General features: G+C 71.3%; 53 protein-coding genes, 1 rRNA gene and 1 pseudogene (1 of these 55 running past the window's edge). 23 read left to right on the top strand and 32 right to left on the bottom strand.

Translation table 11 applies throughout. The features are described 5' to 3' along the window. A protein-coding gene (locus tag AB0E02_RS26350; protein WP_362143170.1) for a maleylpyruvate isomerase family mycothiol-dependent enzyme crosses the window boundary here: on the top strand, positions 1-603 show its 3' portion. It extends 198 nt beyond the left edge of the window; 603 of the gene's 801 nt are visible here — the last part of the coding sequence; the start codon falls outside the window, past its left edge; the stop codon is at positions 601-603. 65 nt (positions 604-668) lie between these two features. Here AB0E02_RS26350 and AB0E02_RS26345 read toward each other — a convergent pair whose 3' ends face one another. The 6 genes and pseudogenes from AB0E02_RS26345 to AB0E02_RS26320 form a co-directional block, all read right to left on the bottom strand. Beyond that, the gene (locus AB0E02_RS26345; protein ID WP_362143168.1) at positions 669-1,889 is read right to left on the bottom strand and encodes a cytochrome P450; all 1,221 of its coding nucleotides are present in this window, start codon (positions 1,887-1,889) and stop codon (positions 669-671) included. A 317-nt stretch (positions 1,890-2,206) separates the two neighbouring features. Then, positions 2,207-2,999 (bottom strand): annotated as a pseudogene (locus AB0E02_RS26340) (ABC transporter permease). Continuing rightward, positions 2,996-4,132, bottom strand: a complete 1,137-nt coding sequence (locus AB0E02_RS26335; RefSeq protein ID WP_362143166.1) for an ATP-binding cassette domain-containing protein — start codon at positions 4,130-4,132, stop codon at positions 2,996-2,998. The pseudogene AB0E02_RS26340 and the gene AB0E02_RS26335 overlap by 4 nt, the downstream one beginning before the upstream one ends. A 196-nt stretch (positions 4,133-4,328) precedes the next feature. Beyond that, entirely contained in the window at positions 4,329-5,171 is an 843-nt protein-coding gene (locus AB0E02_RS26330; RefSeq protein ID WP_362143164.1) for a DUF4097 family beta strand repeat-containing protein, read from the bottom strand. A gap of 271 nt (positions 5,172-5,442) precedes the next feature. After that, complete coding sequence (locus AB0E02_RS26325; RefSeq protein WP_362143162.1) at positions 5,443-5,988, bottom strand: hypothetical protein; 546 nt, start codon at positions 5,986-5,988, stop codon at positions 5,443-5,445. A 114-nt stretch (positions 5,989-6,102) separates the two neighbouring features. After that, positions 6,103-6,576, bottom strand: coding sequence for a helix-turn-helix domain-containing protein (locus tag AB0E02_RS26320; RefSeq protein ID WP_362143160.1), 474 nt, complete (start codon positions 6,574-6,576; stop codon positions 6,103-6,105). A gap of 70 nt (positions 6,577-6,646) precedes the next feature. Between AB0E02_RS26320 and AB0E02_RS26315 the strand changes: the two genes are divergently transcribed. Further along, positions 6,647-7,522, top strand: coding sequence for an NAD(P)H-binding protein (locus AB0E02_RS26315; RefSeq protein WP_362143158.1), 876 nt, complete (start codon positions 6,647-6,649; stop codon positions 7,520-7,522). Between the two features lie 119 nt (positions 7,523-7,641). On the opposite strand, the gene AB0E02_RS26310 is transcribed toward AB0E02_RS26315, so the two are convergent. The 3 genes from AB0E02_RS26310 to AB0E02_RS26300 form a co-directional block, all read right to left on the bottom strand. Then, positions 7,642-8,718: a methyltransferase gene (locus tag AB0E02_RS26310; protein ID WP_362143156.1), complete on the bottom strand. Its 1,077-nt coding sequence runs from the start codon at positions 8,716-8,718 to the stop codon at positions 7,642-7,644. Positions 8,719-9,112: 394 nt separating this feature from the next. Then, positions 9,113-11,500, bottom strand: coding sequence for an excinuclease ABC subunit UvrA (locus tag AB0E02_RS26305; protein ID WP_362143154.1), 2,388 nt, complete (start codon positions 11,498-11,500; stop codon positions 9,113-9,115). Between the two features lie 121 nt (positions 11,501-11,621). Further along, positions 11,622-11,837, bottom strand: a complete 216-nt coding sequence (locus tag AB0E02_RS26300) for a hypothetical protein (protein ID WP_362143152.1) — start codon at positions 11,835-11,837, stop codon at positions 11,622-11,624. Between the two features lie 197 nt (positions 11,838-12,034). Between AB0E02_RS26300 and AB0E02_RS26295 the strand changes: the two genes are divergently transcribed. The 7 genes from AB0E02_RS26295 to AB0E02_RS26265 all read left to right on the top strand — a co-directional run bounded on the left by AB0E02_RS26295 (position 12,035) and on the right by AB0E02_RS26265 (position 16,182). Beyond that, positions 12,035-12,724 (top strand): hypothetical protein, encoded by a 690-nt coding sequence (locus tag AB0E02_RS26295; RefSeq protein ID WP_362143151.1) that lies wholly within the window; start codon positions 12,035-12,037, stop codon positions 12,722-12,724. An 8-nt stretch (positions 12,725-12,732) separates the two neighbouring features. Continuing rightward, complete coding sequence (locus tag AB0E02_RS26290) at positions 12,733-13,335, top strand: DUF488 domain-containing protein (protein ID WP_362143149.1); 603 nt, start codon at positions 12,733-12,735, stop codon at positions 13,333-13,335. Next, positions 13,332-13,769 carry a DUF488 domain-containing protein gene (locus AB0E02_RS26285; protein ID WP_362143147.1) on the top strand — a complete coding sequence of 146 codons (438 nt, stop codon included), beginning with the start codon at positions 13,332-13,334 and terminating at the stop codon, positions 13,767-13,769. The genes AB0E02_RS26290 and AB0E02_RS26285 overlap by 4 nt, the downstream gene beginning before the upstream one ends. Positions 13,770-14,248: 479 nt before the next feature. Further along, positions 14,249-14,407: a hypothetical protein gene (locus AB0E02_RS26280; protein WP_362143146.1), complete on the top strand. Its 159-nt coding sequence runs from the start codon at positions 14,249-14,251 to the stop codon at positions 14,405-14,407. A 119-nt stretch (positions 14,408-14,526) separates the two neighbouring features. Then, positions 14,527-14,970, top strand: a complete 444-nt coding sequence (locus tag AB0E02_RS26275; RefSeq protein WP_362143144.1) for a helix-turn-helix transcriptional regulator — start codon at positions 14,527-14,529, stop codon at positions 14,968-14,970. Positions 14,971-15,001: 31 nt separating this feature from the next. Continuing rightward, positions 15,002-15,643 (top strand): hypothetical protein, encoded by a 642-nt coding sequence (locus tag AB0E02_RS26270; RefSeq protein WP_362143142.1) that lies wholly within the window; start codon positions 15,002-15,004, stop codon positions 15,641-15,643. Between the two features lie 191 nt (positions 15,644-15,834). Continuing rightward, positions 15,835-16,182, top strand: coding sequence for a DUF2516 family protein (locus tag AB0E02_RS26265; protein ID WP_030415896.1), 348 nt, complete (start codon positions 15,835-15,837; stop codon positions 16,180-16,182). 141 nt (positions 16,183-16,323) lie between these two features. On the opposite strand, the gene AB0E02_RS26260 is transcribed toward AB0E02_RS26265, so the two are convergent. Continuing rightward, the gene (locus tag AB0E02_RS26260) at positions 16,324-17,688 is read right to left on the bottom strand and encodes a SpoIIE family protein phosphatase (RefSeq protein ID WP_362143141.1); all 1,365 of its coding nucleotides are present in this window, start codon (positions 17,686-17,688) and stop codon (positions 16,324-16,326) included. A 293-nt stretch (positions 17,689-17,981) separates the two neighbouring features. Next, entirely contained in the window at positions 17,982-19,091 is a 1,110-nt protein-coding gene (locus tag AB0E02_RS26255) for an NlpC/P60 family protein (protein ID WP_362143226.1), read from the bottom strand. Between the two features lie 450 nt (positions 19,092-19,541). Between AB0E02_RS26255 and pstS the strand changes: the two genes are divergently transcribed. From pstS to pstB, 4 genes are all read left to right on the top strand, one after another. Beyond that, a complete protein-coding gene (pstS, locus tag AB0E02_RS26250) occupies positions 19,542-20,666 on the top strand; it encodes a phosphate ABC transporter substrate-binding protein PstS (RefSeq protein WP_362143139.1) in 1,125 nt (374 codons plus the stop codon). Positions 20,667-20,801: 135 nt separating this feature from the next. Continuing rightward, complete coding sequence (pstC, locus tag AB0E02_RS26245; RefSeq protein WP_030809290.1) at positions 20,802-21,794, top strand: phosphate ABC transporter permease subunit PstC; 993 nt, start codon at positions 20,802-20,804, stop codon at positions 21,792-21,794. Beyond that, positions 21,791-22,873 carry a phosphate ABC transporter permease PstA gene (pstA, locus tag AB0E02_RS26240; RefSeq protein ID WP_362143136.1) on the top strand — a complete coding sequence of 361 codons (1,083 nt, stop codon included), beginning with the start codon at positions 21,791-21,793 and terminating at the stop codon, positions 22,871-22,873. Before pstC ends, pstA begins: the two co-directional genes overlap by 4 nt. A gap of 52 nt (positions 22,874-22,925) precedes the next feature. Beyond that, positions 22,926-23,702: a phosphate ABC transporter ATP-binding protein PstB gene (gene pstB, locus AB0E02_RS26235; protein WP_362143134.1), complete on the top strand. Its 777-nt coding sequence runs from the start codon at positions 22,926-22,928 to the stop codon at positions 23,700-23,702. A 136-nt stretch (positions 23,703-23,838) separates the two neighbouring features. On the opposite strand, the gene AB0E02_RS26230 is transcribed toward pstB, so the two are convergent. Together AB0E02_RS26230 and AB0E02_RS26225 are read right to left on the bottom strand one after the other, a co-directional pair. Beyond that, on the bottom strand, positions 23,839-24,837 hold the full coding sequence (locus AB0E02_RS26230) for an inorganic phosphate transporter (RefSeq protein WP_362143132.1): 999 nt from the start codon (positions 24,835-24,837) through the stop codon (positions 23,839-23,841). Between the two features lie 9 nt (positions 24,838-24,846). Further along, on the bottom strand, positions 24,847-25,467 hold the full coding sequence (locus AB0E02_RS26225) for a DUF47 family protein (RefSeq protein ID WP_362143130.1): 621 nt from the start codon (positions 25,465-25,467) through the stop codon (positions 24,847-24,849). Positions 25,468-25,661: 194 nt separating this feature from the next. Here AB0E02_RS26225 and AB0E02_RS26220 point away from each other — a divergent pair, with 194 nt between their 5' ends. Beyond that, positions 25,662-26,066, top strand: a complete 405-nt coding sequence (locus AB0E02_RS26220; protein ID WP_362143128.1) for a metal-sensitive transcriptional regulator — start codon at positions 25,662-25,664, stop codon at positions 26,064-26,066. Between the two features lie 7 nt (positions 26,067-26,073). Here the strand turns inward: AB0E02_RS26220 and AB0E02_RS26215 are convergent, their stop codons facing one another. Both AB0E02_RS26215 and AB0E02_RS26210 read right to left on the bottom strand, forming a co-directional pair. After that, positions 26,074-26,307, bottom strand: coding sequence for a hypothetical protein (locus tag AB0E02_RS26215; RefSeq protein WP_362143126.1), 234 nt, complete (start codon positions 26,305-26,307; stop codon positions 26,074-26,076). Between the two features lie 96 nt (positions 26,308-26,403). Then, complete coding sequence (locus AB0E02_RS26210) at positions 26,404-27,270, bottom strand: hypothetical protein (protein WP_362143124.1); 867 nt, start codon at positions 27,268-27,270, stop codon at positions 26,404-26,406. Positions 27,271-27,443: 173 nt separating this feature from the next. Between AB0E02_RS26210 and AB0E02_RS26205 the strand changes: the two genes are divergently transcribed. Beyond that, a complete protein-coding gene (locus AB0E02_RS26205) occupies positions 27,444-27,623 on the top strand; it encodes a hypothetical protein (RefSeq protein WP_362143122.1) in 180 nt (59 codons plus the stop codon). 146 nt (positions 27,624-27,769) lie between these two features. Then, complete coding sequence (locus AB0E02_RS26200; protein WP_362143120.1) at positions 27,770-29,377, top strand: FAD-binding oxidoreductase; 1,608 nt, start codon at positions 27,770-27,772, stop codon at positions 29,375-29,377. Positions 29,378-29,483: 106 nt separating this feature from the next. Here the strand turns inward: AB0E02_RS26200 and AB0E02_RS26195 are convergent, their stop codons facing one another. Both AB0E02_RS26195 and AB0E02_RS26190 read right to left on the bottom strand, forming a co-directional pair. Continuing rightward, positions 29,484-30,209: a phosphatase PAP2 family protein gene (locus AB0E02_RS26195; protein ID WP_362143118.1), complete on the bottom strand. Its 726-nt coding sequence runs from the start codon at positions 30,207-30,209 to the stop codon at positions 29,484-29,486. A gap of 204 nt (positions 30,210-30,413) precedes the next feature. Beyond that, on the bottom strand, positions 30,414-31,415 hold the full coding sequence (locus AB0E02_RS26190) for a bifunctional lytic transglycosylase/C40 family peptidase (RefSeq protein WP_362143116.1): 1,002 nt from the start codon (positions 31,413-31,415) through the stop codon (positions 30,414-30,416). 192 nt (positions 31,416-31,607) lie between these two features. Between AB0E02_RS26190 and AB0E02_RS26185 the strand changes: the two genes are divergently transcribed. The 7 genes from AB0E02_RS26185 (at position 31,608) to AB0E02_RS26155 (ending at position 39,711) form a co-directional block, all read left to right on the top strand. Further along, positions 31,608-31,730, top strand: coding sequence for a hypothetical protein (locus tag AB0E02_RS26185; RefSeq protein WP_265361621.1), 123 nt, complete (start codon positions 31,608-31,610; stop codon positions 31,728-31,730). A 290-nt stretch (positions 31,731-32,020) separates the two neighbouring features. Next, entirely contained in the window at positions 32,021-32,329 is a 309-nt protein-coding gene (locus AB0E02_RS26180; RefSeq protein ID WP_030415911.1) for a hypothetical protein, read from the top strand. A gap of 547 nt (positions 32,330-32,876) precedes the next feature. Continuing rightward, positions 32,877-33,734: a hypothetical protein gene (locus AB0E02_RS26175; protein WP_362143113.1), complete on the top strand. Its 858-nt coding sequence runs from the start codon at positions 32,877-32,879 to the stop codon at positions 33,732-33,734. Next, positions 33,724-35,043, top strand: a complete 1,320-nt coding sequence (locus AB0E02_RS26170; RefSeq protein WP_362143111.1) for a hypothetical protein — start codon at positions 33,724-33,726, stop codon at positions 35,041-35,043. Before AB0E02_RS26175 ends, AB0E02_RS26170 begins: the two co-directional genes overlap by 11 nt. Further along, a complete protein-coding gene (locus tag AB0E02_RS26165; protein WP_362143110.1) occupies positions 35,040-36,605 on the top strand; it encodes an SCO6880 family protein in 1,566 nt (521 codons plus the stop codon). Before AB0E02_RS26170 ends, AB0E02_RS26165 begins: the two co-directional genes overlap by 4 nt. Positions 36,606-36,634: 29 nt before the next feature. After that, positions 36,635-38,062 (top strand): ATP-binding protein, encoded by a 1,428-nt coding sequence (locus tag AB0E02_RS26160; protein ID WP_030416621.1) that lies wholly within the window; start codon positions 36,635-36,637, stop codon positions 38,060-38,062. A 107-nt stretch (positions 38,063-38,169) separates the two neighbouring features. Beyond that, positions 38,170-39,711 carry a type VI secretion protein gene (locus AB0E02_RS26155; protein ID WP_362143224.1) on the top strand — a complete coding sequence of 514 codons (1,542 nt, stop codon included), beginning with the start codon at positions 38,170-38,172 and terminating at the stop codon, positions 39,709-39,711. Here AB0E02_RS26155 and AB0E02_RS26150 read toward each other — a convergent pair. The 15 genes from AB0E02_RS26150 to rrf form a co-directional block, all read right to left on the bottom strand. Beyond that, positions 39,601-40,497 (bottom strand): alpha/beta fold hydrolase, encoded by an 897-nt coding sequence (locus AB0E02_RS26150; RefSeq protein ID WP_362143108.1) that lies wholly within the window; start codon positions 40,495-40,497, stop codon positions 39,601-39,603. The genes AB0E02_RS26155 and AB0E02_RS26150 overlap by 111 nt on opposite strands. Next, positions 40,487-41,317, bottom strand: coding sequence for an SDR family NAD(P)-dependent oxidoreductase (locus AB0E02_RS26145; protein ID WP_362143106.1), 831 nt, complete (start codon positions 41,315-41,317; stop codon positions 40,487-40,489). The genes AB0E02_RS26150 and AB0E02_RS26145 overlap by 11 nt, the downstream gene beginning before the upstream one ends. Before the next feature lie 13 nt (positions 41,318-41,330). Further along, entirely contained in the window at positions 41,331-42,077 is a 747-nt protein-coding gene (locus AB0E02_RS26140) for a 3-oxoacyl-ACP reductase family protein (RefSeq protein ID WP_362143104.1), read from the bottom strand. A gap of 34 nt (positions 42,078-42,111) precedes the next feature. Then, positions 42,112-44,997, bottom strand: a complete 2,886-nt coding sequence (locus AB0E02_RS26135; protein ID WP_362143102.1) for an aminotransferase class III-fold pyridoxal phosphate-dependent enzyme — start codon at positions 44,995-44,997, stop codon at positions 42,112-42,114. A 21-nt stretch (positions 44,998-45,018) separates the two neighbouring features. Continuing rightward, positions 45,019-46,410: a beta-ketoacyl synthase N-terminal-like domain-containing protein gene (locus AB0E02_RS26130; protein WP_362143100.1), complete on the bottom strand. Its 1,392-nt coding sequence runs from the start codon at positions 46,408-46,410 to the stop codon at positions 45,019-45,021. Beyond that, a complete protein-coding gene (locus tag AB0E02_RS26125) occupies positions 46,400-47,689 on the bottom strand; it encodes a beta-ketoacyl-[acyl-carrier-protein] synthase family protein (protein WP_362143098.1) in 1,290 nt (429 codons plus the stop codon). The genes AB0E02_RS26130 and AB0E02_RS26125 overlap by 11 nt, the downstream gene beginning before the upstream one ends. After that, complete coding sequence (locus tag AB0E02_RS26120; RefSeq protein ID WP_362143096.1) at positions 47,686-48,864, bottom strand: beta-ketoacyl synthase N-terminal-like domain-containing protein; 1,179 nt, start codon at positions 48,862-48,864, stop codon at positions 47,686-47,688. Before AB0E02_RS26120 ends, AB0E02_RS26125 begins: the two co-directional genes overlap by 4 nt. A gap of 8 nt (positions 48,865-48,872) precedes the next feature. After that, complete coding sequence (locus AB0E02_RS26115; RefSeq protein WP_362143095.1) at positions 48,873-50,177, bottom strand: beta-ketoacyl-[acyl-carrier-protein] synthase family protein; 1,305 nt, start codon at positions 50,175-50,177, stop codon at positions 48,873-48,875. A gap of 48 nt (positions 50,178-50,225) precedes the next feature. After that, positions 50,226-50,804, bottom strand: coding sequence for a phosphopantetheine-binding protein (locus tag AB0E02_RS26110; protein ID WP_362143093.1), 579 nt, complete (start codon positions 50,802-50,804; stop codon positions 50,226-50,228). A gap of 691 nt (positions 50,805-51,495) precedes the next feature. Next, positions 51,496-52,698 carry an FAD/NAD(P)-binding oxidoreductase gene (locus tag AB0E02_RS26105; protein ID WP_362143091.1) on the bottom strand — a complete coding sequence of 401 codons (1,203 nt, stop codon included), beginning with the start codon at positions 52,696-52,698 and terminating at the stop codon, positions 51,496-51,498. A 3-nt stretch (positions 52,699-52,701) separates the two neighbouring features. Continuing rightward, positions 52,702-52,896: a ferredoxin gene (locus tag AB0E02_RS26100; RefSeq protein ID WP_362143089.1), complete on the bottom strand. Its 195-nt coding sequence runs from the start codon at positions 52,894-52,896 to the stop codon at positions 52,702-52,704. A 44-nt stretch (positions 52,897-52,940) separates the two neighbouring features. Continuing rightward, on the bottom strand, positions 52,941-54,119 hold the full coding sequence (locus AB0E02_RS26095; RefSeq protein ID WP_362143087.1) for a cytochrome P450: 1,179 nt from the start codon (positions 54,117-54,119) through the stop codon (positions 52,941-52,943). A gap of 39 nt (positions 54,120-54,158) precedes the next feature. Next, the gene (locus tag AB0E02_RS26090) at positions 54,159-54,806 is read right to left on the bottom strand and encodes a TetR/AcrR family transcriptional regulator (protein WP_201807044.1); all 648 of its coding nucleotides are present in this window, start codon (positions 54,804-54,806) and stop codon (positions 54,159-54,161) included. After that, on the bottom strand, positions 54,803-55,864 hold the full coding sequence (locus AB0E02_RS26085; RefSeq protein WP_362143086.1) for a saccharopine dehydrogenase: 1,062 nt from the start codon (positions 55,862-55,864) through the stop codon (positions 54,803-54,805). The genes AB0E02_RS26090 and AB0E02_RS26085 overlap by 4 nt, the downstream gene beginning before the upstream one ends. Positions 55,865-56,096: 232 nt before the next feature. Beyond that, positions 56,097-56,189 (bottom strand): 5S ribosomal RNA (rrf, locus tag AB0E02_RS26080); the annotation flags it as partial.

Here is a 56,189-nt window from a genome sequence, read left to right as displayed (position 1 = left end):
GAGCGGATCAACAATGTCTCCGACGCGACGGACCAGGATCCGGCCGAACTCGCCGCATGGCTCACCGAGGGTGCCGGGCAACTGGCGGACGCGCTGCGGACAGCGGGGCCGGAGGCCGCGGTGTGGACCGTGGCCCCCGGTGGCACGCCGGTGTTCTGGGCCCGCCGTATGACCCACGAAACGGTGGTGCACCGCGCGGACGCGGCGTTCGCCGTCGGAGCGGACTTCACCGTGGACGACGAGGTCGCCCTCGACGCCCTGGACGAGTGGATGAGCTTCGGCCACCTGCCCCCCGTATTCGAGACCAGGCCCGATCTGCCCGCCCTTCTGGCCGGCGGCCGGACCCTGTGCTTCCGGGCCACCGATACGGCGTCCGAGGCCGGCGCGGAATGGCTGGTCCGTCTGGGCGGCGACACGCTCGTCTCGCGCCGCGGCGGCGGCCCGGCCACCGTCACCGCCCAAGGGCCCCTCGCCGACCTGCTGCTGTTCGTCTACGGCCGGCGGTTCGCCCCCGGGAGCGCCGGTGGCGGCGTCGAGGTCCTCGGCGATGAGGCGCTGCTCGACGCCTGGCTCGACGCCACCAGTTTCTGGCTCAAGGAGTGAGCAGTGAGCAGCAGTGAGCCGGAAGACGGACCAGTGGCCGGCAACGGGCCGGGGCGGAAGGGGGCTCAGGCCTCGTCCCAGGTGACCGGGAGCCGGTGCACGCCGTAGATGTTCGAGGCGGTGCGCAGCGGTACGTCCTCCGGCGGAACGGCCAGTCGCAGCGTCGGGAACCGGGTGAGCAGCGCCGGGAAGGCGACCCGCATCTCGACGCGGGCCAGCTGCTGGCCCAGGCACTGGTGGCTGCCGTGGCCGAAGCCCAGGTGCCCGGTCGCCTTCCGGCGCAGGTCAAGGGTGTCGGGGGCGGGGAACCGCGCCGGGTCCCGGTTGGCGGCCTGGAGCGACAGGGTCACCGACTCACCCGCCCTGATCAGCTGCCCCGCCACCTCGACGTCCTCCAGGGCCGCACGGAGCCCCATGTCGGCGATGCTCAGATAGCGCATCAGCTCCTCCACGGCCCGGTCGGCGAGTTCCGGGTCCCCGCGCAGCGCGGCGAGCTGTTCCGGGTGGGACAGCAGGGCGAAGGTGCCGAGGGCGAGCATGTTGGCGGTGGTGTCGAGGCCGGCGCCCAGCAGGAAGGTGCCGATGCCGGCGAGTTCCTCGTCGCTGAGTTCGCCGCTCTGCGCCAGGTCGCCGAGCAGATCGTCGGTGGGCCGGTTCCGTTTGGCCACCACCAGCTCGTGCAGGATCTCCTGGATCGCCAGATAGGCCGTCGTCCGTTCCTCCTGGGTGACGCCGTGGTCGGTCACGAGGGCCGTATGGCGCTGGAAGACGTCGCGGTCGGCGGACGGCACCCCGAGGAGCTCGCAGATCATCAGCGCGGGAACGGGCTGCGCGAACGCCTCCACCAGGTCCAGCGGGCCGCCCCGGCGCTCCATGGCGTCCAGGTGCTCGGCGGTGATCTCCTCGACGCGGGCGGTGAGTTCGCGCATCCGGCGGACCGTGAACTTGCCCATCAGCAGCCGCCGGTAGCGGGTGTGCTCGGGTGCGTCGATCCCGGTGAGGTCGCCGACCGGGGCCGGGGGCAGCGACGGGGGCGCGCCCGGTATCGGCAGGTGCATGAGTTCGTAGCGGGCGCTGAAGCGCTGGTCGGCGAGGATCGCCCGGACCGCGGAGTGGCCGGTGGCCAGCCAGCCCTCGTGGCCGTCGGGGTAGCGCATCCGCCGCAGCGGCTGTTCTTCGCGCAGCCGGGCCAGTTCGGCGGGCGGGTCGAAGGGGCACCCGGTGGGGCGGGTCAGGGGCAGGTCGGTGACGGGGGCGGTGGGGGTGGTCGGCGGTTCGTTACGCATGGGGCTTCGTCCTCCTGTGGTGAGTGGTGGTGTGCCGTAACGGGTGGTGCGAGGCGGGGCGGTACACGGCGGTGCTCCGGGAGTTCTCGTGCGGTGCGGGGACGCGGGTGTCGTGGTGGGGGGCGTGGCGGTGGCGCGGCGGTGTCACGGCGGTGGCGTGGTGGGTCTCGCGGCGATGACGCAGCGGTGGCGCGGCGGGCGTCGTGGCGGGTGTCACGGCGGGTGGCGTGGCGGTGTCACGACGGCTGTCGCGGCGGGCGTCGTGGCGGGGGGTGTGGTGGGTCTCGCGGCGGGCGTCGTGGCCGTGGCGCCGACGGCTAGCGTTCGACGCCGCGCTTGAAGGCCGTGCGCGCCCACAGGTAGCCGACCAGGCTGAGGCCGAGGCACCAGGCGACGGCGAGGTAGCCACTGGTGCCGATCTCGGTGCCCATCAGCAAGCCCCGGAGGGTCTCGATGGCCGGGGTGAACGGCTGGTACTCGGCGAACCAGCGCAGCCCGGTGGGCATCGACTCCGGCGGGACGATCGCGCTGCCGAGGAACGGCAGGAACGTCAGTGGCATGGGCATATTGCTCGCTGTTTCTGCATTTTTCGCCACCAGACCCATCGCCGCCGCCAACCAGGAAAGCGCAAGGGTGAGCAGGGCCAGGACGCCGGCCGCCGCCAGCCACTCCACCGGGGTGGCGTCGGGCCGGAAGCCCATCAGGAGGGCCACCCCGATCACCAGCGCGATGCTGACCATCGTCTGGATCACACTGCCGACGACATGCCCGGTCAGGAACGAGGCCCGGGAGATCGCCATGGTCCGGAACCGGTTGACGATGCCTTCCGTCATGTCGACGCAGACGGAGACGGCGGTGGCCACCGCCCCCGAGGTCGCCGCCATCAGGATGATGCCGGGCGCCACGTAGTCGATGTAGTCGGTGGTACCGCTGGACGTGGCGCCGATACCGGCGCCGAGGGCACCGCCGAAGACGTAGTTGAAACAGCAGCAGCATCAGCACGGGCATCGCGACGACCGACACCGTCATGGACGGGTAGCGCAGGGCGTGCTTGAGGTTGCGCCGCAGCATCGTCGCGGAGTCCCACGCGGCGTAGGACAGCGTGCTCATCGGGCTTGCCCCTTCGGGGAGTTGGCGGCGCGGCCGGACGCGGCGGGACCGGTGAGGGTGAGGAAGACGTCGTCGAGATCGGGCGTGTGCACGGTGAGCCGCTCCGCCTCGATGGCGGCGTCGTCCAGCGCGTCGAGCACGGAGCGCAGGGCGGGGATACTGCCGTCGCTGGGCACGTCCAGGATGAGCGCTTCGGCGTCCCGGCCGACGGAACCGTAAGAGGCGGAGGCGGAGGCAGAGGCGGAGGCGGAGGGACCGGAGGAGGAAGAAGGGTCGAAGCCGGCGGCACCGGGATCGAAGAGGGCGGCGGCCGCTTCGAGGCCGTGCGCGTCGGCGAACCGCAGGCGGATGTGGCCGCCCGGGATACGGCGCTTGAGCTCCTCCGCGGTGCCCTCGGCGACGATCTTCCCGCCGTCCAATACGGCGATCCGGTCGGCGAGTTGGTCGGCCTCCTCCAGGTACTGCGTGGTGAGGAAGATGGTGACGCCCTCGTCGGCGACCAGGCCGCGGATGATGTCCCACATGGTGCGCCGGCTGCGCGGGTCGAGGCCGGTGGTCGGCTCGTCGAGGAAGATGATCCGGGGGTTGCCGACCAGCGTCATCGCCAGGTCGAGCTTGCGGCGCATACCACCGGAGAAGGTGGCGACGGGCTTGCCGGCCGCCTCGGTCAGTTCGAAACGGTGCAGGAGTTCGGCGGCGCGCCGGCGGCCTTCCCGGCGGTCGAGGTGGTGCAGGTCCGCCATGAGCAGCAGGTTCTCCCTGGCGGTGAGGAGATCGTCCACGGCCGAGAACTGGCCGGTGACGCCGATCGCGGCCCGTACGGCGTCGGCCGCGTCGCGCACGTCGTGTCCCGCGACGCGGGCCAGGCCGGCGTCCGCGGTGCGGAGGGTGGAGAGGATCTGGACGGTGGTGGTCTTGCCCGCGCCGTTGGGCCCGAGGAGGGCGAAGACGGTGCCCTCGGCAATGCGGAGGTCGATGCCGTCGAGGACGGTCTTGTCGCCGTACGACTTGGTGAGCCCGACGGCGGTGATCGCGGGGGCGGGGGTCACCGGGGCGGGCGCCGTGGCCACCGGGGCGACGGGTGCGGTCGCGGAGGACGGGGCCGGCGCGGAAGACGGGCTTGAGGACGTCATGTCACGTCACTTCCTTCTCTCTCTGTTCTGTTGTGGAGGACTTCGTCTCGGTTTTCGTCTCAGTTACGGAGGACTTCGTCGAAGAGAAACGCTGAGGAGAACCGCTGAACTGTTGAGCAGAACCGCTGAGGAGAATCGCTGAGGAGAACCGCTGAGCCGTTGAGGAGAACCGCTGTGGAGGGAAGCGATCCGGGGATCAGGCGCGGCGGATCTCGATGTTGCCGACGCCCGTGCGCGCACGGACCTCGACCGTTTCCTCGCCCGCGCCGGGGCCGTCGAACGGCGTGAGCGTGTTGCGCACCCCGCCGAGCCGCGTATGCACATCGAGCCAGGCGGCGGTGGCGGCGCGGATGCCCACCTCGATGTCACCGGTGGCGGTCAGCAGGTTGGAGCGGCCCCGCACCAGTTCGCCGATGTGGATGGCGCCGTGGGCCGTCTTGGCCTCGACGCCGCCGTGTGCGACGCCCACGGAGAGCCTGCCGTTGGACGAATTGGCCGTCAGATCGCCGGTGACCTCGCCGATCGTGGTCGCGCCGTTGCCGTTCTTGACCGTCGCCGCGCCCGCGACCTCTCCCACCTCGATCCGGCCGGCCGCGATGACCTCGGCGTCCCCGGTCACCCGGCTCACATGGATGTCGCCCAGGTCGGTCCGCAGGAAAGCGGTGTGGGCCTCGTCGACGTGGACGTCACCGTAGGAGGTCTTGATCCGGCACTCCCCGAGGCGACCGGTGCAGTGGAAGTCCCCCATGGGGGAGGTGCCGTGGACGTCCGACCCCGCGGGCAGCTCGATGCGCACGTCGAGCGAACCGCTCCGGCCGAACAGGGAGCGCTTGCGCGGGCCCTTGACCTGGAGGGTGCCGCCCGCGCAGGTGACCTTGGTCTGCTCCGCGGCCCGTACGTCGACGGCCTCGGCCGCGTTGGCGGGCAGCACCTCGATGACGGTGTCGGTGCGCTTGCCGGCGATGATCCGGACGGTCCCGATGTCGAACTCGACCGTGGCGGAGACCGGTTCGGGTGTCTCGAAGTCGAAATGAGGCATGGCTGTTCCGTCCTCTTGGTGTGGGCGGGGTGGGTGTGGAGGTTGTGGGTGTGGGTGTGGGCGGCGTCCCGCCGACGGGCGGGGCGGGGCACGGCGACGTGCGGTGAGTTGCGGGCAAGCGGTTCAGCGACGTCCGCACGACGTGGTGCCACGGTGGCGCCAGCGTGGCGCCCGCCAGTGCCGACGCGGGAGGGGCACGGCCCGCGGCACCCGCCAAGGACAGCGGGCCGCGAGGACCGCCAGGGGCCGCAAGGGGCCGCCGAACGGCCGGCTAGCGGACCCAGCCGGTGTAGCCCTGGGCGCCCGAATGACGGCGACGGGCGGCGGGACGGCCGCGGTCGCCCGGCTCCAGCGCCGTGGCCGCGGCCCGCACCAGCCAGGCGTTGACCGAGAGCCCCTCTTGGCCGGCGGCGTCCTCGATCCGGGCCTTGAGGTGGGCGGGCAGCCGGAAGTTGATCCGGGCCGTGCCACCCTCCTCCGCCTCCGCGGGGGCCGTCGGCACCTGGGCCGGCGCCGCCGGGACCCCGCCCGGCCCGCCTCCCTGCTCCTCGGCGTCCGCGTACGATTCCTGCCCCGGCGGCGGGGTCACGACGAACTCGGGGTCGAGCCCGCGCAGCCGTACGTCGACCGAACCCGGCGCCAGATCGCGGGTGACCTCGCCCATCGCCGCGGACAGCGCGTTCAGCAGCGTGAGCCGGGCGGCCGACTCCAACGGGGCGGTGAGCCGCTCGGCCAGGGCCCGGGCTTCGTCGCCTCCGGCGTCCGCGGCGACCGCGAGCTCGTGCCGGAGATTGTCCACGTACGGCGTGAGATCCATGACGCCATCATGGCACCACCATGGCGCCATCGCAACCTCCATGGCGCAACAGTGGCGCCACCCCGGCACCGGCCAGCGCCAACCAGTGGCACGCCGATGCCCCCTCCCCCGCTGTCAGCGCTCCGCGTGTGCCGCCTGTGCGGCATGTGCGGTGCGTGCGTCCCGTGCGGTGTGTGCGGCGTCCCAGGCCGCCTGGGAGGCGGCGATGGCCGGGCGGTGGGCGATCGACCAGTCCGCGAGGGCCTTCACGAGGTGGGTGAGGCTGCGGCCCAGCTCCGTCAGCTCGTACTCGACCTGGGGCGGGACGGTGGGGTACACGGTCCGCTTGACCAGCCCGTCCCGCTCCAGGCGCCGGACGGTGAGGGTCAGCATGCGCTGCGAGATGTTGCCCGGGATGGCGCGCTGCAGCTCCTTGAACCGCTTGGTGCCGGGGGTGAGTTCCACCACCACGTAGACGGACCACTTGTCCCCGAGCCGGTCCAGTACGTCCCGGACACCGCACTCGTCCTGGGGTGTCTCACGCACGATCACGGGCCCGGCCGACCCCGATTCCGCCGAGGTGGTTACCCCCGTGTGCCCTACTGACATCAAAGTGCCTCCTTACGCGCTTGAGTTGCCCTCTCGATGATGGGATCACACAGCTCAGGAGGGGGATCCCATGATTCTGATCACCGGCGCCAACGGCGCCCTCGGCCGGCTCGTCGCCGCGGAACTGGCCGACCGGGACGACGTCGTCCTCGGCACCCGCACCCCCGGCCCCGCGACCCCCGGTTCCGCCGCCACCAGCACCGACGCCGCTCAGGCCACCCACCCCACCCAGCGCCGCATCGACTTCGACGACCCGTCCTCCCTCGACTTCACCGGCGTGGACACCCTGGTGCTCATCTCCGCCGGATACGGCGAGGACGACGTCGTGATCGCCCGTCACGACGCCGCGATCACGGCGGCCGAGAAGGCGGGCGTCCGACACCTCGTCTACACCAGCCTCAGCGGCGACGGCGACCACCTGGCGTACGCGCTGGCCCACCGCTGGACCGAACGCCGCCTCGCGCGCAGCCCGTTGGCGTGGACGGTGCTGCGCAACGGGCTCTACGCCGAGTTCCTCGCCGCCATCGCCGCGCCGGGGCCCGACGGCACGATCGCGGCGCCGCTGGGCGCGGGCCGGCTGGCCGCGGTGGCCCGCGCCGACCTCGCGGCGGTGGCGGCACGGGTGGCGACCGAGCCGGCCCGGCACGCCGGGCGGGTCTACGAGCTGGTGGGCGAACGGGCGCTGGGCGGCGCCGCGTTGGCGGAGGCGGTGGGCGGCTCGTACGAACCCGGTTCGCTCGGCGCGGCCCGGGAGGCGATCGCCGCATCCGGCGGGGCTCTGCCCTACCAGGTGCCGATGCTGGTGGGCACGTACTCGGCGATCGCCGGCGGCTTCCTGGACGGCTCCGGCATCGAGGCGAACGCGCTGCGCACGCTCCTGGGCCGCGAGCCCCGCCCCGCCCTGGACGCCTACCGGACCGCGGTCGCCGCGCTGTCCGCGTCCTAGCCCGGCAGCACGTCCAGTCCGGCACCACGTCCCAGCCCGGTCAGACGTCCAGCCCAGCACCACGCCCCAGCCCGGCCAGCACGTCCCGCCCAGCACCGCCTCCTGGTCCGGTACCGCCCCTAGTCGGGCACCGCCTCGCCGGTGGCTTCGGCCTCGATGACGGAGGACATGGCGCGGGTCGGCAGGATGCGGCGGAGGCGGAAGCCGGAGCGGGTGAGGAGGCCCTCGAACTCGGCGGCGGTGCGTTCGCGGCCCCGTACGACCATGAGCATGACGATGTCGAGCGCGAGGGCCGGGTGCGGGGAGCCGTCGGCGGGCAGGACCGCGTCGATGACGAGCAGCCGCGTACCGGGCGTCACGGACCGGCGGATGGTGCGCAGGATGCGCAGGCAGTCCTCGTCGGGCCAGTCGTGCAGGATGTTCTTGAGCAGGTAGAGGTCCCCGCCCTTCGGTACGGCGGTGAAGAAGTCGCCGCCCTCCGTGCGCCAGCGGTCGTTGAGTTCTTCGGTGTCGAGCAGGTGGTCGGCGACGGTCTCGGGGCGGTCGAAGAGGACGCCCCGCAGGCCCGGGGAGCGGGTGAGGGCCTCGCGGAGCAGGCCGCCCCGGCCGCCGCCGACGTCCACGACCGTGCCGCTGTCGGGGAACGGGTAGGCGCCGGCGATGTCCTCGTTCGCCTGGCCGGTGCGCGACGTCATCGCGGCGTCGAAGAGCCGGCTCTTCTCGGGCGTGGCGGACAGGTGCGCGAAGAAGGGGACGCCGTAGGCGGTCTCGAAGCCGGGCTCGCCGGTTCTCAGGGTGTCGGGGAGGTTCTCGGCGGATCTGCGGAACATCTCGTCGGTGAACAGCAGGGCGGTGGCGCGCTGGGAGCCGGGCACATCGGCGCGCAGGCCCGTCCCGCTCTCCGTCAGGGCGAACGCCCCGTCCTCCTCGCGGAACAGCCCGCGGGTGGCGAGCATCCGCAGGATCCGGCGCAGCGGCACGGCCTGCGTGCCCGACCGCTCGGCCAGGTCCTCGGCGGTCCGCGGGCCGTCGGCCAGGAGGTCCGCGATGCCGTGCACGATGACGGCGCGCACGGCGTCGGCGTATATGTGGCCGTACATCAGGTCCTGCAGCGGCGAGAAACGGGCGCCGGCGGCGGGGGCGTCCGGGCGGGTCTCCGGGGTGATGTCAGCGGTGGTGTCAGGGGTGGTGGCCAAGGGTTCACTCCTGTGGTCGCGATGTGTCGGCAGGTCTCCATTATCGAGCATTTGCCCAGGTCACGGGCGGTTTTGGAGACTTCGGCCCGCCGCGTACGACCAGCGGAGGGCCGCAGACGGACCCCGCTGCCCCGCCCTCCCGCCCCGGGTCGCGACCCCACCGGGGCCCCCTCCGCACTCCCTCACGGGCCGGTTTCCGGGCGCGCCACCAGGACTTTTCGGGCGCGCCGCGGGGCCTTTTCGGGCGCGCCGCGGGGCCTTTTCGGCCGCGCCACGGCGACGCCCCCGGCCACCCGACCCGGCCACCCGTCCCGACCGCCGCCCCGGCCGTCGACCCAGCGGCCGCTCCGGCCGCCGCCCCGGCCCCCGCCCCGGCCGCCGCCCCGGCCCGCCGTCAGCTCCCGACGTAGTCCGCGAGGTGTTCGCCGGTGAGGGTGGCGCGGCCCGCGACCAGTTCGGCCGGGGTGCCCTCGAAGACGACGCGGCCGCCGTCGTGGCCGGCGCCGGGGCCGATGTCGATGATCCAGTCCGCGTGCGCCATGACCGCCTGGTGGTGCTCGATGACGATGACCGACTTGCCGGAGTCGACGAGCCGGTCCAGCAGACCGAGGAGCTGCTCGACATCGGCGAGATGGAGGCCGGCGGTCGGCTCGTCGAGGACGTAGACGCCGCCCTTCTCCGCCATGTGCGTGGCCAGTTTGAGCCGCTGCCGTTCGCCGCCGGAGAGCGTGGTGAGCGGCTGGCCGAGAGTGAGGTAGCCGAGGCCGACGTCGGACAGCCGGCGCAGGATCCGGTGGGCGGCGGGCGTGCGGGCCTCGCCGTCGGCGAAGAACTCCTCGGCCTCGGTCACCGGCATCGCGAGCACCTCGCTGATGTCCCGGCCGCCGAGGTGGTGGTCGAGGACCGCCGCGTCGAACCGCTTGCCCTCGCAGTCCTCGCAGGGGGTGGCGACGCCGGCCATCATCGCCAGATCGGTGTAGAGGACGCCGGTGCCGTTGCACGTCGGGCAGGCACCCTCCGAATTGGCACTGAACAGCGCCGGCTTGACGCCGTTGGCCTTGGCGAACGCCTTGCGGATCGGGTCGAGCAGTCCGGTGTAGGTGGCCGGGTTGCTACGCCGGGAGCCGCGGATCGGTGCCTGGTCCACCGCCACCACCCCCTCCTCGGCCGGGATCGAGCCGTGCACCAGGGAGCTCTTGCCGGAGCCCGCGACGCCGGTGATCACGCAGAGCACACCGAGCGGGAGGTCCACGTCGACGTCCCGCAGGTTGTTCGCCGTGGCGCCGCGGATCTCCAGGGTGCCGGTGGGCTTGCGCACCGCGTCCTTGAGCCCGGCGCGGTCGTCGAGGTGGCGTCCGGTGACGGTGTCGCTGCCGCGCAGCCCGTCGAGGGTGCCCTCGAAGCAGACGGTGCCGCCCGCCGCGCCGGCGCCGGGACCGAGGTCCACGACGTGGTCGGCGATCGCGATCACCTCCGGCTTGTGCTCCACGACGAGCACCGTGTTGCCCTTGTCCCGCAGCCGCAGCAGCAGGCCGTTCATCCGCTGGATGTCGTGCGGGTGCAGGCCCGCGGTCGGCTCGTCGAAGACGTAGGTGACGTCGGTGAGCGAGGACCCGAGGTGGCGGATCATCTTGACGCGCTGCGCCTCGCCGCCGGAGAGGGTGCCCGCGGGGCGGTCGAGCGAGAGGTAGCCGAGGCCGATCTCGACGAACGAGTCGAGGGTCTGCTGCAGCGCGGTGAGCAGCGGCGCCACCGACGGCTGCGCGATCCCGCGCACCCAGTCGGCCAGGTCCCGGATCTCCATCCGGCAGGCGTCCGCGATGGAGAGCTTCTCGATCTTCGCGGACCTGGCGTGCTCGGCGAGCCGGGTGCCGTCGCACTCGGGGCAGGTGGCGAAGGTGACCGCCCGCTCCACGAACGCCCGGATGTGCGGCTGCATCGCCTCCTTGTCCTTGGACAGCATCGACTTCTGGAGGCGCGGGATCAGACCCTCGTAGGTCATGTTGATGCCCGCGATCTTCATCCGGGTCGGCTCGCGGTGCAGCAGGTCGTGCAGTTCCCGCTTGGTGAACGTGCGGATCGGCTTGTCCGGGTCGAAGAAGCCGGACTCCGCGTACAGCCGGGAGTTCCAGCCGCCGCCGGTGTAGCCGGGGACGGTGAACGCGCCCTCGTTGATCGACTTACTGTCGTCGTAGAGCTGGGTGAGGTCGAGGTCGGAGACCGATCCGCGGCCCTCGCAGCGCGGGCACATACCGCCGACCCGGTTGAACGTGACCTTCTCCGCCTTCTTGGCGCCGCGCTCCACCTTGATCGCACCGGACGCGCTGACCGAGGGCACGTTGAAGGCGAACGCCCCGGGCGGGCCGACGTAGGGCCGGCCGAGCCGGCTGAAGAGGATCCGCAGCATCGCGTTGGCGTCGGTGGCGGTGCCGACGGTGGAGCGGGGGTCGCCGCCCATCCGCTGCTGGTCGACGGCGATCGCGGTGGTCAGCCCGTCGAGGACATCGACCTCGGGCCGGGCCAGGTTCGGCATGAAGCCCTGCACGAAGGCGCTGTACGTCTCGTTGATCAGCCGCTGCGACTCGGCGGCGATGGTGTCGAACACCAGCGAGCTCTTGCCCGAGCCGGAGACGCCGGTGAACACCGTCAGCCGGCGCTTCGGTATCTCGATGCTGACGTCCTTGAGGTTGTTCACGCGTGCGCCGTGCACGCGGATCCACTCGTGGCGGTCGGCAACGTGCGGCGCCGGCGACTGCGCGTCCGCTCTCGGGGCCATGCTCATCGGTGTCTCCATCTGCCGGAACTGCAACCTGCCGCTCACGCTACGGGCGGGCAGCCGGCCGTGCTTCTTCTTTCCTGACCGGTGGGGGTGCCGGAGCGGTTGTGACGCTGTGGTTCCGCACCTACGAAGACGAGAGCGATATCTGGTCGTAATTCGAGCTCAACGACGAGGAGCGGGGCTGCGGCACGTCGGCCTGCGAGGACTCCAGCGCCAGCCCGTGACCGAAGCCTCGCTGGCGGAGGTCATCGAGATCCATGACCGCGGCGACCTCACAGCCGTCACCTCCTACGAGGGGCAGTACGGCGTTCTCGCGGGAGGCACCCTGTACGGCTGGCAAGAAGCGGACGGTGCTGCCGCGATCACGCGGCGACAATCCGAGTCGACTTGGGCCGCTGCGCACCCTCGACGTAGCTCGCACCGACGGGGACCGCAGGACGCCCGTCGAGGGTCTGCCCGCCATCGAGTTCGCTGTTCGGGGATGTGCACCTCCACTACCATGAGCGCGTCCAAGTGCGGCGGGTCGGAGGGGGCAACGTGGCAACGACCAAAAAATTGGTGTGCTTAGCCAATTCCCGCAAACACGGTGGACGGTGCGTTGCGGGTATCGAAATTAAGTCGAACAGTTGGATTCGCCCCGTCAGCAGCCGTCCAGGTCATGAGGTCTCCGCGGCTGAGCGACAATATCCGAGCGGGGCCGAACCGGGCCTGCTTGACATCGTCTCCATGCGACTCATCAAGCCTAAGCCCATCGGCTTCCATCGGGAAAACTGGCTCGTTGATTCCAGCGTCCGCTGGCAAAAGAAGGGGCAGATCGGGTGGGATGAACTGTGCCTCCTGGAAGAACCCTCTACACGATTATGGAGGAACGGCTACCACACTAACGCCGGCAACAATGACCGAGTGCCAGCCGACCAGGAGGGAACAGTGATGGAATCACTCAAGCTCATCCGGGTCGATGAAGCGACGATACAGGTGGATCACCCTTGGTCCAATGACGCGAGGCCGACTGTGCGCGCTCAGTTTCAACACGCCGGTTCCGTTTATTCCCTGAGAGTGACCGACCCGGTGTGCGAAGAGAGGTTCCGGGGCCGGGGTATCGGACGTTATCCGTTGGGTAACTCCTTTCTGACGATAAGCCTCAGTGAAAAGTTCGATGGCTACCTCTACAAGTTGGTGGCGGCTGTCATTGAGCGCGCCAAAGTGGAACCAAGCGGTAGGCGATGACGTTCGGTATGATATTGACCATCGGTCACTCCACCCACGAATTCCCGACATTGGTCGGGCTGCTTCGGCAGAACGAGGTAACGGCAGTTGCCGATGTTCGCTCGATTCCTGTCAGTCGGTTCACGCCCCAGTTCAATCGGGTACCACTGGAGCACGGCTTGTGCGAGGCCGGCATGAAGTACGTTTTCCTGGGCAAGGAACTCGGAGCGCGCACCAAGGACACTACCTGCTACGTTGACGGGCAGGTGCAGTATGGCCGCCTTGCGCAGACGCCTGGATTCATTAGCGGCATTGAACGCTTGACAAAAGGCGCACGAACCGAGCGGATCGCCATTATGTGTGCCGAAGGTGAGCCCTTGGACTGCCATCGCACGGTACTCGTCGCGCAGGTGCTCACCGAGCACGGCGTTGCGATCAGCCACATCCATGGCAACGGGCGAATGGAGAGCCACACCGCAGCGATGGAGCGCCTCATGGCCAAGTTCGGGCTGGCGGAGGACGAACTATTCCGGACCCCGGCTGAGCGTCTCAAAGAGGCGCTGAGTCGCCAGGAAAGCCGGATCGCGTACGTCAAGGATGAGTTTCGCGCCGACAAGGCAACAGAGGCATGAAAATCTACACTATCGGGTTCACCAAGAAATCCGCCGAGAAGTTCTTCGGCCTGTTGCGCACATCAGGCGCGACGACCCTGGTCGACGTCCGACTCAATAACGTTTCACAACTGGCAGGCTTCGCCAAACGGGACGACCTGAAGTTCTTCCTCGGTGAGCTCTGCGGCATGAGGTACGCGCACAGACCTGACCTGGCGCCGACGCAGGCCATCCTCGATGACTACAAAAAGCAGGGAACCGGCTGGGAGACATACGAAAAGCGATTCCTGAAACTGATGGAGCAACGGGCCATCGAGGATGCCGTCCCACGGGACCTGATCGACAACGCAGTTCTGCTGTGCAGCGAAGACAAACCGCACCACTGCCACCGCAGGTTGGTCGCGGAGTATCTCGCCGATCGATGGGGCAGCGTCGCAGTCGAGCACCTGGTGTGAAGTCTTGATCTACCGGCCAGGCCTCGAATTGTTTGCCGGACTGATGCCGTCAACCCCGATTGACGCCGCGCCCGCGCCCCCCTCTCCGCCGACGGCGGGTCCTATAAAGGACCGGCGGGAGGGACGGGGGCACCCCTTTCACTCCGAGTACTCGGAACTCCGCGCGGCCGGTTCTCTCGCCCCGGCCCTGGCCCTCGCTGTCGCCACCAACAGCGACCTCACGCTCTGGGCCCGGACCGAACTCCACTTCGACGACTGAGCGGCCAGCGGGACACCAGGCGAGAGGAAGACAGATGGACAGGGCGGAACTCGCCGGGATGCTGGGCGACCGGACCACGGCCTGCGAACCCGCCAGGGAGGCACTTCTCACCGGAGGCGACTTCGTCGTATGGGACGGCCGCGTTCCCAGTCAGCAGCTTGCCGGCGTCTACGCGGCTCGCCTCCGACGTGCGAGGAAGCGAGGGGCTGAGACTCTCGCCTTGCCATCCACCATCGACATCCTCACCCGGCTCGAAGCCGCTCAGGTCAGGATCGGCTGCATTTTCTCACCGGACCGGACATGGGCCTTCATGCTCTTCCTCGCCGACGACGCCAGCGCGGTCCTCGCCTGCACGGGAGTCCGCCGAGCTGAGCAGTGACAGTGGCCCTGCTCAAGTGACAACCATCGTGCTCGGGCTCAACCGGTGCGCGTGCTGGTGCGTACCACTTTTGCTAGCGCTTGCTTGCAATAGTTAGCACGGCGAGGCACCATCGACGTATGGCATCACTCAACGTCGGCAATCTCGGCGAGTTCCTGCGGGAGCAGCGGCGCACCGCGCAGCTGAGCCTGCGGCAGCTCGCGGATGCCGCCGGGGTGTCCAATCCGTACCTCAGCCAGATCGAGCGCGGCCTGCGCAAGCCCAGTGCGGAGATCCTCCAGCAGCTGGCCAAGGCGCTGCGGATATCCGCGGAGACGCTGTACGTCCAGGCCGGAATTCTGGATGAGCGACGCGGTCTGGACGGGGTCGAGGTGCAGACCGCGATACTCACCGACCCGGCGCTGAACGAGAGACAGAAGCAGGTCCTGCTGCAGATCTACGAGTCCTTCCGCAAGGAGAACGGACTGGTCAGCCGCGAGGACCGGGCAGCGGGCAGCCATGCGGACGGACGCGAGGCGGACGCCCATGAGACCGAGGCCGACGACGGCCCGCACGCCACCTGAGCAACCGATTCGTTCCAGGAGGAACCACGTCATGGCCATCAACACCGATGAGCTCCGCAAGGTCCTGACCGACGCCACCCCGCTCTACGCCGTGGCCGGCACCATCGATCTGGCCGCCGAGAAGCTCGGCGAGGTGCCGCAGCTGGTGGAGCGGCTCAAGGCCGAGGCGCCCAAGCGCTTCGATTCCGTCCGCAGCACCGATCCCAAGGAGGTCCAGGCGCTGGTCACCAAGCAGGCCAAGGACGCGCAGGAGAAGCTCGCCGAACTGCTGGAGTCGCTCGACGGCGACTTCAAGAAGTTCCGCGACCAGGCGCAGGAGCTGGCGCTGCAGGGCGTCGGCCGGGTCGCCGAGACCGCGGTGAAGGCCCGCGAGGGCTACGAGGAGCTGGCCGAGCGCGGCCGGGGCGCGGTGGCGACCTGGCGCGGCGAGGTGGCCAACCGCACCGAGGACGTCGCGGTGGCGATCGAGCCGGAGCCGGCCCCCAAGCCCGCCGCCAAGAGCAGCACCGCGAAGACCGGCACGGCCAACGGCTCCAGGAGCGCGAGCAAGGCCACCCCGTCGGCCAGGACCACCTCGGCCCAGAGCAAGCCGGCCGCGCCGAAGAAGCCGGTCGCGCAGCGCAAGCCGGCGCCGGCTCCGGTGAAGAAGAGCACCCCGCCGTCCGCGAAGTGAGCGCACGGCCGCGCACCGCGCGCTGAGGCGCGGATCACGGCCGGGCCGGGCACACCTGGCGTGCCCGGCCCGTTGTGCGGGTACGGTGGGGCGGCACGGGCGGCAGCCAGCGGCCCCCCGGCCCCGAGGGCCGGGCAGCGAGGACCAACACTGCACCAGACCACACGGCAGGCGAACGGGCGGAGGACGGCGTGCTGATCTACGGGTTCCAGTCGATTCTGAGCTGGGCGCAGCTCGCCCTGGGCATCTATGCCGCCGTGATGCTGATCGACGCCGCGGTGCGCCGCGAGGACGCCTACCGCGCGGCGAGCAAGCAGACCAAGGGCATGTGGCTGATCTTCCTGGCGATCGCCACGGCCCTGCTGTTCATCCTGCCGGTGATGTCGTTCCTGCCGATCATCGGCGTGATCGCGGTGATCGTCTACACCGTCGACGTCCGGCCGGCGCTGCGTGCGGTCTCCGGCGGCGGTGGCCGCGGGCCGCGGCGCGGCGGTTCCAGCTCGGACGGGCCGTACGGGCCGTTCAACGGCGGGCGCTGAGCGACCCCGCGGGCGGCCGCGGCCGCCCGGCCGCGTGGCGCGCCCCCTGATTCCGTGCCGCACCCCCTGATTCAGTGCCGCACCCCCTGATTCAGTGCCGCACCCCCTGATTCAGTGCCGCGCACCCACTGATTCCGCTGCTCAGCGGCGGTCCAGCAGCAGCACGGCCACGTCGTCCGTCAGCTCGCCGCCGTTGAGGTCGCGTACCTCCCGGACGGCCGCGTCCAGCAGGGCGTCGCCCTGGAGGCCGGACTCCATCTGCCGGCCGACGAGCTCCGCCATGCCCTCCTGGCCAAGCCGCTGGTTGCCCTCGCCGATCCGGCCCTCGATCAGGCCGTCGGTGTACATCATCAGGCTCCAGGAGCCGCCCAGCTCCACCTGGCGGCGCGGCCAGCGGGCCTCCGGCAGCAGACCGAGCGCCGGGCCACCGCATTCGTACGGCAGCAGCTGCGGGCGCTCGCCGGCCCGGGCCAGCAGCGGCGCGGGGTGGCCGGCCAGGCACAGCCCGGCGCGGCGGCCGTCCGCGGAGATGTCGACGGTGCACAGCGTCGCGAAGATCTCGTCGTCCGCCCGCTCGTGCTCCAGCACCTTCTGGAGGGTGGCGAGCAGCTCGTCGCCGCACAGCCCGGCGAAGGTCAGCGCGCGCCAGGCGATCCGCAGCTCGACGCCGAGGGCGGCCTCGTCCGGGCCGTGGCCGCAGACGTCGCCGATCATGGCGTGCACGGTGCCGTCGGCGGTGCGCACGGTGTCGTAGAAGTCGCCGCCGAGCAGCGCGCGGCTGCGGCCGGGGCGGTAGCAGGCGGCGAACCGCAGGTCGGAGCCGTCCAGCAGCGGAGTGGGCAGCAGGCCGCGCTCCAGCCGGGCGTTCTCCTGGGCGAGCATCCGCGACTCGGTGAGCTGGCGCTGGGCGAGGTCGGCGCGTTTGCGTTCGACGGCGTAGCGCACGGCGCGGCTGAGGACCGCACCGTCCAGTTCGTCGCGGAAGAGGTAGTCCTGGGCACCGACGCGTACGGCGTCGGCGGCGCGCTCGGCGTCCGTCTCGTAGGTGAGGACGAGGACGGCGTGCGAGGGAGCCATCCGCAGGACGTCGCGCAGCATGCCCAGGGCATCACCGGGGGCGGTGCCGCGCTCGCCCGCGGTGCGGTCGGCGGGTTCGGCCGGCGGCAGGTCGAGCAGGATGCAGTGCACGTCGTCGGTGAGCAGCCGCTCGGCCTCGGTGAGGTTGCGGGCGGTGCGCAGCCGTACCTTGCGGCCGGCCCAGTCCCACATCTCGGGGACGTGGCTGTTGGGGTCCTCGCCGATGAGGAGCAGGGTCAGGCCCTGGTGGAGCGGGCCGTGATCGGCCGAAAGTCGCTGTTCGATTTCCGGGGCGTCCGGGCCCCGGTCCGTCGCGTCCCCCGCGCCCGGCGCGCCGGCGACCCGCGCGGTCCGCGCGCAGGCGTCGTCCACCGGTCCTGCCTGGTGCGGCAGCACGACCGTCCGCTGGTGCGGTACGGGTACGGGCATCGGTCTGCTTCCTTCCCTCCCCCCGAGGGGCGCATGGGCGCCGACCGGCGCACCACGGTGCCGGCTGAAGCTCCGCTCGTCGGTCGATCGAACGGGCACGCACCGGGCACTGACAGGCGACCATAGCGCCAGAACGGAGCCATATGGAATGGCCGTCGGCAATCGGCCATCGTCATATGCCGCGGCCGATAAGGCATTTGACCTGGGCCGGGGGGAATGCGGAATGACGAATATCACCCCGCTTGAGTGCAATCGGCGACAAGCCGACAACTCTCGGAGAGGAAACAATCCGGTCATTTATCGCGGACGTGATCCGCGTCATGCCGGTCACCGTCCGGCCGGACCACCCCGAGGATCGGCATCGAGCCTGCCCCGGTGATCGTCACCTGCCGGCCGGGGCGCGGGGCGTGCACGATCGCGCCGTCACCGAGATACATCCCGACATGGCTGGCATCGGAGAAATAAATGATCAGATCGCCCGGCCGCATGTCCCGGACGGCGACGTGCGGCAGCTGCCGCCACTGCTCCTGCGAGGTCCGCGGAATCGTCCGCCCGGCGTGCTGCCAGGACCGCAGGGTGAGCCCGGAGCAGTCGAAGGTGTTCGGGCCCACGGCGCCCCACACATAATCCTTGCCGAGTTGTGCGGTGGCGTAGGAAATCGCCTTGCGGCCGGCCGCCGACGCTTTGTTGCTGATCTCGTCCAGTACGCCCGAGTCGAGCCACTTCTGCTGCTCCCGGAAGGCCGCTTCGTCCTCCAGCTTCTGCAGCCGGGCCTTTTCCTTCGCGGCCAGCCGGGATTCCAGCTCCTTTGCCGCGTCGATCTTTTTCTCGATGTCCTTGCGGGCGCTTTCCTTCTTCTTGCGGTTCGCCTCCAGCCGTTCCCAGCGGTCGGTCGCGGCATGGGAATAGTCCTGCAAATCGCCCTGGAGACGGCCGAGTTGAGTGATCACGCGTTTGGCGGCCAGCTGGCCCTTGCGGGCCAGGGTGGCGTTGTCGAGGAACGCTTCCGGATCGGCGTTGAGCAGCAGCTTCGCCTCGGCCGGCAGCCCGCCGCCGCGGTACTGCGCGCTGGCCAGGGCCCCCGCCTGCCGCTTGAGGGCGGCCAGGTCGTGCTGGGTGCGGTCGATGGTGCGGGCCAGCTTGACGATCTCCTTCTGCTGGCGTTCGACCTGCTCCTTGGCGGCGTTGTAGGCGTCGGTGGCCTGCTCGGCCTTGCGGTAGAGGGCGTCGATCTTCTTGCGCACGTCGTCGAGGTGGCGGGCGCCGGCCTCCGCGTCCTCCGGGGCCCCTGAGGCCCGCCCGGAGCCCGCCGGCGGGTCCTTCGGGTCGTCGGCGTACGCGGTGGACGCCGTGGCGCCCAGCAGGCCGGTGACGCACAGGACGGCGGCGGTGCACACCGCCAGCCGGCGGCCCGTGACGACCGGCCCGCCCGCTTCACTCGTTACGCCCTGTTCGCGCGATTCACCCCGTACATACCGAACGCCCTGCCGTGCCCCCTGGCTCCCCACCAGCCACCTCCGGTCGTTCCGCACCGATTCGCGTCAAGTCTCCGGCGCGGATGCTGCCATACCGGCCGGTAATTCAACAGGGCGACGGGCCCTTTAGTACGGGTGGGCGAGCACTTCTTTCCACGCACCCAGCCGATGGCCGAGGTTCACCGTGCGTTCACTCTCCTCCATCGGCCGCTTCACTTGATCTGCCTAATTTCGGCCGTACCGAGTGCGCGTCATGCCCGGAAGGCAAGCGCGACACGGCGCAGAACAAGCCTCAGCCGCACCCCCACGGCGGTCACCACACAGCTCACCACCTCGCACGCCGACGATGCGGCGCGCCCCAGGAAGGAATTCCCGACAGTGAAGCTTCAGCGCAAGAACCGGGTTCGCGCCCTCGCCGTTGGCGCTCTCGCCGTCTCCGGTGCCCTGGCCCTGACGGCGTGCGGTTCCGACGACACCACCGGCGGCAGCGGTGGCGGCGGTTCCGCCAAGTCCGCGAACATCAAGTGCGAGGGCAAGGGCAAGCTGCTCGCGTCCGGCTCCTCCGCGCAGAAGAACGCCATGGACGTCTGGGTGCAGAACTACTCGGGCGCCTGCAAGGACACCGAGATCAACTACCAGCCGACCGGCTCCGGCGCCGGCGTGACCACCTTCCTGCAGGGCCAGACCGCCTTCGCGGGCTCCGACTCGGCCCTCAAGCCCGAAGAGGTCACCAAGTCCAAGCAGGTCTGCAAGGGCGGCCAGGCCGTCGACCTGCCCATGGTCGGCGGCCCGATCGCGGTCGGCTACAACGTCCCCGGCGTGGACAACCTGGTCCTGGACGCCCCGACCCTGGCGAAGATCTTCGACTCGAAGATCACCAAGTGGAACGACGCCGCGATCAAGAAGCTGAACCCGGGCGCCAAGCTGCCGGACCTGAAGATCCAGGCCTTCCACCGCTCCGACGACTCGGGCACCACCGACAACTTCACCAAGTACCTCAAGGGCGCCGCGCCCGGCGACTGGAAGCACGAGCCGGCGAAGAAGTGGGAGGGCACCGGCGGCCAGGCGGCGTCCGGCTCGGCCGGCGTCTCCTCGCAGGTCAAGCAGACCAGCGGCGCGATCTCCTACTTCGAGCTGTCCTACGCGACCTCCGGCAAGATCCCCACGGTCAAGCTGAACACCGGCGCGAAGGCCCCGGTCGAGGCCACGGTCGACAACGCCTCCAAGGCCGTCTCCGAGGCCAAGCAGGTCGGCAAGGGCAACGACCTGGCCCTGCAGCTCAACTACACCACCAAGGCCGAGGGCGCCTACCCGATCACCCTGGTGACGTACGAGATCGCCTGCGACAAGGGCAACAAGGCCGAGACCCTGCCGGCCACCAAGTCCTTCCTGACCTACGTCTCCAGCAAGGACGGCCAGAACGCGCTGAAGGCCCTCGGCTACGCCCCGCTGCCCACCGAGATCGCCGACAAGGTCCGCTCGACCGTCAAGACGCTCTCCTGACCAACCCCGGGTGGCGGCCCGACCGTCGCCACACGACCCGAGGGGCCCTTTGACGAGGGCCCCTTCCGGGCCGCCGCCCGTCCGGTGCACCGCCGCACCTGGAGTCCCCCGCGGACTCCGCAGACCGGAGAATCCATGACTGCTTCTTCCATAGCCGACAACCCGCCACCACCCCAAGACGTGCGTTCCCCCGTCTCGGGCAAGGCGGTCCGCCCCGGCGACCGGATCTTCCTCGGGCTCTCCCGGGGCTCCGGCATCGCCCTGTTGGTGATCATGGCCGCCATCGCGGTCTTCCTCACCTACCGGTCCGTGCTCGCCATCTCCGGCGACAAGGCCGACTTCCTCACCACGTTCGACTGGAACGCCACCGGCACCGAGCCCAAGTTCGGCATCGCGGTGCTCGCCTTCGGCACGGTCGTCAGCTCGGTGATCGCCATGCTGATCGCGGTCCCGGTCGCCGTCGGCATCGCGCTGTTCATCTCGCACTACGCCCCGCGCCGGCTGGCCTCGCCGCTCGGCTACGTCATCGACCTGCTCGCTGCGGTGCCCAGCATCGTCTACGGCCTGTGGGGCGCGCTGTTCCTCGTCCCGCACCTGTCCGGCCTCTACAGCTGGCTGGACGACTACCTCGGCTGGACCGGGATCTTCAGCTACTCCCAGGGCGCCGCCCGCTCGCTGTTCACCGTCGGCATCCTGCTCGCGATCATGATCCTGCCGATCGTCACCAGCGTCAGCCGCGAGGTGTTCCTCCAGGTCCCGCGGATGCACGAGGAGGCCGCGCTGGCCCTCGGCGCCACCCGCTGGGAAGTCATCCGGATGTCCGTGCTCCCGTTCGGCCGCTCCGGCGTCATCAGCGCCTCCATGCTCGGCCTCGGCCGTGCGCTCGGCGAGACCATGGCCGTCGCCACGGTCCTCTCGCCCAGCTTCCTGATCAGCGCCAGCCTGCTCGACCCGGGCGGCGGCACGTTCGCGCAGAACATCGCCAGCAAGTTCAGCGAGGCCGACCAGTTCGGCCAGGACGCCCTGATCGCCTCCGGTCTCGTCCTCTTCGTGATCACGCTGCTCGTCAACGGCGCGGCCCGCCTGATCATCGCCCGCCGCAAGGAGTACTCGGGAGCCGCCGCATGAGTGTCGTGACGGACCGCCGTACGGTCGCCAACGGGCGCAATCCGCTCCCGGTCTCCCTCAAGCAGGCCCGGCTGCCCCGCTGGACCCCGCCGGTGCTCGCGCTGGTCGCGGTCGGCGCGGGCTGCGGCATCGGGCTGGCCGCCGGGCTGGACAGCACCATCCAGTGGGGCCTGATCGCCGCCCTGCTGTTCATCGCCGGCAGCTTCGTGCTGTCCGCGGCCGTCGAGGGCGCCCGGCAGGCCAAGGACCGGCTGGCCACCAGCCTGGTCTGGGTCGCCTTCCTGCTCGCCGTCGTCCCGCTGGCCTCCCTGCTGTGGGAGACCGTGGCCCGCGGCAGCAAGGTCCTGGACGGCTACTTCCTGTCGCACTCGATGGGCACCCTGCCGGACGCCATGCCCGGCGGCGGCATCTACCACGCGATCATCGGCACCCTGGAGCAGGTCGGCCTGGCCACCCTGATCGCCGCGCCGGTCGGTCTGCTCACCGCGATCTACCTCGTCGAGTACGGCCGCGGCCGGCTCGCCCGGGCCGTCACCTTCTTCGTCGACGTGATGACCGGCATCCCCTCGATCGTCGCCGGCCTGTTCGTCCTGTCCGTGTGGATCCTGATCCTCGGCTTCGGCCCGTCCGGTTTCGCCGGGTCGATGGCGCTGGCCATCCTGATGATGCCGGTCGTGGTCCGCTCCACCGAGGAGATGCTCAAGCTCGTCCCCAACGAGCTGCGCGAGGCCTCGCTGGCCCTGGGCGTCCCGAAGTGGCGCACCATCCTCAAGGTCGTCCTGCCGACGTCGATCGGCGGCATCACCACCGGCGTGATGCTCGCCATCGCCCGCATCACCGGTGAGACCGCCCCGGTCCTGCTCCTGGTGTGGGGCGCGAAGACGATCAACAACAACCCCTTCGAAGACGCCCAGCAGTCGCTCCCGCTGTACGTGTTCCAGCAGTGGCAGCAGGGTTCCGAGGCCTCCTACGACCGCGCCTGGGCCGCGGCCCTGGTCCTCATCGCCTTCGTCATGATCCTCAACCTGGTGGCCCGCGGCATCGCCCGCTGGAAGGCCCCCCAGCACGCCGGTCGCTGACGCGGCCAAGACAGCGACCAGACGTACCCCCGCGAAAGAAGCAGTGATTTCCATGGCCAAACGAATCGACGTCAGCGGCCTCTCCGCGTACTACGGCGGCCACAAGGCCATCGACGACATCTCCATGACGATCGAGCCGCGCACGGTGACCGCCTTCATCGGCCCGTCCGGCTGCGGCAAGTCGACGTTCCTGCGCACCCTGAACCGGATGCACGAGGTCACCCCCGGCGGCCGCGTCGAGGGCAAGGTGATGCTGGACGACGAGAACCTCTACGGCAGCGGTGTGGACCCGGTGGCGGTCCGCCGCACCGTCGGCATGGTCTTCCAGCGCCCCAACCCGTTCCCCACGATGTCGATCTTCGACAACGTCGCGGCCGGGCTCCGGCTGAACGGCTCGTACAAGAAGAGCGAGCTCAAGGACATCGTCGAGAAGTCCCTCAAGGGCGCCAACCTCTGGAACGAGGTCAAGGACCGGCTGAACAAGCCCGGCTCGGGCCTCTCCGGCGGCCAGCAGCAGCGGCTGTGCATCGCCCGCGCGATAGCCGTCGAACCGCAGGTGCTGCTGATGGACGAGCCCTGCTCCGCCCTCGACCCGATCTCCACCCTCGCCATCGAGGACCTGATCGGTGAGCTGAAGGAGCGCTTCACGATCGTCATCGTGACGCACAACATGCAGCAGGCGGCGCGGGTCTCGGACCGTACGGCGTTCTTCAACCTCGCGGCGGTCGGCCAGCCCGGCAAGCTGATCGAGATCGACGAGACCGAGCGGATCTTCTCCAACCCGTCGGTGCAGGCCACGGAGGACTACATCTCCGGCCGCTTCGGCTAGGCCCCTCCGGCCGGCCGCCCCCGAGCGTCCTGCGGTGCTGCATGGCGGTGCCACCGCAAGGCGAAGGGCCCGCCCCTCCTTCCCGGGGGGCGGGCCCACTGCTGTGTGGTGGCCGGTGCGTGCTCCGGCCGGTGCGTCAGCCGAAGACCAGCTGGATCAGCCAGTACGAGAGCGCCGCGACCAGCGCCGCCGCGGGCATCGTGATGAACCAGCCCATCACGATGTTCTTGGCCACGCCCCAGCGGACCGCGCGCGAGCCCTTGGTCGAGCCGACGCCCATGATCCCGGCCGTGATGACGTGGGTCGTGGAGATCGGCGCGTGGAACATGAACGACGCGGTGTACATGACCGACGCGGCGGTGGTCTCCGCGGCGAAGCCCTGCGGCGGGTCCAGCTCGATGATGCGGCGGCCCAGGGTGCGCATGATGCGCCAGCCGCCCGCGTACGTACCGAGCGACAGGGTGATCGCACAGGCCAGCTTGACCCAGATCGGGATAGCCGCGTTCTTGTCCTCGACGTCGGCGATGACCAGGGCCATGACGACCACACCCATGGTCTTCTGCGCGTCCTGCAGGCCGTGCCCGAGCGCCATGCCGGCGGCCGAGACGGTCTGCGCTATGCGGAAGCCCCGCTTGGCCTTGTGCGGGTTGGACCGCCGGAACAGCCACAGGATGACGACCATCACCAGATAGCCGAGCACCAGCCCGATCACCGGCGAGATGAACATCGGCAGGACGACCTTCTCGATCACCCCGGACCAGATCACCGTGGTGCCGCCGGCCAGCGCGGCGCCGACCATGCCACCGAACAGCGCGTGCGAGGACGACGAGGGCAGGCCGAAGTACCAGGTGACGAGGTTCCAGGCGACCGCGCCGAGCAGCGCGGCGAACAGGATGCCCATGCCCTGGTCACCGTGCGGGGTGGCGATCAGCCCTTCGCTGACCGTCTTGGCGACGCCGCTGCCCAGGAAGGCACCGGCGAGGTTCATCACCGCGGCCATCGCCAGGGCGGCCCGCGGGGTCAGCGCCCGGGTCGAGACCGAGGTCGCGATCGCGTTCGCCGAATCGTGGAAGCCGTTGGTGTAGGTGAAACCGAGCGCGACCGCAATGGTCACGATGAGCGCGAAGGTGTCCATGGCCGGGGCTCAGGACTCCTTGACCGCGATGGTCTCGACGGTGTTGGCGACGTGCTCGAACGCGTCCGCCGCCTCTTCCAGGATGTCCACGATCTGCTTGAGCTTGAGGACCTCGATGGCGTCGTACTTGCCGTTGAAGAGGTGCGCGAGCAGCTTGCGGTGGATCTGGTCGGCCTGGTTCTCGAGGCGGTTGACCTCGATCCAGTACTCGGTGAGGTGGGACATCGTCCGCAGATTCGGCATCGCCTCGGCGGTCAGCTCCGCCGCCCGCGCCAGCACCTCGATCTGCTGCTCGATGCCCTTGGGCAGCTCCTCGACCTTGTAGAGGACGACCAGGTCGACGGCCTCCTCCATGAAGTCCATGATGTCGTCGAGCGACGAGGCGAGGTTGTAGATGTCCTCGCGGTCGAACGGCGTGATGAACGAGGAGTTCAGCTGGTGGAAGATCGCGTGGGTCGCGTCATCCCCCGCGTGCTCCGCCGCTCGCATCCGCTCGGAGATCTCGGTCCGCGCGGAGGCGTCCGCCCCGAGCAGTTCCATCAGGAGCTTCGAGCCCGTGACGATGTTGTCCGCGGAGGCGGCGAACATGTCGTAGAAGCTCGTCTCCCTGGGGGTCAGACGAAAACGCACGTGAAATCCTCGGGGTGCATCGGATTCGGTCGAGTTGATGCTAGGCGCATCATCCAGCCACTGCTAACCGGCATTCCTTCAGTGTCGCCCATCGGGCAGCATGCTCTGCACGGGGTACCACGAGTGCCCGCAAAGTTCGGTACCATATACCCACCAGGGGTATATAGATCGCCTAAATACCACGGGAGACGGCCATGACGACCACGGACGCCGACACCACCGGCCGCACCGCAGCCGCCGCGGCCGGCCACCCCGCACAGCCGGAAACCGCCCCCCGGACCGTGACGGATACCGCAGAGACCGCCCCGGCGCACGGCGTCCACGGCTACGCACAGCAGAAGGACGCACACCTCAAGCGACTGCGCCGCATCGAGGGCCAGATCCGCGGACTCCAGCGGATGCTGGAGGAGGACGTCTACTGCATCGACATACTCACCCAGGTCTCGGCGAGCACGAAGGGCCTGCAGTCCTTCGGGCTCCAGCTCCTGGAGGAGCACCTGCGGCACTGCGTCGCCGACGCGGCGGTCAAGGGGCCCGAGGCCATCGACGCCAAGGTCCAGGAGGCCACCAAGGCCATCGAGCGGATGCTGCGGAGCTGACGCCGGGCTAGCCACGGCCCACGGCACCGGACGGCTCACCACCGCCCCCGCCCCCGTCCGCCTCCACGTCCAGCACCTCGTCGATCCGATCCGGACTGAGCCGGTCCTCGCTCGCGGTCGCCGCCGCGATCATCAACTCACCGGTCAGGTCGATCTCCACGAGGGCCACGTGGTCCCAGGCCGTCGGATGGCGGTGGCCGGCCACGGACAACACCTCCTCCTCCGAACGCCTCGCACGCATGCGGTGGTACCGCCAGCGTAAGGACGGGCCGACACCGCGCGCATGGCACGGAAGGACCATTTCCGCTCCCGGCGGCCGGGACGGAAGGGTGGGCTCCTACGGAGCGGCCGAAGCGATCTTTCCCGCGTAGATGTCGCGGCGGTCCGGCAGGCGGACCAGCACAGGTGTCCCGAATCCGGACAGTTCGGTGGTCGATGTCACCGACGCCCCCTGGGGTGCGCCATTGGCGAAATGGAAGCGTTGGCGCACCTTGCGCAGCCGGCCCGCCTCGTCCAGATACGCGTCGAACGGCACCGCACGGGTGGTAAACCCTTTCTCCGCGGCGACCAGCGCCGGCTTCGTCCGCGCCGAGGCGGCCCGCGCGGCCACGGCGATGTCCGTGGTCCCGCTGTAGTGGCGCACCGGCACACCGCCCAGCCGCTCCTCGCCCTGGTACGTCACCTGCCGTGCGCCGCGCAGCAGTTCCGCCGCGGCGAGCGGATCGGTGGCGCCGCCGGTGACGAGGTTGCCGTCGGTCAGCGAGGCGGTCTCCACCCGCACCCACTTGTCGGCGGGCACCCCGGCGCCCCGGTTCTTCATGTACAGCGCGCCGGGCGCGAGGATCTCGGTGATCGGCTGGCGGCCCTCGCCGGGCCGGTCCGCCGGGTCCGGGAGGATGACGACGAGCCGTCCGGTGCCGGTGGTGAAGTCGTAGCCGCCGGTGCCGCGGATGGCGACGCGGGTGCCGCCGCTGTCCGTCTCCATGGCCGTGACGACCAGGGCCGAGCGGGCCCGGAGCAGGGCGTCGGCGCTGCCGCGGACCCGGGCGGCGACCGCGGCGGCGGACTCGCCGGGTGGCTCGTGGTCGTCGGCCGCGGCGCCTTCGGAGGAACAGCCCGCCGTCAGCAGCCCGACCGCCAGACCCGTCCCGCACGCCAGGGCCACGGCGGCCGTCCGGCCGCCCCGCCTGTCCTGCACCACCATCGCGTACGAGCCCCCTCGGCCGCTGTCTTCGGGACCGGCCTGGCCGGCCGGTCCGCTCGGGAGGGTCCGACGTCCCGCCCGTGCGCGCCTGACGTTCCGTCGACCGATCCGTTCAACGACCGTTGAGGGGGCTCGTCACGCTGGCGACATCCAAGGCGCGTAGCGTGACGCGGGTGCCCGACCGAGCGCTGCATACGACCTCCACCACCGAACGCGGTTCCTTCTGCACGGCCCGCTGCGACTGCGGCTGGCGCGGGCCGGCCCGGCGCGCCCGCTCGCAGGCGCGGACGGACGCGGAGCGGCACCTGTCGGAGGCCGGCGACGGGCCCCGCCCCGGACACCCCGTGGAATGAGGGAATCCGTTCCTGGAACCCCCAACGCCCCTGACGCATCTGCCTAGTCAGGGAAGCAACAGCGGTCCCGTGACCGCCCCGCGACGACCAGCCGGACCACCGGCGGACGGGGCAGGACCGTTCGACATCGAGGGGGATCCATCCCAGTGAAGCGGCGCACACTCCTGCAGACCGGCGGCGGACTCGCGGCGACCTCGGTCGTCTGGGCCACCGGTTGCGACGACAAGAGCGGCAGGACGGGCGCGGCCTCCTCCTCCGCCACGGCCGGCTCCGACGCCGTGCAGACCAACGCGGCCTCCGTGCCCGCGCGGATCGCCGCCGGCCGGGCCACCCCGGCCTCCTGGACGGCGCTCGGCAAGAGCCTGGACGGCAAGCTCGTCCGCGCCTCGGACGCCGCCTACGCGGCCGCCCGGCGGCTCTACAACACCCGCTACGACAACCTGAAGCCGTCGGCGATCGCGTACGTCAAGCACCCGGCCGACGTCGCCGAATGCCTGGCGTTCGCCCGGAAGTACGGCACCCAGGTGGCGATCCGCAGCGGCGGCCACTCCTACGCGGGCTGGTCCAGCGGCAACGGCAAGCTCATCATCGACGTCTCCGCGCTCGGGAAGGTGGGCGCGCCGTCCGGCGGCGTGACCCGCATCGGCGCCGGCGCCAAGCTCATCGACGTCTACCAGGGCCTCGCGGCGCACGGCGTGACGATACCCGGGGGCTCCTGCCCCACCGTCGGGATATCCGGGCTCACGCTCGGCGGCGGCCACGGCGTGGTCTCCCGGGCGTACGGGCTGACCTGCGACAGCCTGGTCGGCGCGACCGTCGTGACGGCGGACGGGAAGACCGTCGACTGCGACGCCAAGCAGCACGCCGACCTGTTCTGGGCGCTGCGCGGCGCCGGCAACGGCAACTTCGGCGTGGTCACCGAACTGCGCTTCCGTACGCATCCGGCGCCGCGCGCGGTGATGGCGTACCTGACGTGGCCGTGGGCCAAGGCGGCGAAGGTGGTCGCGTCCTGGCAGAAGTGGGGGCCGGTGCAGGCGGACGAGATATGGTCCGCCTGCCATCTCGACGCCCGCCCCGGCGGTACCCCGGCGGTGTCGGTGGCGGCGTTCTCCCTGGGCACGTACGGCGACCTGAAGAACGCCGTGGACCGGCTCGCCGACCAGGCGGGCGGCCCCGGCCCGGCGTCCACCGTGCATCTGACCCCGATCGGCTATCTGGACGCCATGGAGACCTACGCGGGCTGCTCGTCGAAGACGTCCGCGCAGTGCCACATGCCGGGTTCGCTGCCCGGGCACACCGGCAGCGGCCAGTTGGGCCGCGAGACCTACGCCGCCCGCTCGCACTTCTACGACCGTTCGCTGTCGGCGACCGGCATCCGGACCCTGATGGACCAGATCGAACGCGGCGGCCGCAAGGGCGTCGCCGGGAACGTGGCGCTGACCGCGCTGGGCGGGGCGATCAACCGCGTGGGCCGCACCGACACCGCGTTCGTGCACCGCGGATCGCGGTTCCTGGCCCAGTACTTGACGTCCTGGCCGGCGAGCGGCTCGCCCGGCACCCGGACCGCGTGGCTGGATTCCTTCCACGCCGCGATGCACCGGTACTCCTCGGGCGCCGCGTACCAGAACTACACCGACCCGAACCTGACCGACTGGAAGACCGCCTACTACGGGGCGGCCGCCGGACGGCTCGCCCAGGTCAAGAAGACCTACGACCCGCAGCGGCTGTTCAGCACCTTCCCGCAGGCGCTCTGAGCCCGCCGGCGGACATGAGGACGGCCCGGTCCCCGCGCGGGGTCCGGGCCGTCCTCATCCGCCAGGTCTTCGTTCCCCGAGGGGAGCCGGGCCGGTGGGCCGTCCGTCAGGCGGCCAGGTCCTTGTCCCGCTCCTTGGGGCCGCGCGGCAGCGCCGGTCCGGTGGCGACCACCCGGCTGCCCTCGCCGTCCTGGCCCGGCCGGCCGTCCACCGGCACCCCGGGCGCCCGGACCAGCCGGTACACCTTCGAGCGGCCGATGGCGGTGGTCAGCGGCACCAGCAGCGCCTGGGCGAGCGGCGCGAGCAGCAGGGCGACGGCGGTGCCCAGCGCGAAGCCGCCGATCACGTCGGTCGGATAGTGCACGCCCATGTAGACGCGGCAGAAGCCCTCCGCGAGCGCCAGGGCGATGCCGATCAGGCCGTAGGTGCGGTGCGCGATGAACAGTCCGACGCCGACCGCCATGGTCAGCGTGGCGTGGTCGCTGACGAACGAGAAGTCGCTCTTGCCGGGGATCAGCACCGCCAGTCCGGCGTGGTCCTTGAACGGCCGGGGCCGCTCGACGAACTCGCGGATCGGAATGTTGGCCAGCAGCGCGATGCCGGCCGCCAACGGGGCCCACACCAGGCCGGCGACGGCGCCGGCGGCGCCCGGCCGGCGGCGCGCGGACCACCAGGCGATGAGGCACAGCACCGCGAGGGCGGCGATGATGCCGTACTCGCCGATGTACTCCATGGCCTTGTTGACCCAGTGGGGCGCGTCCTTCGCGAGGCCGTTGATGCCGTCGAGCACGTCGACGTCGGGGTTCGGCCCCTCGAATGCGAGTCCAGCCATCTACCGCGGCCCCTTATCTTTCGCGCGCGCGTGCGCCGTCCGTGTGCTGCCAACCCCCGTGGTCGTCGAGCGTGTGCTGCTGCGAGCTGCTACGTCCCCACGTCCAGGAAACGTGATGACTGCCCCGGTCGTTCCACTCTCCACCGGATGATCACCAGGACGTTATCGAAGCTTGACTCATCACTGCAGTTCAGGGCCCTATGTTCACGCAGCGTTCGCAGCGGGGAGCGCTTTTGCGCCATCCGAGGTGACGCGGGTCGCCCCGATGTAGTCCGGTGTGTCGATCTTGTCGAACCGGATCACCGCCCCGGTGTACGGCGCGTTGATCATGTACCCGCCACCGACATAGAGCCCCACGTGGTGGATCGAGCGCGGGTCGTTCAGGTCGTACGCGAAGAACACCAGGTCCCCCGGGAGCAGCTCGCTGCGCTGGGGATGGGGCCCGGCGTTCCACTGGTCGTTCGCCACCCGGGGCAGCTCGATGCCCACCGAGTGGTACGCGGCCTGGGTCAGCCCGGAGCAGTCGAACCGCCCGCCCTGCGCGGCCGTGCCCGTCCCGCCCCACAGATACGGCGTGCCGAGCTTGTCCTGGGCGTAGTAGATGGCCCCGGCGGCCTGCCGCGACGGCGCCACCGGCCCGCGCGGCGCCTCGAAGCTCTTGGCCAGGGTCGTGATGGTCTTCACGTAGTTCTGGGTCTCGCGGTACGGCGGGACGCCGTTGTACTGGATGACGCGGTACGCGCCGGCGTTGTAGGCGGCGAGCATGTTGTGCGTGGCGTCGCCCGGGGCCTTCTTCACGTAACTGGCCAGCTCACAGTCGTACGACGCGGCCGACGGGATCGCGTCCTCCGGATCCCAGACGTCCTTCTTCCCGTCACCGTTCCCGTCGATCCCGTGCGTCTGCCAGGTGCCCGGGATGAACTGCGCCATGCCCTGCGCGGCCGCCGGGCTCTGCGCCTTCGGGTTCCACCCGCTCTCCTGGTAGAGCTGCGCCGCCAGCAGCGCGGGACTTATGGCCGGGCAGAGCGTGCCCCACTTCTGCACCAGGTCCTGGTACGCGGCCGGCACCGCGCCCTTGGCCAGCCCGAGCGCCCGCCCGCCGACCCCGGCCAGCCCGGCCGCCGCCACGTACGTACCGATCACGAGCAGCCCGAGCAGGAGCACCAGCCCCGTCCCGAGCCCACCGGCCACCCAGAATTTCCGCACCCCCCAACCCTCCCCCATTCAGGCGCGGTTCACTGCCTTTTTCCGGCCGGGCGGTGCGCGTCGCGCGTCACACCGGCGGCGCAGGGGGCGCGCCGCCCGGGACGCGATCCCGTTCACATCCGCCCCTCGCGGCGCCCGGTGCACCGCCGGATGAGCGACACTGCACAGGACACCCGAACCAGGACGAGAGCCATGGACCCGAACAATCAGCGGCAGATGAACCGTCACCTGTGGTGGCGGGTGGCGTACTTCCTGTTCGCGATCCACCTGGTGGCCCTCGTGATGGTCTTCGCCATGACGCACGCGCCGAAGTGACCGCAGCAGCCGTCCGCGGCACCCTCTCCGCCGCACCGATGATCATTGCTCGCGGTTATCACCCGTGATACACACAGTGAGAACCGTCGGCTCAATGGGTGGCCCGCACCCGCACGCACACGCCACCCCCATGGGATCCGTCGAAGAAAGGCGTCAAGTCGACTTCTGACGGCGTCTTTGTCAGCGAAGATAGAGGGCGAAGAGAGCGGCCGACCTGCGCCGGCCGGCGCAGCGGCACCATCAACGACCCATAAGGGGCGGTGAGTTCACACATGGCGCAGATGTCACACATGGTCCTTGCAGCCGAAAAGGGCGACATCACCACCATCATCGGCGGAATCGCCCCGGACTGGGGCCCGTTCGGCAGCCTGGGCAACGAGGCCCGTGTGATGGTCGAAGTGGTCATGGCGGTGGCGATCCTGCTGTGCCTCGGCATCGCGATCTGGGGCGCCGCCAAACAGCGCATCGGCGCCACCGCGCTGCGCGACACCTTCAGCGCCGAACAGGGCAAGGGCCTGATCGTGGCCGGCCTGACCGGCGTCTTCATCATCGGCTCCCTGGGGACGCTGTTCACCATCGTGTACGGGATGGCGGTGTAGGGCGCCGGGGGCGAGGGCCGGGGGCAGGGCGAGGCCCGGGGCCGGAGCGGTTCGGACCGCCACGCCCGGGCGCAGCCGGGCAGGCGTCCGTCCCCGCGCCGCCCCCTGCGCCCCCGCCCGTCCTCTCTCCGCCGCCCCGTGCCCCCGCCCGCTTCCACCCGGCCGTACCTCCCCTGCGAAGGCCACCTGTGAAGTCCCCATGCTGACGCCCCCTCACCCCGGCCCGCCGGGCCCGCCGCGTGCCCTTCGCACCCCCGCCACCAGCGGGCCGATTGGGCTGCCCGCCGGACGGGGACAGGTGGATCCGGGGGAAGGAAGGCCCGAAAAGGCGCAAGAGGGCGACGGCCGACGCGGAGCGAGGCGATGAGCACAAATAACCCACAGTCCCCCATTCGCCTCCGCGGCACCGCATCTGAGGAATCGTCACCGTGAGATGTACTCGTATCCCCACGCCCGAGCTGCCGCCCGCGCGGCTACGGTCATATGAGGGCGGCACAACTACGGCACGGACGGCGACCGCGGCAGAGGCAGAGGGGGCACAGGGGCGATGAGTCTCAGCGACGACGGAGGCTACGGCGACGACGGCCACCGCGGCCCCGAGACGGGCCAGACCCGCACCAGACTTCCCGACAGCGGCGGCGACCCGTACGGCCCGGGACGCCGGCCCCGCGGCGGGCTGTCCAGCCGCAACCTCATCACGGTCGTCGGCGTGATCGTCCTGCTCCTCGCGGCCATCGCCTTCGCCAACCGCGGCGGCAGCGGCAGCACCGGCTCCGACACCTCCGGCGACTCCCCCAAGAACGCCCCCGGTCCCGCCCGCCCCACCAGCCCCACCGGCACCAAGCCCGTCACCACGAAGAACGGCGGCATCGCCGCGGGCTTCCCGAAGACGGAACAGGGGGCGCAGTCGGCGGCGGCGAATGTCGCGGTGACGCTCGTTTCCGCCGACATGCTCAAGCCCGGTCCCCGCCACGCGATCGTCAAGCAGGCCTTCGTCCCCGCGAAGGTCGATGAGATGCAGAGCAAGCTCGACGCCGCCTATTCGACCTCGTTCCTCAAGAAGCTCGGTCTCGATGCGAACGGCAACGCGGCCGGGGGCATGACGTACATCTCCCGCACGGTTCCCGTCGGCACCAAACTGGTGAAGCTCGGCGGTGACACCGCCAACCTCGAGGTGTGGTGCACGGGGCTCTACGGAACGGCAGGCGTGAAGTCGACCACCCCGGTGACGAGTGACTGGTTCACCCTGCGGCTGCAGCTGAAGTGGACGAGCGGGGACTGGAAGGTCGAGGGCTTCTCCCAGCAGGACGGCCCCGCGCCGGTCAACGGAGACGACAAGACGTCCAGCGCCGACCAGATCGCCAAGGCGGTTGAGCAGTACGGAGGGTTCACATATGCGCGGTAACCAGAGGCGTACCCTCACCATCGCCGCCGCGCTGGCGTCCGTACAGACCATGGTCTTCCTGCTGGCCACCCGAGCCCTGGCCGCCCCGAAGCCCAGTCCGTCCCCGTCCGGCGTCTGTGACCTGGTGCCCGGTCGCGCCAAGGATTTCTGCCAGTCGGGTGAGTCCGGCACGGCTCCCAAGGCTCCCACCAACCCCCTCGACAACAACCCCCTCGACCCCCTCGAATCCCTGGCCAAAGGCTGTGCCAAAGCCGCCGCCTGGATCGTGAACAAGCTGTCCGACGCCGTGACCGCCACCTCGCAGGTGGACTTCACGAACGCGGCGTTCCTGCGGCAGTACGCCGTGGTGTTCGCCGCGTCCACCGTGCTCACGCTCGTGCTGTGGCTGCTCGCCGTGGCCAAGCGGGCGGTGCGGGGGGTGCGGCTGACGGAGGCGATCAGTGAGGCGGTCGGGTTCCTGTGGCTGACCGTGCTGGCGTCGGCGTTCACGCCGCTGATCCTGTACACCGTCGTGTCGGCGACGGACGGGGTCACCGCGATCATCGCGAAGGGGACGGGCGCGCAGACCGACACCTTCTTCGGGTCGTTCTCGCAGGCGCTCACCAAGGGCACCGACATCGGCGGCGGGCCGATCATGCTGATCGTGGTCAGCCTGGTCTCCGTGCTGGCCGCCGGTGTGCTCTGGCTGGAGCTGGTGATCCGGGCCGCGCTGCTGTACGTCGGCGCGCTGCTCGGGACGGTGGTGTACGCCGGGCTGGTCGACAAGAACATGTGGGGGCACGTGCGCCGCTGGGCGGGCATCATGATCGCGGTGATCATGGTGAAGCCGGTGATCGTGATCGTGCTGGGCATCGCCGGGGCGCTCTCCGGCGACAAGGGCCCGAACGCCATCTCGGCGGTGGTGTCCGGCCTCGCCATCATCCTGCTGGCGATCTTCGCGAGCGCGGTGATCTACCGGTTCGTCCCGGGGTTCGGCGACGAGATCGCCGCCTCGCGGAACAACCGGATGAGCCGGGGCGCGGAGAACGCCGCCGCCGCGGTGCTCAGCTCCCCCGCCGCGCTGGTCTCGCAGGGCATCAAGACGCACAGCACCCGCCGCTCCGGCGGGGACGGCGGTGGCCAGCAGGGCGCGCAGGGCGGCCAGTCCCGGCCGGCCGACGCGGTCTCCGGCGGCGTCGCCGCGCACAGCTCCCGCACCGGCGGCGGCCGCGGCCCGTCCCCCGCCGCCCCCGCTCCCCGTACGAACCCCGGCCCCGGCCCGAGCAGCAGCGCCCGCACCGGCAAGACAGCAGGAGGTGAGGGGCGTTGAGCACGCAGTCCCATCCGATCGCGCCACGTCGCACCTATCTCATCGGCCGGGCCCGGCCGAACGCGATCGTCGGCAAGAACCGCGAGACCGGCGAGATCGCGCTGATCATCGCGGGCGCGTTCCTCGGCATGATGTGCGGGCTGCTGGTCCCGATGCTGCCGCTGCGGATCGTCAGCCTCACCGGCTTTCCGATGCTGGGCCTGGCCGCCGTCTACGTCCCGTACAAGGGCCGCACGTTCTACCGGTGGTTCGAGATCCGGCGCAGTTTCCGGCGCACCGTCCGCAAGGGCGGCGCGGTCTACCGCTCCGGCGCGGCGGAGGCCGGCACCCGGCTGGACGGCCGCGAGGTGGAGATCGGCCCGCCGCCCGGCATCGGCCGGATCAACTGGCTCAGCGCACCGTTCGGCCCGGACGAGATCGCGGTGCTGCTGCACGCCGACCGGCGGACGGTGACCGCCGCCATCGAGATCGAGGGCCCGGGCGTCGGGCTGCGGGACAGCGAGGACCAGGAGGCGCTGGTCGACCGGTTCGGGACGCTGCTGAAGCACGTGGCCAACGGCGACGGCTTCGTGACGCGGCTGCAGATGCTGGCGCGCACCCTCCCGGCCGACCCGGACGCGCACGCCAAGGACGTCGCCCAGCGCGGCGACCGGACCTCCCCGCAGTGGCTGCGGGACTCCTACGACCAGCTGCAGTCGATGGTGTCCACGAGCAGTGAGCAGCACCGCGCCTACCTCGTCGCCTGTATGCACTACACCCGCGAGCTGGCCTCCGAGGCGCACACCATGGCGCGGGCCGCCCGGATGCACCAGGGCGGGCTGCTGCGCAAGAAGCTCGACCGGGACGCCGGGCTCGCGGTGGTGATGGCCCGTGAGCTGACCGACATCTGCGCCCGGCTCGCCGAGGCCGACATCCGGGTCCGCCAGCCGCTCGGCCAGGCCCGGCTGGCATCGCTGGTGCACTCGATGTACGACCCGGACCACCCCATCGACCACATCCAGGCGATGAGCAAGCGCAACGCCTGGCCGGCCGAGCTCGACGCGATGGAACCGACCTACCTGCAGGCGAAGACCCGGGAGTCGTCGACCCGGGCGCCCTGGTGCCACGCCACCGCCTGGATCAAGGAGTGGCCGCTGACCCCGGTGGGCGTCAACTTCCTCGCGCCGCTGCTGGTCCACACCCCGGACGTGATCCGTACGGTCGCGGTCTGCATGGACCTGGAGCCCACCGAGGTCGCCATCGAGCGGATGCTGACGGAGAAGACCAACGACGATGCGGAGGCGAGCCGCGCGGCGAAGATGAACCGGGTGGTCGACCCGCGGGACGTCGCCCACCACGGCCGCGTCGACCAGCGCGGCGAGGACCTGGCGTCCGGCGCGGCCGGCGTCAACCTCGTCGGCTACCTCACCGTCTCGTCCCGGTCACCGGAGGCGCTGGCCCGGGACAAGCGGACCATCCGGGCCTCGGCTGGCAAGTCGTACCTGAAGCTGGAGTGGTGCGACCGGGAGCACCACCGGGCGTTCGTCAACACCCTGCCGTTCGCGACCGGGATCCGCCGCTAAAGCCGCTGGGAGGCGCGTACGTCATGGCCATGCTCGATCCGCTCGGAGCGCTCACCGAGGCGTTCACCAGCTTCCTGTTCGGGAAGGTGGAGACGACACGGCTGCCGGTACGCACCTCCACCGGCCAGGCCCAGGCGGTCTATCTGCCCACCGCCGCGCCCGGTCTCGGCGACTCCGGCGTGATCATCGGCCGTGAGGTCTACAGCGGCAAGGGCTACATCTACGACCCGTTCCAGCTGTACGGCCAGCAGCTGCCGGCCCCGCACTGGCTCGTGCTCGGCGAGTCCGGCAACGGCAAGTCCGCGCTGGAGAAGACGTACGTACTGCGGCAGCTGAGGTTCCGGGACCGGCAGGTCGTGGTGCTCGACGCGCAGGGCGAGGACGGCGTCGGCGAGTGGAACCTGATCGCCCAGGAGCTGGGGATAACTCCCATCCGGCTGGACCCGACCGCCGCGCTCAACGGCGGCATCCGGCTCAACCCGCTCGATCCCTCCATCACCACGACCGGCCAGCTGGCCCTGCTGCGGACCATCATCGAGGTGGCGATGGGCCACGGCCTCGACGAGCGGGCCGGCTTCGCCCTCAAGGTCGCCCACGCGTACGTCAACGAGACGATCACCGACCGGCAGCCGGTGCTGACCGACATCGTCGAGCAGCTGCGGCACCCGGAGGCCGAGTCGGCCGAGGCGATGAACGTCGACATAGACGACGTACGGGCCTGGGGTCTGGACGTGGCGCTGGTGCTGGACCGGCTGGTCGACGGTGACCTGCGCGGCATGTTCGACGGGCCGACGTCGGCGGGCATCGACCTGGACGCCCCGCTGATCGTCTTCGACCTCTCGCACATCGACCGCAACTCCATCGCGATGCCGATCCTGATGGCGATCGTCGGGGTCTGGCTGGAACACACCTGGATCCGCCCCGACCGGAAGAAACGCATCTTCCTGGTCGAGGAGGCCTGGCACATCATCAACTCCCCGTTCGTGGCACAGCTCTTCCAGCGGCTGCTGAAGTTCGGCCGCCGGCTGGGCCTGTCGTTCGTGGCGGTCGTCCACCACCTGTCGGACGTGGTGGACGGCGCGGCGGCGCGGGAGGCCGCGGCGATCCTGAAGATGGCCTCGACCCGGACCATCTACGCGCAGAAGGCCGACGAGGCGCGGGCCACCGGGCGGGTGCTGGGCCTGCCGCGCTGGGCCGTGGAGATCATCCCGACGCTGACGCCCGGTATCGCGGTCTGGGACGTCAACGGCAACGTCCAGGTCGTCAAGCACCTCATCACGGAGGCCGAACGCCCGCTGGTCTACACCGACCGGGCGATGACCGAGTCGTCCCCGATGCCGGCGGACGACACCCGGGCCGCCCTCAACGCGGCGGCGGACGCGGAGGCCGAGGCACGCGCCGAGGCGATGGCGATGGAGCGCCGGTGGAGAGACGAGTCGAGCGAGACGGTGGCGTGACGCGCGGATACGACGACGGGCCCTACGACGGACGGAACGGCGAACGGTACGACGGACGCCACGACGGACGGCACGGTGAACGGTACGGCGGCGGGCGGGGGCGGGGCATCCCGGACTCCCTGCTGGTCGGGCTGCTCGCCTTCCTGCTGGGCCTGACCCTGCTGGTGTGGACGGCGACCGGGCTGGCCGGGCTGTTCGCGCACGGCGCCTGGCCGAAGGGCGTGGACTACTCCGGTACGCCGCTGGCCCTGCGCCATCTGGTGTCCGCGCCGCACGACATGGCCGCCGCCTGGCCGGACACCCCCAAGGGCCAGCTCTCCGGGTACGGCCTGTTCTGGGGCATCCTCATCGGCGAGCTGATGGTCCTGCTCGTCCTGACGATCTTCACGATGGGCACGGTCACCCGCTACCGCTCCGTACGGGCCGCCCGCCGGGCGAAGGCCCGGGCGGCGGCAAGGGCGGCGCGGGCGGGGCTCGTCGAGGACGCACCGGCCCCGCCGGTCACGGCGGCCGCCCCGGCCGCCCCCTCCGCGCCGGCTGCCCCCGCCCCACAAACCCCTGTCGTACCGGCCGTACCGGCCGCGGCCGCCCCCGAGACACCCGCCGTTCCCAGCGCACCGGCCGATGCGGCGGTCCCCGTCCCACCCGGTCCGTTGCCCGAGCAGCGCACCGCGTCCACGGGGGCGCCCGGTGCGGTCGCCGTGCCCGGGGAACCGGCGCTGCCCCGCGTCGAGTTCACCGCCGACCGGGCCGCCGCGCGGGCCGCCGCCGCCACCGTCGCGGCCGCCGCCCCCGGCGCACTGATCGTGGCCACCACGGACCCCGCCCTGTGGGCCGCGACCAAGGACGCCCGGGCCAAGCTCGGCCCGCTGCTGACCTACGACCCCACGCACCGCCTCGACACCCCGGCCCGGATGCGCTGGTCGCCCACCGCCGGCTGCGAGGACCTCGCCACCGCGACCGCCCGCGCCGCCGCCCTGCTGGCCCCCGTACGCCCCGCCGGCTCCCTGGACTCGGCGCTCGCGGACGCCGCGCAGACGCTGCTGCGCTGCTGGCTGCACGCCGCGGCGGTGGACGGCCGGCCGTTCAGGCAGCTGCACCGCTGGGCGCACGCCGCGGGCGGCGCGCAGGAGCCGGTCCGGATCCTGCGCACCAGCGCCCAGGCGTCCGCCGGGCAGGCCGGTGAGCTGGAGTCGGTGCTCACCGCGCACGCCGAACGCCGGGAGGCCGCCAAGGAGTTGGTCGGGCGGGCGCTGGGCGCGCTGTCGTCGATCCACATCCGGGACGCCTGCAATCCGCTGCGCGCGGATTCGCTCCTTCTCGAATCATTCATCGACGAAGGGGGAACGCTCTACGTGGTAGGCGAGCCCGTCGAGGATCCGCGTACCGACCCGGGTGCGATGCCGCTGCTCACCGCACTCCTCACGTACGTGGTCGAGCACGGCCGCCGCATGGCCGAACGGTCATCCGCCGGTCGGCTCGACCCACCACTCACCCTCGTCCTGGACGACATCGCGGCCCTCGCGCCGCTGCCCGCGCTACCGGACCTGCTGGAGGCGGGCCGGACCCGCGGCCTGCTGACGCTGGCGACCCTGCGCTCCGTGGAGCAGGCCCGGGCCCGCTGGCCGCACCGCTCCCTGCCGGTCTGAGGCCACCCGGTCCGGTGCCGCGACGACGGCCCGCGCCAGGTCCGGCCAGTGCCGGGTGAGGTAGAAGTGGTCGCCGCCCGGGAAGATCCGCATCCCGAAGTCCCCGGCGGTGTGCGCCCGCCAGGCCGCCGCGTCGTCGACCGACACCAGCGGGTCGGCGTCCCCGACCAGGGCGGTGACGGGGGTGTGAAGCGGCGGGCCGGGGCGGTGCCGGTAGGTCTCGACGGCCTTGTAGTCGCTGCGTACCACGGGCAGCGCCATGGCCAGCAGCTCCCGGTCGTCCAGCACCCGGGGGTCGGTGCCCTGGGTGCGCCGGATCTCCTCGATCAGCCCGTCGTCGTCGCGCAGGTGGACGGTGCCGCCGCGGACCCGGGAGGGCGCCCAGGCGCCGGAGACGACGAGCCGCACCGGCCGGCCGGCGCCCGCCGCCTCCAGCAGCCGGGTCACCTCGTAGGCGATCAGCGCGCCCATGCTGTGCCCGAGCAGGACCAGGGGCTGCCGCCCGGTGAGCGGCAGCAGCCCCCGGCAGGCCCGGGCCGCCAGTTCGCGCAGGTCCTCCAGGCGTTCCTCCCGGATACGGTCGTGACGGCCCGGGTAGCGCACCGCCAGCACCTCGTACGGGCCGGCCGCGGCCTCCGCGGTGGCGGCCGCCACCGCTTTGGCCAGCGGCCGGAACGCGGCCGCGCCCCCGCCGGCGTGCGGGAAGCACACCACCCGGGCGGCCGGCCCGGCCCCGTCCGCGGTGGGCGCCGGGCCCAGGCGGCGCAGCCACCGGCTACATTCCACGGGTGTAGCCCCCGTCGACGGTCAGGCTCTGCGCGGTGATCGCCGATGCCCGGCCGGAGGCCAGGAAGCCGATCAGCTCCGCGGCCTCCCGCGCCTCGACGAGCCGGCGCAGCGGGATGCCCTTGCGGGCCTGGCGCAGCATCCGGGCCGGGTCGGCGCCGATCTCCTCGGCCTGTGCGGTGAGTTCGCGGCGCAGCATGGGCGTGTCGATCCAGCCGGGCAGCACGGCGTTGACGGTGATGCCGCGGGCCGCGAGGTCCAGGGCGAGGCCCTTGGTGTAGCCGATCAGGCCGTGCTTGGACGCGCAGTAGGCGGTGTTCCGCATCTTGCCGGCCTTGCCGAGGATCGATGAGACGTTGACGATCCGGCCGTGGTCGACGAGGTATTCCAGGCAGGCCGCGGTGACCGCGAAGGTGCCGTGCAGGTTGATGTCCAGCACCCGCAGCCAGGTGGTCTCGTCGTCGGGCCCGTTCTCGTCGGCCACGCCGGCGTTGTTGACGAGGATGTCGAGGGTGCCGGCGGCCCGGAGTTCGGCGCGCAGCCGGGTGCGGACCAGTTCCCGGTCGCGCAGGTCCGCGGCGACGGCCACGGCGGTCGCGCCCAGCTCGGCGGCCTCCTTGACGACCGTCTCCAGTTGCCCGGCGTCCCGGTCCAGGAGGATCAGCCGGGCGGCGCCGGCCTCGGCCAGCAGCAGGGCCGTCTCCCGGCCGATGCCCTGGGCCGCGCCGGTCACCACGGCCGTCTTCCCGGCCAGTTCGCCGGGCACCGGCCCGCCGCCCGGCAGGCCGGCAACCCCGGCCGTCGTCATGTCGTCGGTCATGATCGTCCCCCCCTCACGCCATCTTCAGGCCGCCGTCGATGTGGAGCACCTCGCCCGTCGCGTACGTGTTGCGCGGGCTGGCCAGGTACGCCACGGCGTCGGCGATGGTCTCGGGTTCGGCGTAGGACTTCACCAGCAGCCGGCGCATGATCTCGTCCTCGCCGTGGCTGCGGATGGCGTCGGTCATCTCGGTGTTGATGACGCCGGGGGCGACCGCGTTGACCAGGATGCCGCGGGACGCCAGCTCGACCGCCATCGCCTTGGTGAACGCCTCCAGACCGCCCTTGGCCGCCGCGTAGTTGGACTGCCCGCGGCCCGGCTTGGAGGCGGCGGACGAGGAGATGTTGACGATCCGGCCGTAGCGCTGCCGCATCATCAGCGGCGCCACGGCCTGGACGGTGAGCATCGGCGCGACCAGGTTGGTGGCCAGCACCTGCTCGATGTCCTTCAGGCTCTGGTTGACCAGCAGTTCGTCGCGGGTGATGCCGGCGTTGTTGACCAGGACGTCGATCCGCCCGAAGGCGGCCCGTACGCCCGCGACCAGTTGCCGCGGCACGTCGGGGTCGGAGACGTCCCCCTGGAGGAGTTCGACGCGGCGGCCGAGTGCGGTGATCTGCTCGGCGGCCTGTTCCGCCTCGCGGGTCGCGCTGCGGTAGTTGAGCGCGATGTCCGCGCCGCCCTCCGCCAGTTTCAGGGCGATGGCCCGGCCGATGCCCCGGCTGCCGCCGGTCACCAGCGCCACCTGGCCTGCGAATTCCATGATGTCCTCTCGCACGCTTCGTGAAGTAGGGGTCTCAGACCGAGTGGGCGCTCTTGTAGTCGGCCAGCCGCAGCCCGTGCGCATCGGCCAGCGCCGCGATGTCGATGACCTGTTGGCGGCTGATGTTCCCGTACGAGTAGTGGTGGTCCAGCCCGGCCAGGCCCATCAGCGCGGTCTCCGCCATGCAGGCGAACAGCTGGCCGGCCTCCAGGAAGGCCCGCGCCGACGGGTGCAGACTCTCGCCGTTCGGGGTGGCGACGATCCCGCCGAGCATGTACGCCAGATCGGGCCGCTGCTCGGGCACGCCCGGCACCACGTTGTTGGGCACCGCGATGTCGCAGATCACCGCGCCGTCGGCGAAGTGCTCGCCGGTCAGGAACGGCTCGGGGCTGTTGGAGGCGGCAAGCACCAGCTGCGCCTCGCGCAGCGCCGCGCTGTCCTGGGTGACGGTCAGGAACGGGTCGCTGCCGTACCGCTCCGTCAGGTACTCGGCGATGGCCCGGCCGCGCCCGGCGTCGTCGCCGCCCGGCCCCTCGGCCAGCCACTTGGTGATCAGCGGCTCCTCCGCGAGCCGCGCCGGGATGCCGGCCAGTTCGCCGCCGGCCGCGATCCGCGACCAGCACTCCTGGTAGATGCCGTGCACCGTGTTGCCCAGCCGCCGGGCGGAGCCGTCGCGGCGGCTGCCGACCAGCACGATCTTGCCGAGCCGCTCGGCGAACAGCTGGCTGTAGACCGACGCGATGTTGCCGGCCGCGCCGACCACGGCCAGCGTGGCGTCCTCGACCTTCCAGCCCCGGTCCTGCGCGCCCCGCTCCATCGCCTGCACACCCATCGCCACGGTCAGCGCGTTACCGCTGGTCAGTGCGATGCCGGGGACCTTGAGCGAGGTGCAGTTGTTCGTGACGATCGAGGTGTACATGCCCAGGCCGGCCACCGTGCAGCCGTCCTCGCGGGCCGCCTGCACCCGCTCCTCGATGTCCGCGCGGATCCCCGCCACGTCACCGGACGCCAGATAGCCGCCCATCTGCTCGGACGACACCATCAGCGGGTACAGCGCGAACTCCACGGCGCTGCCCAGCGGAGAATCGATCCGTACGCCCGGATAGGGCGCGGCCTTCTTGACCGGGTCCATGCCCAGCACGAACGCGCGCAGCGCGGCGTCGCTCAGCTCGGCCAGCGCCGGGTCGACCTGCCGCAGGTGCGCCGGTTCGATCAGGTGGTTGAGGAACGCGACCTTGCGCACCGGCCCGGTCACCGGCCGCGGCGCGCCCTGCTCGTAACCGGGCAGCGCGCCCCGGAAGTCCCGGATCTCCGCGCGCGGCTTGGGGATCCGGCGGTCACTGGCCGGGTGGACCAGGTGCAGCGTGTCCTCGTACCGCAGGATCCGGCAGAGCCGGTCCAGCGCCCCGCGCAGCTGCTCGATGTCCTCGTCGGTGAGGTACGCGGACGGCTGGATGCGCAGCACGTTGCCGGCGCTGCCGGTCGGGGCGATCCGGATGCGTTCCTGCCGCAGCAGGTAGCCGGAGAGCAGATAGCCCAGCGACCCGGTGTACGCGCTGCCGCGCAGCACCATCGAGCGGGCACCGCCCTGGTCGCGCAGCTGCACGCCGAGGAACAGGCCCTTGCCGCGGACGTCCTCGATGACGTCGGGGTAGGCGGCCTTCAGGTCGTTCAGTACCGCGGTGAGCTTCTCGCCGCGCTCGGTGACCTGCCGGTAGAGCTGCCCGTCACCGGCCTCCAGCAGCTCGACGACCTTGCGGGCGACGGCCGAGGAGAAGTCGTCCATGGCGAACGTCGAACTGTGGATGATGTCGAACTCGCCCTGGTAGAGCGACTTCCGGACCAGCATCGCGGAGATCTTGGCGAGCCCGCCGCCGAGCGACTTGGACAGCGTGTAGTAGTCGCCGCGCAGCCCGATCAGCGAGCTGGCGAGGAACGCCCCGCAGCGGCCCAGACCGCTCTGCACCTCGTCGATGATCAGCGCGGTGCCGACCTTGTTGCAGAACAGCCGGATGGCCCGGCCCTGCTCGACGGTCAGCGCGTGGATGCCGCCCTCGCCCTGCACCGGCTCCACCAGGAAGGCGGTGATCACCGGCAGCTCCCGCTCCACGACCCGGACCGTCCCGCCGTCGGTCTCGACGTCGAGCAGCGTCACCCGCTCCTCGTCGGCGATCTCGTCCAGCAGCTCCGGCCGGTCCATCGGCACGAACCGCACCCGCGTCCCGAGGTTCGCAAAAGGCGTCCGGAAGCCACTGTTGTACGTCAGCTGGACGCTGCCGACGAGCTTGCCGTGGAAGGACCGCTCCAGCGCCAGGAACAGCGGCCGGGTGGTCAGCGCCGCCGCGTTGTGCGCCCCGACCGCCGCCAGCAGCGCCTCGATCCCCCCGCCCTCCGGCGCCCGCTCCCGCACCTCAGCGGTCCGGAAGGCGTCCTCGTCGACGACGGCCTCGCCCCGGCCGACCGCCTCCCGCGCCCGCTCCACGTGGGCGGCGACGGTCTCGGCGAGCTCCATGACGGCACGCACCCGGACCAGCTCGGCGTGTTTGACGGCCGCCTCGACGGCCTCGGCGCCGCTGTTGCCGAACGTCGCGACGTACGGCTCCTTGACGGAGGTCTCCCGCCGGACGACGTCGCTGAGCGCGGCGCCGAGCCGGCCGGCCTCCTCCCGCAGCGAGAACTGGGCGTGCACGGCCCGCCGCTGGTCGAGCAGCTCGTGCGCGTGGGCGACGATCTCGGGGTGGTTGTGGCCCAGGATCAGCGAGCCGTACCCGCCCATCAGGTCCAGGACGGGCACCTCGGCGCCCTGCTCGTCACGGTGGTGGAGGGTGTTGCCCTCCGCCCGGACGTACTCCACGTCCAGCCCCAGGGCGGTGAAGATCCGGCCCATCTGAGGCTGCACGAACTCGGTGAACTGCGACATGTGTTGGTGTCCCCTCGTGCGTCAGTCCGTGTGCGGCCGCTGGGCCAGCAGGGCTCCGGCGAACCCGTTGAAAGTGCTGTGCAGACTCAGGACGGAGTCGATCCGCCGCTTCCTGGGCGCGCCCATGACGAAGTCGGTGCCGTCGTCCGGCGGGGTCCGCAGATGCGCGATCTGCGGCAGCTCCCCCGTCGCGAACAGGTGCGGCGCCAGGGCCAGTTCGGCCAGCGGACCGGCCGCACCGAGGGTGCCGGTGACCGGCCGCAGCGAGCCGACCGGCACCCCGCTGTCCTTCAGCAGCGCCCGCAGCAGCTCCGCCTCCGCGGCGTCGTGCCGGACGGTGCCCTTGCCGTCGGCGAGGACGGCACCCAGCGTGTCGGGCGTCAGACCGTGCTCGGCCAGCAGCCCGCGCGGGCCCTCGGCGAGCGCGGACGGGCCGATGCCGCTGTCCACCGCCGGCCGCAGCGCCGCCCCCAGGAACGTCACCAGCGGCCGCGCCCCGCGCGCCACCGCGTCCCCGGCCCGCTCCAGCATCAGCGCCACCGCGCCCTCGGCCAGCACGGTGCCGTCCCGCTCCGCGTCGAAGCTGCGCAGCGCCGCCCCGTCGGGCCCGCCGGGCGTCAGATGGCCGGCGCGGTACTGCGCGGCCAGCTTCAGCGGCTCGTTGTAGCTGCCGGCGCCGACCACCAGCGCGGTGTCGCAGGTCCCCTCGCGCAGCGTGAAGGCCGCCCGCTGCAACGCGCCCAGCGCCGCCCCGGCGTCCTGGACGAACGCCGCGCAGTCGCCCCGGAACCGCTGCGCGATGCTGATCAGCGCGAGGGTGTTGTTGTTCAGCGCCCGGATGACGGTGAACGGGTTGAAGGTGGCCGCGTTGCCGAACGCCTCCGCCACCAGCCGCGTCATGCTCACCCCCGCCTCCGGCGAGTGGTCCGTACGGGCGTTGTCCAGCGCCTTGTGGAACGCCGCCGCGCTCAGGTCGGTGGAGTCGTCCTGCGCGACGTACAGCCCGCGCCGCTCCTCCGGCACCTGCTGCCAGCTCTCCCCGGCCGCCGCCATCGCGTCCTGCGCGGCGAGCACCGCGTTGAACGTGAACGGCGTCCCGAACTTGCGCAGCTTGTGCGGGACGCTGTCCCGGCTCTCCTCCTGGAGCGCATCGGGCACATGCCCGAAGTGGCTGATCTTCCGGGTCCGCACGTACGGGTCCCGGTACGGCGACAGCGCCGGCTGCGCCTGCCGCCAGGCCGACCACAGCGCCTCGGGGCCGCGCCCGGTGGGCAGCACCGCGCCGATGCCGGTCACGACGACCGCGTCCGGGTCGAAGCCCGTACGGGAGGCGTCGGAGGTGTGGGGGGTGTGGGGGGTGGGGTTGTCGTGGAGCTCGTCCGAGGGGTTCGTACTCGGGAGGTCAGTCGTCATAACCGCGTACCACCAGACTGGCGTTGAGGCCGCCGAAGCCGAAGGAATTGCTCACTGCCACCGACACCTCCTGGTGCCGGGCCTTGTCCGGGACGTAATCGAGATCGCAGGCCGGGTCCGGGTTCGTGAGGTTGAGCGTGGGGGGCACGATGCCGTCGCGCACCGACAGCACCGTCGCGATCAGCTCGGGCGCGCCGGCCGCCGCGATCAGATGCCCGAGCATCGTCTTGTTGGCGGTCACCGCCAGCTTCCGGTAGTGCTCACCGCCGGCGAAGACGTCCTTGATCGCCCGGGTCTCGATCGGATCGTTCAACGGCGTGGACGTGCCGTGCGCATTGACCGAGTCCACCGCTTCCGGGGCCACCCCGCCGTCCGCCAGCGCCCGGCGCATCGCCAGCGCCGCGCCCACACCGTCCGGATGCGGAGCGGTGACCTGATAGGCGTCCAGGGAGCTACCGAAACCCGCCAGCTCGGCGTAGACGGTCGCGCCGCGCCGCCGGGCGCTCTCCTCGCTCTCCAGCACCAGCATCGCGGCGCCCTCCGCGGCGACCAGACCGCTGCGGTCCCGGTCGAAGGCCCGGCACAGCCGGTCCCCGAACAGCTCGGACGTGGACGGCGCCCCCAGCAGGTGCAGCCCGGTCATGGTGGGCAGGTTCAGCACCGAGTCGGCGCCGCCCACCACCATCGCGTCCACCTCGCCGCGCCGGATCATCCGGAACCCGTGCCCGATGGCGTGCGTGGCACCCGCGCAGGCCGTGCTGAAGTTCAGCGCCGGGCCGCGCAGCCGGTGCCGGGCCGCGATCCCGGCGGTCAGCGCGTCATTGGTGCAGAACAGCCCGCTGGCCCGGTCCAGTTGGTCGCGCCGCGCGTACAGCGCCTGCCAGCTGGGCTGCCCGTCCTCGCCGAGGGCCGGCAGCAGCTCCAGCGGGTCACGTTCCGGTACGCCCGAGCCGACCGCGGTGCCGATCCGGCCCACCGGCGGCGCCCCGTCCCCGCCGGCCGCCAGACCGGCGTCGGCGAGCGCCTGGCCGGCCGCCGCCAGGCCGAACCGCACCCGCCGTTCCACCGGCTCCGCCGGGTCCGCGTCGGCCCCGTACCGCGCCGCGAACGCCGCGTCGTCGACCGGCGCCGCATAGCGCACCGGGAAGTCGTCCACGCCCGGCGGCTGCCAGCCGCGGATCGCCGAGCGGCCCTCGCACAGGCCCTCCCACATGGTCTGCCAGTCGAGCCCCAGTCCGCAGACGGCACCCAGCCCGGTCACCACGACGCGGCGGCTCATGATCCGGCTCCTTCCAGTACGACGGCACACACCTGACCGCGTGCGCCGCAGGCCAGCACCAGCGCCCGGGAGACCGGCAGCGGCTCCTCGCGGACGGTTTCCCCGTCGTCCGCGAGGAGCCGCCCGGTGGCCAGCCCGTGCAGCGCCAGCACCCCGTGGGCCAGCGGATGGGCGGGCCCGAGCACACCGGTGGCGCGCTCGGCCCCGGCCACCGCGGGCCATCCGCCGGCCGGCCCGAAGACCTGGCCGAGCGCGGCGCGCTGGGCCTGTTCGCCGGCCGCCGTCCACCCGGCGTCCGGCAGCACCCAGCCGATCCCCGCGGCGTCGGTGCCGGCCATCGCCAGCGCCGCCCGCACCGCCTCGGTGAGCGCCGAGGTCAGCTCCGCACCGTCCGCACCGAACCCGCGCCCGTAACCGGCCAGCCGCACCGCCGGCCCGTCCGGCGCCGCCGGTACGTCCTCGGCGCGCCGGGCGACGAGGAACGCGGCCCCCTCCCCGGGGGCGGCACCGGTCCAGCCCAGCTCCTCGTACTGCGGGAACAGCAGCGGATGCACCTTCGGGCTGACCGCACCGATGACGGCCGCCTCGTTCTCGCCCTCGGCGACCGAGAGCACCCCGTCGATCAGAGCCGTGAGGCCCGCGTCGGAGAACGGGGAGTACGCGGCCATCGCACCGGTCAGCCCGAACGCCGCCGAAATGTGCGCGGCGGCCGTGCTGTTGAGGTGCGACAGCCCGCTGAACGGCGGGACCTCCCGGCCGTAGAGCGCCGCGACCGCGCCGGGCGACTCGTCCGCCGCCCGCCGCAGCCCGTCGAGGGCGGAGAACCGCAGCAACTGCTCGTCGACGGTGGGCAGTCCGAGGTACAGCCCCCAGCCCTCCCCGCCCACCGGACCGGTCACCGAGGGCCCGCTCAGCGCCAGCCGCGCCCCGTAGAGCGCCATCCGGGCCTGCTTCTCGGAGGTGCGCAGCACCCGCCGGTGCACCCCGAGCGTCGCCGCGTCCGGGTCGTCGACGAGGAACGCGGTGCCCGCGCCGGGCCAGGCGTCCGCGAGCAGTTCGTCGGGCCGGCCGGTGTCCTTGCCGGCCACCAGGGCCTCCCACAGCGACGCGGGGTCCGCGCCCGCCGCGGTGTATAAGCCGGGTGCGGTCAACCGCACCCCATCGAGTTTCGTCATCGCGTCACTCACCCCGCCTGCGCCAGGATCAGCGAGCAGTTCTGCCCGCCGAAGCCGAAGGAGTTGGACAGCACCGTCGTCACCGGCGTGTGCCGCTGCTCGGTGACGATGTCCAGGCCGCGGGTCACCTCGTCCGGCTCGTGGAAGTTGAGGGTCGGCAGCAGGGCCTGCCGCTGCAGACTGAGCACCGACAGCACCGCCTCGGCCGCCCCGCTGTTCGCCAGCGAGTGGCCCATGGCGGACTTGTTGCCGGTGACCGGGATCCGGCCCACCCGCTCCCCGAACACCGTGTGCAGCGCGGCCGCCTCACAGGTGTCGTTGGCCTCGGTCGAGGTGCCGTGCGCATTGACATGGTCGATGTCGTCCGGGCTCAGCCCGCCGTCCGCGAGCGCCGCCCGGATACAGGTGGCGTAGTCGGAGCCGTCGCGGGAGCTGGACGTCATCTTCACCGCCTCGGTCACCCCGGCGTAGCCGGCGACCCGGGCCAGCACCCGCGCGCCCCGGGCCTCGGCGTGCGCCCGCGACTCCAGCACCAGGAACGCGGCGCCGTCACCGATGACGAACCCGGAACGGTCCTTGTCGAACGGGCGGCTGAGCTCCGCCGCGTCCCGCTCCCCGGCGGGCGCCAGCGCACCGATCCCGTAGAACGCGGCGACCGAGGACAGCGTCGTCAGGCTCTCCGCGCCGCCGGCCAGCGCCACGTCGAGCGTGCCGCTGCGGATGTAGCGGTACGCACTGCCGATGGCCATCCCGCCCGCGGCACAGGCGTCCGCGTGCGTCTCCAGTACCCCGGCCGCACCGAACCAGTCGGCCAGTCGCGCGGTGGCGGTGTCCGGCTGGACCCGCTCGTGCCGCCGCGGGTCCGGCCCGCCCGCGTCGAGGTAACCGTCGAGGTCCAACGCGCCGGCTTCGAAGTCCACATGACCGGCCAGACCGACGAGTTCGGCCGGCTCCATCACCATGCGGTTGCAGGCCAGGAAGACGCCGCCGCGCTCGGATTCGAGGCGCCGCGGCAGCCCGCTGCGCTCCCAGGCCTGGGCGGCGGCGTGCCAGGCGAGCGCCCCGGCCGGCCCCAGCGGGCGGGCCTCCGGCGGCACCGCCTCCTCCAGGGACCTCCGCACCTCGGGGTCGATATGGGCCGAGACGGCGCAGGGCACGCCCCACTCCTTGTGGAGCGGGTGCTCGGCGATGAGGGTGTTCCCCTGCGCGAGATGGTCGAACAGCGCCTCGGGGTCGGTCAGTCGACCGGCCACCAGGCCGATACCGGTCACCACGACCTCATGACCGGCCCCGGTGGGTATGTGGGGGTTCACTTGCTTTCCTTTCGCACGTCGAACGGCTTCGGCGGCGGCCGGCCCTGGTCAGCCGACGGGCTGGGCGTGCCCCAGGGCGGCCAGCGCCGCGCGCACGCCCTCGGCCATCACCTCGTCACCGGCGGCCGCCTCCAGCGCGGCACCGCAGCCGGCGCACTGGACCTTGCCGGACGGCGCGATCTGCGCCTTGTCGGCGGCGCACTCGGTGCAGGCCTCGGGCAGGTGGTCGAAGATCCGGTGGGTGAACGCGGCCCAGTGCGCACTGGTGGCCGCCGCGGCGACCTCGTACGGGCGCATCCCGGCGTGCACCTGCTCCTCGCTGTAGCCGAACGCGCTGCGCCGCAACACCTCGGCGGCCAGCTCGGAGATCCCGCCACGCTCGTCGTAGAGCTGCTCCGACCCGCCGAGCGCCGACGCGAGCTGGTCGAGCACATTGGACTTGGGCAGCGCCACGCCGAGCTTCGTCTCCATCTCGAAGCGGAATTCGACCAGGTCGAGGGATTCGGCCCCGAGGTCGGAGACGAGGGTGGCGTCCGCGGTGATCTCATCGACGCTGCTGCCCAGCACCTGCGCCAGTCCCTCGCGGACGATGTCGTGGATCCGGTCTGCCTCGTAAGGGTTCTGCATGGTTCTCTCCTCGTTTCGTAAGCACTCTGCACGCCACCTTTTACCGGCCATGGAAAATGCTGGAAAACGGCAGCGGAAATTACCTGGCGGCACGTTTCGTCGACCGGCCGGAAACCGGAAGGAAAGTGCAATGAGAGGACATCACTGAGCGCCGCAACGACGCGGGCAAGAAACGGCTTCGCAAAGCCGGAATGAATTACCGAGAAACCGTCGGAAAATTCAGCTCAGTACGCCCGGCAAGAGGCGGCGGCCGCCAGCGCGGCACACTCGGACCTGGGCCGCTGAACGCCGGGGCACTCTCCCGGGAAGCGGGCAGCCCGGCCACCTGACGTCGTTACGGACAGTGCTTCAGACATCGCTTCAGACATCGCTGAACGCGTGACACATGCCATCCCCCGTAGCAAATGATCCCCCCGATACCTGCTTACACAGGAACAGGCCGCAATACGTCGGCGACCACCTCGTCGTGGCCCACCGAAAGGACCTGCACCGCCTCTCCCGGAGGCGCGATAAAAACGTTACCAGAGCTCCCCAGAAGCGTCACGGAAATGTGCGATAGGTCACGTGACCCAATCTCTTCCCGGCGGGGTCAACTCAAAAGGTTCCGTGGTAATGAAAAACTTAACGTGGGATTCACATACCCGCGGGCCTGTTTTTCCGCCCGACCCCGGCCGAAAACCTACCCGGCCGTCTAATTCAACCGCCGCGCATACCCCGGCAGCAGCTTCCCCTGATTCACACTCACCGCACCCACCAGCCGCTCCCCCAGGTAGTGCGCCACCAGCACCGCCCCCTCCGCCACGGACCCGGCCTCCACCACCTCCCGGTCACCCGTGCCCGGCAGCCCCACCGACCGGATCCGCAACCCGAACGCCGCCGTCCAGAACGACGGCACATGCACATACGGCTCGGCCGCCGCCGGCCCCACCAGCAGATTGCGCCCCGCCAACTCCCCCTGCGCGGCCGCATTGCTCCAGTGCTCCAGCGGAACCGTCCCCTTCGCCGTCCGCACCGCCTCGCACCACGCCGCATCCCCGGCCACCACCACCGCCGGATCCACCGCACCCCCACCCGCCGAACCACCCACACCACCCACGGCCCGCGCGAACAACCGCTCGTCACAGTGGATCCGCCCGGACGGCAACGCCAACCCCGACCCCGCCAGCCACCCCGTGGCCGGCACCATCCCGATCGCCACCACCACCAGCGACCCGGACACCTCCGCCCCGTCCGCCAGCGCCACCGCCCGCACCCGGCCGTCCCCGGCCGCCGCGAAACCCCGCACGCCCACACCCAGCCGCAACGCCACCCCCGCCCGGCCCGCCGCCTCCGCAACCACCCGCGAAACCGTGCCGCCCAACGCCCGCAACGGCGCACCGAACGGCTCCACCAGCGTGACCTTCACCCCCAGCCCGCTCAGCGACGACGCCAGCTCCACCCCCACGAACCCGGCACCGACGATCACCACCTCATCGGCCCCGCCGTCCACCTCGGCCCGTAACCGCCGGACGTCCGCCAACCCCCGCACCGTCAGCACCCCACCAGGCACCCCGGCACCGGGCCACTCCCGCGCCTTCGCACCCGGCGCCAACACCACCCCGTCGTACGGCAACTCCACACCATCGGCCAGCCGCACCCGCCGCCGCTCCCGGTCCAGCCCCACGGCCGCGGTCCCCCGGATCCAGCGGGCGCCGAACTCACCGTCGCCCGCCAGCCGGATGTCGTCCCCGGTCATCGTCCCGGCCACCACCTGCTTCGTCAGCGGCGGCCGGTCGTAGGGCAGTTCCCGCTCGTCCGACACCACCGTCAGCCGGCCGTCGAACCCCGCATCCCGCAGCGACCCGGCGGCACGCACCCCCGCCAGGCCCGCCCCCACCACGACGACCTCGCGCAACGCTCAGGCCCCCTCGACCACGAGCGCCCGCACCGGACACGCCCGCACCGCGGCGGCCACCTTGCCCGCCAGCCCCTCCGGCACCTCCGGCGCCACCACCAGCCGCTCGTCGTCATCCAGCGTGAACACCTCGGGCGCCACCAGCGCACACTGCCCGAGCCCGTCACACACGTCCCGGTCGACCCGGATCTCCACCATCCCGCTACCCCCCACCGTTCCCACTCCCGACCTCCACCGACCCGTCAGCGCGCATACCGCAGCGGCAGCTCCACCAGCCCCCGGATCGCATCCGACGGCAACCACCGCACCTCCTCCGCCGGCACCGCCAACTCCAGCGTGCCGAACCGCCGCAGGATCTCGGTGAGCGCGATCGTCGCCTCCTGGCGGGCCAGCCGCTGCCCCAGGCAGAAATGCGGCCCCACCCCGAACGACAGATGCTGCGCGGTCGCCCGCCCCAGGTCGAACGCATGCGGATCGTCCCGCACCTCGGGGTCCCGGTTCGCCGCGTTCAGCAGGAACCGCACCAGCTCCCCCTTACGGATCACCACCCCGCCCGCCTCGACGTCCTCCAGCGCCACCCGGTTCACGGTCGTCATCGCCGACCCCCGGAACCGCAACGCCTCCTCCACCGCCGCACCCACCAGCGACGGATCCGCCCGCAGCGCCGCCAGCTGCTCCGGATGCGTCAGCAGATCGTGCAGCGCATTGGCCAGCAGATTCGTGACCGTGTCATGCCCCGCGATCAGCAACACCGCCGCGAACGACGACAGTTCCTCATCACTGAGCGCACCCCCGTCCTCGAACCGCGCCGCGATCAGCTCACTGAGCAGATCCTCGGTCGGCCGCTCCCGCTTCGCCCCGATCAGCCCGATGCAGTACCCGAACAGCTCCGCGGCCGCCGACTGCATCGCCTCCAGCGACGGCGCCGCCGAGATGTCCATCGCCCACTGCCGGAACGGATCCCGGTCCTCCGCCGGCACCCCCAGCAGCTCGCAGATCACCTCCAGCGGCATCGGATACGTGAACTCCTCGATGAAGTCCGCCGTACCGCGGTCCCCCAGCTTGTCCAGCAACTGGTCGGTGATCTCCGCGATCCGCGGCTCCAACTGCCGCACCGCCCGCGACGCGAACGCCGCGGTCACCAGCCGACGATGCCGCGCATGATCCGGATCGTCCTGCTCCAGCAGCATCACCGCCAACCCCGGCACCAGCGCCCCGTGCGGAGCATGCCGGTGCACGTCGTTGGACAGCCGCGGATCACTCAACAACTCCCGCGTCAGCGCCGCCCCCAGCACCGTCCAGGTCTCCAGCCCGTTCAACTGCCGGGTACGGATGATCCCGTGGCTCTTCGCCAGCCGGTCCAGCTCCTGCTCCAGCCCCGCCGTCGACGCCAGCTCGGCCAGATCCACCACTACGGTCATGACGAACTTCCCCCTGATTCCCCGTTGATCCCGGAACGCTCAGTCCCGGAGCAATTGCACGGCAAACTGCGCCAGTTGCGCATCCATCGCGGGCGACCGGCTGCCGGCGATCCCCGACCGCATCAGAGCCGCCCCCTCGACCAGCGCCACGAACGTCTCCGCCCGGGCCCGGCAGAACTCACCCGGCCAGTCCGGCCGCCCCTGCTGGACGTACGCCTCCACATGGGCCACGTACTTCCGGTAGAACTCCCGCACCACGGTGGCGATCTCGTCGTCCCGCGCCGCCAGCGCCCACACCTCGACATACAGCCGGACCAGCTGCGGGTCCTCCTGCTCGGCCAGGACCACCCCGACCACCTCGTCGGGGTTCGTATGCCCCTCCGGCAGCTCGATGGCCGACGGGTCGTCCCGCACCATCCGCAGCCCCGTCGTCTCCGCCAGCCGCTCCAGCGAACGCTCCAACGCCCGCTCCAGCACGGCCTTGATCAGATCGGCCCGGGTCGGGAAGTAGTGCTGCAGATGCCCGACCCGCACCCCGGCCTCACCGGCGATCGCCCGCAACGAGGCATCCGACCCCTTGGCCACCAGCACGGCCTCGGCCGCGTCCAGCAGACTCGTCCGCCGGATGCTCCCCTGCCGCGTCAGCGTCGAGCCCTTCCCGGCCCCGCCGTCCTTCTCCTCGCTCATGACACCTCGACCCCGACGCCGGCCTTCTCCAGCGCCGCCACGACGTCCTGCGGCACCGGCGTCATCTCCGGGAACACCACCCCGCGCGGCGCGGCCGCCCCGTCCTCACCCAGCACCCGCCGCAGCCCCAACAGCCCGCCCAGCGCCGTCAGATGAGCCTGCCCGGCCGGATCCGTCAGCACCGCCGTACGCCGCTGCCCGCCCCGCCCGCGCACATCGATCCGCAGGCACGCACTGCCGCCCTCGCCCGGCGAGTACAGCATCGAACGCCGCGTCGACCGGAACTTCTCGCCACGTCCCCACCGGAAGAACCCGGTCTTCTTCAACGCCAGCAGCGTCGACGTCGAGGAGTTGGCACTGAACCCGATCCGCGTGAGGGCGGTGTCCACCCCCAGCACCAGCGGCAACGTGAACTGCTCGGGCGTGTCGATCCGCGCGACCTTCGTCCGGTGCTCCCCGATCGACACATAACCGGCCCCGGACAACGGCATGATCATCCGCCGCTGCCCGCCCTCGGTCACCTCGTAGTCCAGCCCCAGCCGGTCCATGAACTCCACCGAGTCCGTGCCCGCCCGGTCCTTCAGGTCGTACCGGATCGCGATCTCCACCGCCGACGCCCCGCCGACCTCGGCCGCGAGCGCGGCCGCGACCAGCGCCGTCACCCCGCCCATCCAGCTCGACGACAACAGCACCGGCGCCGTCGGCGGGTGCACCGCCGCCACCGCCACCGCCCGCTGCAACCGCGCCGTCCACCGCGTGATGTCCACATATGGCACACCACCGCGGAGCGCCGCCAACAGCACCCGGTCCTCGGGGTCGTTGACCGTACTGATCACGGCCCGCACCTTCGCCGAGAACGGCTCCGGATCACTCAGATCCCACCGCCGCACCGACGCGCCGACCTCCTCGGCCAGCGCCTGCCCACGCTCCGGCGTACGCCCCGTCAGGAGCAACGGCCACGAACCCGCCGCCAACCGCGCCAAATCCCCGCCAACGGTCCCGTAGCCGCCCACCACAAGAACCGGGCCCGTCACATCAAGCTGGATGTCATCGTCCACAACCCCGAGACTAGGTCACGCGACCTAGAAACACAATGACGATCTACGTCACATGCGGCGGCACACCGGGTTGCTGGGGTGCCGGGTTCCCCGCCGGCCGACCGCACCGCACCGCACCGCACCCAGCCAGCCAGCCAGCCAGCCAGCCAGCCAGCCAGCCAGCCCCAGAACGCAAAAAAGCCTCGTCCCGAGCTGAATTACTTCAACTCGGGACGAGGCTTTTTCAAAATTTGTTCGGCGGTGTCCTACTCTCCCACAGGGTCCCCCCTGCAGTACCATCGGCGCTGAAAGGCTTAGCTTCCGGGTTCGAAATGTAACCGGGCGT

The organism is Streptomyces sp. NPDC048196 (assembly GCF_040652715.1).
GTDB classification, from domain to species: Bacteria; Actinomycetota; Actinomycetes; order Streptomycetales; family Streptomycetaceae; genus Streptomyces; species Streptomyces siderophoricus.
The sequence above is the reverse complement of the archived record's forward strand: the minus strand, read 5'-3'. Positions and strand labels throughout refer to the sequence as shown.

Excerpts from the sequence above, each read along its gene's own strand:
- AB0E02_RS26100 (WP_362143089.1), bottom strand. The coding sequence starts at position 52,896 with ATGGTGGAGATCCGGGTCGACCGGGACGTGTGTGACGGGCTCGGGCAG.
- AB0E02_RS26175 (WP_362143113.1), top strand. The coding sequence starts at position 32,877 with ATGAGTCTCAGCGACGACGGAGGCTACGGCGACGACGGCCACCGCGGC.
- AB0E02_RS26320 (WP_362143160.1), bottom strand. The coding sequence starts at position 6,576 with ATGTCAGTAGGGCACACGGGGGTAACCACCTCGGCGGAATCGGGGTCG.
- AB0E02_RS26135 (WP_362143102.1), bottom strand. The coding sequence starts at position 44,997 with ATGTCGCAGTTCACCGAGTTCGTGCAGCCTCAGATGGGCCGGATCTTC.
- AB0E02_RS26270 (WP_362143142.1), top strand. The coding sequence starts at position 15,002 with ATGGCCATCAACACCGATGAGCTCCGCAAGGTCCTGACCGACGCCACC.
- AB0E02_RS26325 (WP_362143162.1), bottom strand. The coding sequence starts at position 5,988 with ATGGATCTCACGCCGTACGTGGACAATCTCCGGCACGAGCTCGCGGTC.
- AB0E02_RS26305 (WP_362143154.1), bottom strand. The coding sequence starts at position 11,500 with ATGAGCATGGCCCCGAGAGCGGACGCGCAGTCGCCGGCGCCGCACGTT.
- AB0E02_RS26285 (WP_362143147.1), top strand. The coding sequence starts at position 13,332 with ATGAAAATCTACACTATCGGGTTCACCAAGAAATCCGCCGAGAAGTTC.
- AB0E02_RS26095 (WP_362143087.1), bottom strand. The coding sequence starts at position 54,119 with ATGACCGTAGTGGTGGATCTGGCCGAGCTGGCGTCGACGGCGGGGCTG.
- AB0E02_RS26110 (WP_362143093.1), bottom strand. The coding sequence starts at position 50,804 with ATGCAGAACCCTTACGAGGCAGACCGGATCCACGACATCGTCCGCGAG.
- AB0E02_RS26160 (WP_030416621.1), top strand. The coding sequence starts at position 36,635 with ATGCTCGATCCGCTCGGAGCGCTCACCGAGGCGTTCACCAGCTTCCTG.
- AB0E02_RS26215 (WP_362143126.1), bottom strand. The coding sequence starts at position 26,307 with ATGCGTGCGAGGCGTTCGGAGGAGGAGGTGTTGTCCGTGGCCGGCCAC.
- pstB (WP_362143134.1), top strand. The coding sequence starts at position 22,926 with ATGGCCAAACGAATCGACGTCAGCGGCCTCTCCGCGTACTACGGCGGC.
- AB0E02_RS26330 (WP_362143164.1), bottom strand. The coding sequence starts at position 5,171 with ATGCCTCATTTCGACTTCGAGACACCCGAACCGGTCTCCGCCACGGTC.
- AB0E02_RS26335 (WP_362143166.1), bottom strand. The coding sequence starts at position 4,132 with ATGACGTCCTCAAGCCCGTCTTCCGCGCCGGCCCCGTCCTCCGCGACC.
- AB0E02_RS26090 (WP_201807044.1), bottom strand. The coding sequence starts at position 54,806 with ATGAGCGAGGAGAAGGACGGCGGGGCCGGGAAGGGCTCGACGCTGACG.
- AB0E02_RS26290 (WP_362143149.1), top strand. The coding sequence starts at position 12,733 with ATGATATTGACCATCGGTCACTCCACCCACGAATTCCCGACATTGGTC.
- AB0E02_RS26275 (WP_362143144.1), top strand. The coding sequence starts at position 14,527 with ATGGCATCACTCAACGTCGGCAATCTCGGCGAGTTCCTGCGGGAGCAG.
- pstC (WP_030809290.1), top strand. The coding sequence starts at position 20,802 with ATGACTGCTTCTTCCATAGCCGACAACCCGCCACCACCCCAAGACGTG.
- AB0E02_RS26260 (WP_362143141.1), bottom strand. The coding sequence starts at position 17,688 with ATGCCCGTACCCGTACCGCACCAGCGGACGGTCGTGCTGCCGCACCAG.
- AB0E02_RS26315 (WP_362143158.1), top strand. The coding sequence starts at position 6,647 with ATGATTCTGATCACCGGCGCCAACGGCGCCCTCGGCCGGCTCGTCGCC.
- AB0E02_RS26195 (WP_362143118.1), bottom strand. The coding sequence starts at position 30,209 with ATGGCTGGACTCGCATTCGAGGGGCCGAACCCCGACGTCGACGTGCTC.
- AB0E02_RS26345 (WP_362143168.1), bottom strand. The coding sequence starts at position 1,889 with ATGCGTAACGAACCGCCGACCACCCCCACCGCCCCCGTCACCGACCTG.
- AB0E02_RS26220 (WP_362143128.1), top strand. The coding sequence starts at position 25,662 with ATGACGACCACGGACGCCGACACCACCGGCCGCACCGCAGCCGCCGCG.
- AB0E02_RS26120 (WP_362143096.1), bottom strand. The coding sequence starts at position 48,864 with ATGACGAAACTCGATGGGGTGCGGTTGACCGCACCCGGCTTATACACC.
- AB0E02_RS26185 (WP_265361621.1), top strand. The coding sequence starts at position 31,608 with ATGGACCCGAACAATCAGCGGCAGATGAACCGTCACCTGTGGTGGCGG.
- AB0E02_RS26180 (WP_030415911.1), top strand. The coding sequence starts at position 32,021 with ATGGTCCTTGCAGCCGAAAAGGGCGACATCACCACCATCATCGGCGGA.
- AB0E02_RS26130 (WP_362143100.1), bottom strand. The coding sequence starts at position 46,410 with ATGACGACTGACCTCCCGAGTACGAACCCCTCGGACGAGCTCCACGAC.
- AB0E02_RS26140 (WP_362143104.1), bottom strand. The coding sequence starts at position 42,077 with ATGGAATTCGCAGGCCAGGTGGCGCTGGTGACCGGCGGCAGCCGGGGC.
- AB0E02_RS26125 (WP_362143098.1), bottom strand. The coding sequence starts at position 47,689 with ATGAGCCGCCGCGTCGTGGTGACCGGGCTGGGTGCCGTCTGCGGACTG.
- pstA (WP_362143136.1), top strand. The coding sequence starts at position 21,791 with ATGAGTGTCGTGACGGACCGCCGTACGGTCGCCAACGGGCGCAATCCG.
- AB0E02_RS26230 (WP_362143132.1), bottom strand. The coding sequence starts at position 24,837 with ATGGACACCTTCGCGCTCATCGTGACCATTGCGGTCGCGCTCGGTTTC.
- AB0E02_RS26170 (WP_362143111.1), top strand. The coding sequence starts at position 33,724 with ATGCGCGGTAACCAGAGGCGTACCCTCACCATCGCCGCCGCGCTGGCG.
- AB0E02_RS26210 (WP_362143124.1), bottom strand. The coding sequence starts at position 27,270 with ATGGTGGTGCAGGACAGGCGGGGCGGCCGGACGGCCGCCGTGGCCCTG.
- AB0E02_RS26145 (WP_362143106.1), bottom strand. The coding sequence starts at position 41,317 with ATGACCGACGACATGACGACGGCCGGGGTTGCCGGCCTGCCGGGCGGC.